The 57,671-nt window shown below is 45.7% G+C and carries 53 protein-coding genes, 3 tRNA genes, 3 rRNA genes, 1 other RNA gene, 2 pseudogenes and 1 other annotated feature (2 of these 63 cut by a window edge); of the genes and pseudogenes, 52 read left to right on the top strand and 10 right to left on the bottom strand.

Annotated elements, in window-relative coordinates; translation table 11 throughout:
* Window positions 1-949, bottom strand: the 5' portion of a protein-coding gene (locus M1D67_RS00060; protein WP_023856419.1) for a YaaC family protein. Its footprint begins 29 nt before the window's first position; 949 of the gene's 978 nt are visible here — the first part of the coding sequence; the start codon lies at window positions 947-949; its stop codon lies beyond the left edge, outside the window.
* A 121-nt stretch (window positions 950-1,070) separates the two neighbouring features.
* Here M1D67_RS00060 and guaB point away from each other — a divergent pair, with 121 nt between their 5' ends.
* The 5 genes from guaB to serS all read left to right on the top strand — a co-directional run bounded on the left by guaB (window position 1,071) and on the right by serS (window position 7,306).
* Window positions 1,071-2,537 (top strand): IMP dehydrogenase, encoded by a 1,467-nt coding sequence (guaB, locus tag M1D67_RS00065; RefSeq protein ID WP_020449769.1) that lies wholly within the window; start codon window positions 1,071-1,073, stop codon window positions 2,535-2,537.
* Window positions 2,538-2,721: 184 nt separating this feature from the next.
* Window positions 2,722-4,017, top strand: a complete 1,296-nt coding sequence (gene dacA, locus M1D67_RS00070) for a D-alanyl-D-alanine carboxypeptidase (RefSeq protein ID WP_031305058.1) — start codon at window positions 2,722-2,724, stop codon at window positions 4,015-4,017.
* Between the two features lie 186 nt (window positions 4,018-4,203).
* The gene (pdxS, locus tag M1D67_RS00075; protein WP_020449771.1) at window positions 4,204-5,088 is read left to right on the top strand and encodes a pyridoxal 5'-phosphate synthase lyase subunit PdxS; all 885 of its coding nucleotides are present in this window, start codon (window positions 4,204-4,206) and stop codon (window positions 5,086-5,088) included.
* Window positions 5,089-5,109: 21 nt separating this feature from the next.
* A complete protein-coding gene (gene pdxT, locus M1D67_RS00080) occupies window positions 5,110-5,700 on the top strand; it encodes a pyridoxal 5'-phosphate synthase glutaminase subunit PdxT (RefSeq protein WP_025810896.1) in 591 nt (196 codons plus the stop codon).
* Window positions 5,701-5,751: 51 nt separating this feature from the next.
* Window positions 5,752-5,971: a binding site (T-box leader), on the top strand.
* A gap of 57 nt (window positions 5,972-6,028) precedes the next feature.
* Window positions 6,029-7,306: a serine--tRNA ligase gene (gene serS, locus M1D67_RS00085; protein WP_025810897.1), complete on the top strand. Its 1,278-nt coding sequence runs from the start codon at window positions 6,029-6,031 to the stop codon at window positions 7,304-7,306.
* Window positions 7,307-7,335: 29 nt separating this feature from the next.
* Here the strand turns inward: serS and M1D67_RS00090 are convergent, their stop codons facing one another.
* The 4 genes from M1D67_RS00090 to M1D67_RS00105 all read right to left on the bottom strand — a co-directional run bounded on the left by M1D67_RS00090 (window position 7,336) and on the right by M1D67_RS00105 (window position 11,410).
* Window positions 7,336-8,466: a glycerate kinase gene (locus M1D67_RS00090; RefSeq protein WP_101562007.1), complete on the bottom strand. Its 1,131-nt coding sequence runs from the start codon at window positions 8,464-8,466 to the stop codon at window positions 7,336-7,338.
* 15 nt (window positions 8,467-8,481) lie between these two features.
* Window positions 8,482-9,750, bottom strand: coding sequence for a GntP family permease (locus M1D67_RS00095; RefSeq protein ID WP_105980618.1), 1,269 nt, complete (start codon window positions 9,748-9,750; stop codon window positions 8,482-8,484).
* Window positions 9,751-9,839: 89 nt separating this feature from the next.
* Complete coding sequence (locus M1D67_RS00100) at window positions 9,840-10,958, bottom strand: CdaR family transcriptional regulator (protein WP_025810900.1); 1,119 nt, start codon at window positions 10,956-10,958, stop codon at window positions 9,840-9,842.
* A gap of 29 nt (window positions 10,959-10,987) precedes the next feature.
* A complete protein-coding gene (locus M1D67_RS00105) occupies window positions 10,988-11,410 on the bottom strand; it encodes an SMI1/KNR4 family protein (RefSeq protein WP_145645680.1) in 423 nt (140 codons plus the stop codon).
* Between the two features lie 129 nt (window positions 11,411-11,539).
* Between M1D67_RS00105 and M1D67_RS00110 the strand changes: the two genes are divergently transcribed.
* Window positions 11,540-11,632, top strand: a tRNA-Ser gene (locus M1D67_RS00110).
* Window positions 11,633-11,772: 140 nt separating this feature from the next.
* On the opposite strand, the gene M1D67_RS00115 is transcribed toward M1D67_RS00110, so the two are convergent.
* The 4 genes from M1D67_RS00115 to M1D67_RS00130 form a co-directional block, all read right to left on the bottom strand.
* On the bottom strand, window positions 11,773-12,414 hold the full coding sequence (locus M1D67_RS00115; protein ID WP_020449778.1) for a deoxynucleoside kinase: 642 nt from the start codon (window positions 12,412-12,414) through the stop codon (window positions 11,773-11,775).
* Entirely contained in the window at window positions 12,411-13,034 is a 624-nt protein-coding gene (locus M1D67_RS00120) for a deoxynucleoside kinase (RefSeq protein WP_479831531.1), read from the bottom strand. The genes M1D67_RS00115 and M1D67_RS00120 overlap by 4 nt, the downstream gene beginning before the upstream one ends.
* Window positions 13,035-13,119: 85 nt before the next feature.
* Window positions 13,120-14,439 carry a glycoside hydrolase family 18 protein gene (locus tag M1D67_RS00125; protein ID WP_031305057.1) on the bottom strand — a complete coding sequence of 440 codons (1,320 nt, stop codon included), beginning with the start codon at window positions 14,437-14,439 and terminating at the stop codon, window positions 13,120-13,122.
* A gap of 36 nt (window positions 14,440-14,475) precedes the next feature.
* On the bottom strand, window positions 14,476-14,964 hold the full coding sequence (locus tag M1D67_RS00130; protein WP_229105635.1) for a cysteine hydrolase family protein: 489 nt from the start codon (window positions 14,962-14,964) through the stop codon (window positions 14,476-14,478).
* 142 nt (window positions 14,965-15,106) lie between these two features.
* Here M1D67_RS00130 and tadA point away from each other — a divergent pair, with 142 nt between their 5' ends.
* The 25 genes and pseudogenes from tadA to rsmI all read left to right on the top strand — a co-directional run bounded on the left by tadA (window position 15,107) and on the right by rsmI (window position 34,290).
* Window positions 15,107-15,589, top strand: a complete 483-nt coding sequence (tadA, locus tag M1D67_RS00135; RefSeq protein ID WP_145654501.1) for a tRNA adenosine(34) deaminase TadA — start codon at window positions 15,107-15,109, stop codon at window positions 15,587-15,589.
* A 90-nt stretch (window positions 15,590-15,679) separates the two neighbouring features.
* An RNA gene (gene ffs / locus M1D67_RS00140) (signal recognition particle sRNA large type) lies at window positions 15,680-15,945 on the top strand.
* A 129-nt stretch (window positions 15,946-16,074) separates the two neighbouring features.
* A complete protein-coding gene (gene dnaX / locus M1D67_RS00145) occupies window positions 16,075-17,775 on the top strand; it encodes a DNA polymerase III subunit gamma/tau (protein WP_023856409.1) in 1,701 nt (566 codons plus the stop codon).
* A gap of 26 nt (window positions 17,776-17,801) precedes the next feature.
* Entirely contained in the window at window positions 17,802-18,125 is a 324-nt protein-coding gene (locus M1D67_RS00150; protein ID WP_023856408.1) for a YbaB/EbfC family nucleoid-associated protein, read from the top strand.
* Window positions 18,126-18,138: 13 nt separating this feature from the next.
* Complete coding sequence (gene recR / locus M1D67_RS00155; protein ID WP_020449786.1) at window positions 18,139-18,735, top strand: recombination protein RecR; 597 nt, start codon at window positions 18,139-18,141, stop codon at window positions 18,733-18,735.
* A 20-nt stretch (window positions 18,736-18,755) separates the two neighbouring features.
* Window positions 18,756-18,980, top strand: a complete 225-nt coding sequence (locus M1D67_RS00160) for a YaaL family protein (RefSeq protein ID WP_023856407.1) — start codon at window positions 18,756-18,758, stop codon at window positions 18,978-18,980.
* 64 nt (window positions 18,981-19,044) lie between these two features.
* Complete coding sequence (locus M1D67_RS00165; protein WP_003178144.1) at window positions 19,045-19,311, top strand: pro-sigmaK processing inhibitor BofA family protein; 267 nt, start codon at window positions 19,045-19,047, stop codon at window positions 19,309-19,311.
* Window positions 19,312-19,595: 284 nt separating this feature from the next.
* Window positions 19,596-21,144 (top strand): 16S ribosomal RNA (locus tag M1D67_RS00170).
* 102 nt (window positions 21,145-21,246) lie between these two features.
* Window positions 21,247-21,323: transfer RNA gene (locus M1D67_RS00175), tRNA-Ile, on the top strand.
* Between the two features lie 11 nt (window positions 21,324-21,334).
* Window positions 21,335-21,410 (top strand) — tRNA-Ala (locus M1D67_RS00180).
* Window positions 21,411-21,491: 81 nt separating this feature from the next.
* Window positions 21,492-24,421 (top strand): 23S ribosomal RNA (locus M1D67_RS00185).
* 132 nt (window positions 24,422-24,553) lie between these two features.
* Window positions 24,554-24,669: ribosomal RNA gene (rrf, locus tag M1D67_RS00190) — 5S ribosomal RNA — on the top strand.
* The 16S, 23S and 5S rRNA genes sit together here with 2 tRNA genes alongside, the layout of an rRNA operon.
* Before the next feature lie 169 nt (window positions 24,670-24,838).
* On the top strand, window positions 24,839-25,030 hold the full coding sequence (locus M1D67_RS00195; RefSeq protein WP_020449787.1) for a sigma factor G inhibitor Gin: 192 nt from the start codon (window positions 24,839-24,841) through the stop codon (window positions 25,028-25,030).
* A 212-nt stretch (window positions 25,031-25,242) separates the two neighbouring features.
* The gene (locus M1D67_RS00200) at window positions 25,243-25,860 is read left to right on the top strand and encodes a 5-bromo-4-chloroindolyl phosphate hydrolysis family protein (RefSeq protein ID WP_023855986.1); all 618 of its coding nucleotides are present in this window, start codon (window positions 25,243-25,245) and stop codon (window positions 25,858-25,860) included.
* Between the two features lie 16 nt (window positions 25,861-25,876).
* A pseudogene (locus tag M1D67_RS00205) lies at window positions 25,877-27,071 on the top strand (toxic anion resistance protein).
* A gap of 139 nt (window positions 27,072-27,210) precedes the next feature.
* A complete protein-coding gene (locus M1D67_RS00210) occupies window positions 27,211-28,653 on the top strand; it encodes an aminotransferase class I/II-fold pyridoxal phosphate-dependent enzyme (protein ID WP_479831532.1) in 1,443 nt (480 codons plus the stop codon).
* Window positions 28,650-29,288 carry a dTMP kinase gene (gene tmk, locus M1D67_RS00215; RefSeq protein ID WP_020449791.1) on the top strand — a complete coding sequence of 213 codons (639 nt, stop codon included), beginning with the start codon at window positions 28,650-28,652 and terminating at the stop codon, window positions 29,286-29,288. Before M1D67_RS00210 ends, tmk begins: the two co-directional genes overlap by 4 nt.
* A 74-nt stretch (window positions 29,289-29,362) precedes the next feature.
* Window positions 29,363-29,692, top strand: coding sequence for a cyclic-di-AMP receptor (locus M1D67_RS00220; protein WP_003178156.1), 330 nt, complete (start codon window positions 29,363-29,365; stop codon window positions 29,690-29,692).
* Window positions 29,693-29,703: 11 nt separating this feature from the next.
* The gene (locus tag M1D67_RS00225) at window positions 29,704-30,144 is read left to right on the top strand and encodes a YaaR family protein (protein WP_020449792.1); all 441 of its coding nucleotides are present in this window, start codon (window positions 29,704-29,706) and stop codon (window positions 30,142-30,144) included.
* Between the two features lie 11 nt (window positions 30,145-30,155).
* Window positions 30,156-31,145 (top strand): DNA polymerase III subunit delta', encoded by a 990-nt coding sequence (gene holB, locus M1D67_RS00230; protein WP_020449793.1) that lies wholly within the window; start codon window positions 30,156-30,158, stop codon window positions 31,143-31,145.
* 2 nt (window positions 31,146-31,147) lie between these two features.
* Window positions 31,148-31,975: a competence/sporulation regulator complex protein RicT gene (ricT, locus tag M1D67_RS00235; RefSeq protein WP_020449794.1), complete on the top strand. Its 828-nt coding sequence runs from the start codon at window positions 31,148-31,150 to the stop codon at window positions 31,973-31,975.
* A 14-nt stretch (window positions 31,976-31,989) separates the two neighbouring features.
* Window positions 31,990-32,352: a DNA replication initiation control protein YabA gene (gene yabA / locus M1D67_RS00240; RefSeq protein ID WP_020449795.1), complete on the top strand. Its 363-nt coding sequence runs from the start codon at window positions 31,990-31,992 to the stop codon at window positions 32,350-32,352.
* A gap of 64 nt (window positions 32,353-32,416) precedes the next feature.
* Entirely contained in the window at window positions 32,417-33,160 is a 744-nt protein-coding gene (locus M1D67_RS00245) for a tRNA1(Val) (adenine(37)-N6)-methyltransferase (RefSeq protein WP_020449796.1), read from the top strand.
* Entirely contained in the window at window positions 33,147-33,440 is a 294-nt protein-coding gene (locus M1D67_RS00250; protein WP_023855982.1) for a GIY-YIG nuclease family protein, read from the top strand. Before M1D67_RS00245 ends, M1D67_RS00250 begins: the two co-directional genes overlap by 14 nt.
* Window positions 33,415-34,290, top strand: a complete 876-nt coding sequence (gene rsmI / locus M1D67_RS00255; protein WP_123032510.1) for a 16S rRNA (cytidine(1402)-2'-O)-methyltransferase — start codon at window positions 33,415-33,417, stop codon at window positions 34,288-34,290. The genes M1D67_RS00250 and rsmI overlap by 26 nt, the downstream gene beginning before the upstream one ends.
* 49 nt (window positions 34,291-34,339) lie before the next feature.
* Here the strand turns inward: rsmI and M1D67_RS00260 are convergent, their stop codons facing one another.
* Window positions 34,340-34,630: an AbrB/MazE/SpoVT family DNA-binding domain-containing protein gene (locus M1D67_RS00260; protein ID WP_085959887.1), complete on the bottom strand. Its 291-nt coding sequence runs from the start codon at window positions 34,628-34,630 to the stop codon at window positions 34,340-34,342.
* A gap of 507 nt (window positions 34,631-35,137) precedes the next feature.
* On the opposite strand from M1D67_RS00260, the gene metG reads away from it, so the two are divergent.
* From metG to yabN, 21 genes and pseudogenes are all read left to right on the top strand, one after another.
* Entirely contained in the window at window positions 35,138-37,126 is a 1,989-nt protein-coding gene (gene metG, locus M1D67_RS00265; RefSeq protein WP_256164619.1) for a methionine--tRNA ligase, read from the top strand.
* Between the two features lie 85 nt (window positions 37,127-37,211).
* Window positions 37,212-37,979 (top strand): TatD family hydrolase, encoded by a 768-nt coding sequence (locus tag M1D67_RS00270; protein WP_256164620.1) that lies wholly within the window; start codon window positions 37,212-37,214, stop codon window positions 37,977-37,979.
* A 244-nt stretch (window positions 37,980-38,223) separates the two neighbouring features.
* Window positions 38,224-39,420, top strand: coding sequence for a G5 and 3D domain-containing protein (locus M1D67_RS00275; protein ID WP_256164621.1), 1,197 nt, complete (start codon window positions 38,224-38,226; stop codon window positions 39,418-39,420).
* 167 nt (window positions 39,421-39,587) lie between these two features.
* A complete protein-coding gene (gene rnmV / locus M1D67_RS00280) occupies window positions 39,588-40,148 on the top strand; it encodes a ribonuclease M5 (protein ID WP_020449802.1) in 561 nt (186 codons plus the stop codon).
* Entirely contained in the window at window positions 40,141-41,019 is an 879-nt protein-coding gene (rsmA, locus tag M1D67_RS00285) for a 16S rRNA (adenine(1518)-N(6)/adenine(1519)-N(6))-dimethyltransferase RsmA (RefSeq protein WP_020449803.1), read from the top strand. The genes rnmV and rsmA overlap by 8 nt, the downstream gene beginning before the upstream one ends.
* A gap of 159 nt (window positions 41,020-41,178) precedes the next feature.
* Window positions 41,179-42,060 (top strand): sporulation peptidase YabG, encoded by an 882-nt coding sequence (gene yabG / locus M1D67_RS00290; RefSeq protein ID WP_023855980.1) that lies wholly within the window; start codon window positions 41,179-41,181, stop codon window positions 42,058-42,060.
* A gap of 224 nt (window positions 42,061-42,284) precedes the next feature.
* A complete protein-coding gene (gene veg, locus M1D67_RS00295) occupies window positions 42,285-42,545 on the top strand; it encodes a biofilm formation stimulator Veg (RefSeq protein WP_003178187.1) in 261 nt (86 codons plus the stop codon).
* Window positions 42,546-42,701: 156 nt separating this feature from the next.
* Entirely contained in the window at window positions 42,702-42,887 is a 186-nt protein-coding gene (locus tag M1D67_RS00300) for a small, acid-soluble spore protein, alpha/beta type (protein WP_003178189.1), read from the top strand.
* 295 nt (window positions 42,888-43,182) lie between these two features.
* The gene (gene ispE, locus M1D67_RS00305; protein WP_025809574.1) at window positions 43,183-44,052 is read left to right on the top strand and encodes a 4-(cytidine 5'-diphospho)-2-C-methyl-D-erythritol kinase; all 870 of its coding nucleotides are present in this window, start codon (window positions 43,183-43,185) and stop codon (window positions 44,050-44,052) included.
* Between the two features lie 56 nt (window positions 44,053-44,108).
* A pseudogene (gene purR / locus M1D67_RS00310) lies at window positions 44,109-44,962 on the top strand (pur operon repressor); the annotation flags it as partial.
* Entirely contained in the window at window positions 44,960-45,337 is a 378-nt protein-coding gene (ridA, locus tag M1D67_RS00315; protein ID WP_020449807.1) for a 2-iminobutanoate/2-iminopropanoate deaminase, read from the top strand. The pseudogene purR and the gene ridA, both read left to right, overlap by 3 nt.
* Window positions 45,338-45,517: 180 nt before the next feature.
* Window positions 45,518-45,811, top strand: a complete 294-nt coding sequence (spoVG, locus tag M1D67_RS00320) for a septation regulator SpoVG (RefSeq protein ID WP_003178198.1) — start codon at window positions 45,518-45,520, stop codon at window positions 45,809-45,811.
* Window positions 45,812-46,112: 301 nt separating this feature from the next.
* The gene (gene glmU / locus M1D67_RS00325; protein WP_079289492.1) at window positions 46,113-47,483 is read left to right on the top strand and encodes a bifunctional UDP-N-acetylglucosamine diphosphorylase/glucosamine-1-phosphate N-acetyltransferase GlmU; all 1,371 of its coding nucleotides are present in this window, start codon (window positions 46,113-46,115) and stop codon (window positions 47,481-47,483) included.
* Window positions 47,484-47,503: 20 nt separating this feature from the next.
* Window positions 47,504-48,454, top strand: coding sequence for a ribose-phosphate diphosphokinase (locus tag M1D67_RS00330; protein ID WP_020449809.1), 951 nt, complete (start codon window positions 47,504-47,506; stop codon window positions 48,452-48,454).
* An 80-nt stretch (window positions 48,455-48,534) separates the two neighbouring features.
* Window positions 48,535-49,161 carry a 50S ribosomal protein L25/general stress protein Ctc gene (locus M1D67_RS00335; protein WP_020449810.1) on the top strand — a complete coding sequence of 209 codons (627 nt, stop codon included), beginning with the start codon at window positions 48,535-48,537 and terminating at the stop codon, window positions 49,159-49,161.
* 116 nt (window positions 49,162-49,277) lie between these two features.
* Window positions 49,278-49,844 carry an aminoacyl-tRNA hydrolase gene (gene pth, locus M1D67_RS00340; RefSeq protein ID WP_020449811.1) on the top strand — a complete coding sequence of 189 codons (567 nt, stop codon included), beginning with the start codon at window positions 49,278-49,280 and terminating at the stop codon, window positions 49,842-49,844.
* Between the two features lie 56 nt (window positions 49,845-49,900).
* On the top strand, window positions 49,901-50,131 hold the full coding sequence (gene fin / locus M1D67_RS00345) for an anti-sigma-F factor Fin (RefSeq protein ID WP_003178210.1): 231 nt from the start codon (window positions 49,901-49,903) through the stop codon (window positions 50,129-50,131).
* A gap of 64 nt (window positions 50,132-50,195) precedes the next feature.
* The gene (gene mfd, locus M1D67_RS00350; RefSeq protein ID WP_025809571.1) at window positions 50,196-53,729 is read left to right on the top strand and encodes a transcription-repair coupling factor; all 3,534 of its coding nucleotides are present in this window, start codon (window positions 50,196-50,198) and stop codon (window positions 53,727-53,729) included.
* Between the two features lie 137 nt (window positions 53,730-53,866).
* Complete coding sequence (spoVT, locus tag M1D67_RS00355; protein WP_020449813.1) at window positions 53,867-54,403, top strand: stage V sporulation protein T; 537 nt, start codon at window positions 53,867-53,869, stop codon at window positions 54,401-54,403.
* 224 nt (window positions 54,404-54,627) lie between these two features.
* Window positions 54,628-56,220 (top strand): putative polysaccharide biosynthesis protein, encoded by a 1,593-nt coding sequence (locus M1D67_RS00360; protein WP_145654495.1) that lies wholly within the window; start codon window positions 54,628-54,630, stop codon window positions 56,218-56,220.
* On the top strand, window positions 56,210-57,671 hold the 5' portion of the coding sequence (yabN, locus tag M1D67_RS00365) for a bifunctional methyltransferase/pyrophosphohydrolase YabN (RefSeq protein WP_103750523.1). It continues 8 nt past the right edge of the window; only the first 1,462 of its 1,470 coding nucleotides appear in the window; the start codon lies at window positions 56,210-56,212; the stop codon falls past the right edge of the window. The genes M1D67_RS00360 and yabN overlap by 11 nt, the downstream gene beginning before the upstream one ends.

The following is a 57,671-nucleotide window of genomic DNA, read 5'->3' on the forward strand; positions in this document are numbered from 1 at the left end:
CCTTTTTTTGAAGAAGCAGTTCAGCGATATAATAGGGGAACTTTGACTCGACTATATGTAAAAAATGCTGGATGATGACATAATCATCGCTAGCACTTTGAAGAAGAAGGTCATACCACCATTCAGTTTCATACCTGGCAATCATGCTTAAATTGTACGCAACCAAGTAATGCGCCAATATTTCCGGGAGCTTTAAAAAATGATCTCGTTCAGCCGGGAAATAGTATCCGTCTTGCTCCAAATCATAAAGCAACGTGGTCGAAGTGCTGGGACGGCATTCTTTATGAGCGGCAGAAAAAACGATTCCCTCTTTTTCCTCACGGCAGAAAGACCAGTTTAAATGGTATTCGATATGTTCGATGAAACGCTTTGATGACATATTGTAAGCATTGGGTGTCTCGCCAGGCAGCTCAATTAGCCGGTCTTCGACGGCTGCTTTTACAATCGGATTTGGTTTTCTTTGAAATGCCAGCACTTTATTGATCTCCGGAATTTTCGCCAAAAGCTGTTTCATATTGAATCGTTCATCTTCCAATCCGGATAATTGGAAAAGGGATCTGATCACGTGCATACATAGGCCGTTCCTTTGGATTTTCACTTCATCTTCATAAAAGCGGTAATTTTGTTTTTTTCGTTTTCTTGTGGTCACGCCATGAGCAAGCACTGAAGTATGGCTGGGATAGGAAGGATCTGTCGTTAACAGGCAGGCTTTCAATAGCTGTGCCATGCCGTAAAATAATAAAATGGGTTTTATTTCTAACGTAGCGATTTTGGCTTGCTTGTAAAAAGCTTCTGCATGCTTAAGAAAAAAAATAAACCGCTCTCCGTTTTTATAAGAGTTTTTTTTGGCATCTTCCATTCCTTGATTTTTATATACCATTTCAAGAAAATGCTGGGCTGTTTCGACCGAATAAAACAGCTTTAAATCCTTCCATCCTTTATCTTGCATGTACTCCACTTCCCTTATGGTTATTTTCTAAAAATTACAACTGTTTCCCGCTTTCTTGACAGTGGGTATTCAAGTTGATAATCTACATATAATATTTTGCCGAAAAGAGGGGGATTTACTAATGTGGGAAAGCAAATTTTCGAAAGAAGGCTTAACATTTGATGATGTATTGCTCGTTCCGGCTAAATCGGAGGTACTTCCGCGCGACGTGGATTTATCGGTTGAGCTTACACCGTCCCTTAAGCTGAATGTTCCAATTATTAGTGCAGGCATGGATACAGTGACAGAAGCTCAAATGGCCATCGCGATGGCACGGCAGGGCGGATTGGGCATTATCCACAAAAACATGTCGATTGAACAGCAGGCTGAGCAGGTTGACAAAGTCAAACGTTCAGAGCGGGGCGTCATTACAAATCCGTTTTTCCTGACGCCAGAGCACCAAGTTTTTGATGCAGAACATTTGATGGGCAAATACAGAATTTCCGGTGTTCCGATTGTTGACAATGAAGAGGATCAGAAGCTGGTTGGAATTATCACAAACCGTGATCTGCGATTTATTTCTGATTACTCCATGAAAATCAGCGATGTTATGACAAAAGAAGAGCTTGTTACGGCTCCTGTTGGTACAACCCTGGATGAAGCGGAAAAAATTCTTCAAAAATACAAGATCGAAAAACTCCCTCTTTTAGATGATCAAGGTGTTTTAAAAGGGCTTATTACGATTAAAGACATTGAAAAAGTAATCGAATTCCCGAATTCAGCGAAAGATGTTCACGGCCGCCTATTGGTTGGAGCAGCGGTTGGTGTAACAGGCGACACAATGACACGCGTCAGAAAGCTTGTGGAAGCCAATGTCGATGTGATCGTCGTTGATACCGCGCACGGCCATTCACAAGGTGTCTTGGATACCGTTAAGAAAATCCGCGACACTTATCCTGAATTAAATATCATTGCCGGCAACGTCGCAACTGCCGAAGGAACAAAAGCACTTATCGAAGCCGGAGCAAATGTAGTTAAAGTCGGTATCGGACCGGGTTCTATTTGTACAACCCGCGTAGTGGCCGGTGTCGGTGTTCCGCAAGTGACAGCGATTTACGATTGTGCGACTGAAGCAAGAAAACACGGTGCGGCGATTATTGCAGACGGCGGCATCAAGTTTTCCGGAGATATCGTCAAAGCCTTGGCTGCCGGCGGACATGCCGTCATGCTTGGAAGCCTTCTTGCCGGAACATCCGAAAGCCCAGGCGAGACTGAAATCTACCAAGGCAGACGCTTTAAAGTTTATCGCGGTATGGGTTCAGTAGCTGCAATGGAAAAAGGAAGCAAAGACCGCTACTTCCAAGAGGAAAACAAAAAATTCGTTCCGGAAGGCATTGAGGGCCGTACGCCTTATAAAGGTCCGGTTGCTGACACAGTTTATCAGCTTGTCGGCGGTTTGAAATCCGGCATGGGGTACTGTGGAACAAAAGATTTGCACGCACTGAGGGAAGATGCGCAGTTCATCCGCATGACAGGCGCAGGCCTGCGGGAAAGCCATCCTCACGATGTACAAATTACCAAAGAATCGCCTAACTATACCATTTCCTAATCAAATATGACAAAAATTAAACCGTAGACAGAGTAATACTCTGTCTATTTTTTTTTGCTTCCTTATGATAAAATTTATAATGTTGTGTTTGAAAAATGTCTTAAAAGGCTTTGATATAGATTATTAGTCTGATGAAAAGCGGAGGTATCACGATTTGAAAAGCAAGAGAATAAAGCAGCTGATCATGTTGATCGTTGCTTTTGCCGTGACTGTAGGTGCATTTTCTCCTATGTCGACAGCAAAAGCCGCAAATGATCCAATTAATGTAGACGCGAAAGCAGCAATCTTGGTGGAAGCTTCATCGGGGAAAATTTTGTACAGCAAAAATGCCGATCAGCGTCTTCCTGTTGCCAGCATGGCCAAAATGATGACGGAGTATCTTCTGTTGGAAGCGATTCACGAAGGCAAAGTGAAATGGGATCAGAAGTACACGCCTGACGATTATGTATACGAGATTTCCCAAGATCGTTCATTATCGAATGTTCCTCTTCGTAAAGACGGATCATACACTGTAAAAGAGCTTTATCAGGCGACTGCAATTTACTCTGCAAACGCGGCGGCTATTGCACTTTCTGAAATCGTTGCCGGTTCTGAATCAAAGTTCGTAGAGTTAATGAATAAAAAAGCCAAAGAGCTTGGAATGAAAGATTTCAAATTTGTGAATGCTACAGGTTTGGAAAACAAGGATCTTCACGGCAAACATCCGAGCGGAACAAATGCCAATGAAGAAAATGAAGTATCTGCGAGAGACATGGCGCTCCTTGCCGATCATTTAGTAAGCGATTATCCTGAAATCCTCGATACGGCGAGCATTGCCAAAACGAAGTTCAGAAAAGGCACAGACGATGAAATGGACATGCCGAACTGGAACTTTATGCTGAAAGGCCTAGTTCAGGAATATAAAGGTGTGGACGGGCTGAAAACCGGCTCAACGGACTCTGCCGGATCATGCTTTACGGCTACTGCCGAAAGAAACGGCATGAGAGTGATTTCCGTCGTTATGAATGCGAAAGGCGACCTTCATACGGGACGATTTAAAGAAACGAAAAAAATGCTTGATTATGCATTTGATAACTTCACGATGAAAGAGTTTTACGCAAAAGGCGCACAAGTGAAAGGCAACGAAACGGTCACAGTCGACAAAGGGAAAGAAACTGAAGTCGGCGTCGTAACGGAAAAAGCCTTTTCAATGCCTGTGAAGAACGGTGAAGAAAAGAATTACAAGGCGAAAGTGACGCTGAACAAAGACGAGCTGACCGCACCTGTTAAAAAAGGTGAGAAAGTCGGTACCTTGACGGCCTCCTATAAGGGAGAAGAAAAGGACTACGGATTTCTCGGCAGCGATGTATCAGGTGTAAACCTCGTGACAAAAGAAGATGATGAGAAAGCAAATTGGTTTATTTTAACGATGAGAAGCATCGGCGGCTTTTTTGCCGGTATTTGGAACAGCATTGTTGAAATGGTAACCGGCTGGTTTTAATCAATAAAGGGCTCTATCTGATAGGGCTCTTTATTGTCATATTCAGATAGAATTACCATTTACAATCCTAACAATTTGTTATTAAAATAGAAATAATCTTCGTGTTTTTCATATGATTTTGTGGAATTATAAGATACAATAGGATTAAATCTGACAATTCAATCTTTGATTAGGGGGATCCTTGAAATGGCTCAAACAGGTACTGATCGCGTAAAACGCGGTATGGCAGAAATGCAGAAAGGCGGCGTCATTATGGACGTTGTCAATGCCGAACAAGCAAAAATCGCAGAAGAAGCAGGAGCCGTCGCAGTCATGGCGCTGGAGCGCGTTCCGGCTGATATCCGTGCGGCAGGCGGAGTTGCCCGCATGGCAGATCCGACAATTGTCGAAGAAGTGATGAACGCTGTTTCAATCCCGGTTATGGCGAAAGCCCGCATCGGGCATATCGTTGAAGCGCGTGTTCTTGAAGCGCTCGGCGTTGACTATATTGATGAAAGTGAAGTTTTGACTCCTGCGGATGAAGAATTTCATTTAAATAAAAACGAATTTACCGTTCCATTTGTATGCGGATGCCGCGACCTCGGAGAAGCGACGCGCCGGATCGCAGAAGGAGCTTCAATGCTTCGTACGAAAGGCGAACCTGGTACGGGCAATATTGTGGAAGCTGTCCGCCATATGAGAAAGGTGAATGCTCAAGTGCGCAAAGTAGTCGGCATGAGCGATGACGAACTGATGACAGAAGCGAAAAACCTCGGCGCTCCGTATGAGCTGTTGAAGGAAATTAAAGCCGAAGGACGCCTTCCTGTTGTAAACTTTGCTGCCGGCGGTGTGGCAACACCTGCTGATGCTGCTTTAATGATGCAGCTTGGCGCTGACGGCGTATTCGTAGGGTCCGGTATTTTTAAATCCGACAACCCTGCTAAATTCGCGAAAGCAATCGTTGAAGCGACGACGCATTACACGGATTACAAACTGATTGCAGAGCTATCAAAAGAGCTTGGAACTGCGATGAAAGGGATTGAAATCTCAAATCTGCTGCCAGAACAGCGTATGCAAGAGCGCGGCTGGTAAACACGAAGGAGACGGATTGACATGCTGACAATTGGTGTACTTGGACTTCAGGGAGCAGTAAGAGAACATATTCGCTCAATTGAAGCATGCGGAGCAGCCGGAAAAGTCATTAAGTGGCCGGAAGAGTTAAAGGAAATCGACGGTTTGATTTTGCCGGGAGGGGAAAGCACGACGATGAGGCGCCTCATCGATACGTATCAGTTTATGAAGCCCCTTCAGGAGTTTGCCGCATCCGGAAAGCCGGTATTTGGAACTTGTGCTGGGCTGATTATCCTGGCGAAGAATATCGCCGGAGCGAATGATGCCCATCTTGGTGTTCTAGATGTAACCGTCGAACGGAATTCCTTTGGAAGACAAGTGGACAGCTTTGAAGCGGATTTAACCGTTAAAGGACTTGACGAACCGTTTACAGGCGTATTTATCCGCGCTCCGCACATTTTGGAAGCGGGCGCAGATGTGGAAGTGCTTTCGGAGCACAACGGTAGAATCGTCGCTGCCAAACAAGGAAATCTGCTCGGCTGTTCTTTCCACCCTGAGCTGACGGATGACCATAGAATGACGAAATTATTTGTCGAGATGGCGGAAAAGCATAAACAGGAAGCCGTCGTATAAAACGGTTGAAAGCTGTTAAAACTTGTAGTACATTTATAAGACAATATAGATCGAAAAGCGTTGATAGGAAGCAGTAGGAAGCCTCTCTTTCCAAGAGAGCCGATGGTTGGTGCGAATCGGCGAAAGATGCTGTCCGAATCCATCCTTGAGCGAAATGCTGAACAGTCAAAGTAGGCATTTACGGGAGAACCGTTATCAAAATGAAGCGGAAAACAGGAGGAAGACGCCTGTTTTCAATCAGGGTGGCAACGCGAGAGCTCTCGTCCCTTATATTTAGGGGACAAGGGCTCTTTTTTTCGGTCAAATCAGTATAAAAGGAGCGAGGCAGATGCTTGATATCAAACTGCTGCGGGCAAATTTGGAGGAAATCAAACAAAAGCTTGCCCACAGAGGAGAAGATTTATCAGATTTTGATCAATTTGAGGAATTGGATACAAAGAGAAGAGAATTGATCGTCAAAGTGGAAGAGCTGAAAGGAAAGCGCAATGAGGTATCTCAGCAGGTTGCCGCTTTAAAGCGCGAGAAAAAAGATGCTGACCACCTCATTAAAGAAATGCGCGAAGTCGGTGAAGACATTAAAAAGCTTGATGAAGAGCTGAGAACGGTCGAATCTTCACTTGATAAAATCATGCTGTCTATCCCGAATATCCCCCATGAGTCTGTTCCGGTCGGTGAGACTGAAGACGACAACGTGGAAGTTCGCAAATGGGGCGAACTCCCCGGATTTTCATTTGAGCCGAAGCCTCATTGGGATATTGCCGATCAGTTGGATATTCTTGATTTTGAGCGGGCAGGCAAGGTTACGGGAAGCCGTTTCGTTTTCTATAAAGGGCTAGGCGCCAGACTTGAACGGGCATTGTATAACTTTATGCTTGATCTTCACGTAGACGAGTACGGCTATACGGAAGTCATCCCGCCGTACATGGTGAACCGCGCAAGCATGACAGGCACCGGACAGCTGCCGAAATTTGAGGAAGATGCCTTTAAAATCAGGGAAGAAGATTATTTCTTAATTCCGACGGCAGAAGTGCCAATTACGAACCTGCATCGCGATGAAATTTTGTCAGCTGCCGAGTTGCCGATCAATTATGCGGCGTTCAGTGCGTGCTTCCGTTCAGAAGCAGGCTCAGCTGGCCGTGATACGCGCGGTTTGATTCGCCAGCACCAATTTAACAAGGTTGAACTGGTGAAATTCGTGAAGCCTGAGGATTCATATGAAGAGCTTGAAAAGCTGACAAATCAAGCGGAGAAAGTTCTTCAGCTGCTTGAGCTTCCTTATCGTGTGATGAGCATGTGTACGGGCGATCTAGGATTTACCGCTGCGAAAAAATACGATATCGAAGTATGGATTCCAAGCCAAAACACATATCGTGAAATTTCATCTTGCAGTAACTTCGAAGCTTTCCAGGCGAGACGGGCGAATATCAGATTCAGAAGGGAAGCAAAAGGAAAGCCTGAGCATGTCCATACGTTAAACGGCTCCGGCTTGGCTGTCGGCAGAACGGTTGCCGCATTATTGGAAAATTACCAGCAGGAGGACGGGAGCGTCATCATTCCTAAAGCGCTTCGTCCATACATGGGGAACAGAGATGTTATTCAACCATAAAAAGTGCGCGCCAAGAGGCGCGCTTTTTTTTATGCGAGAGACCAGACGGCGGCTACATTTCGGGCACAGCGCGTAAGATTTGAACTTCCATCGGCAAGGGCGTTTTCCAAGGAGCTGATCCCTGGCACAATCGAAAAGAGAGCGGAAATGCCGATATCATAAACAAGCTCGCAGCCTTCACCGAGCGATCCGGCAAATGCAATAACGGGAATATTCTCGCTGCAGGCGCGTTTTGCGACGCCGGCTGGCGTTTTTCCGCTGACTGTTTGGCCGTCTATTTTTCCCTCACCCGTAATGACAAGATCGGCTCCTTTAATACGTTCGGAAAAAGACAAAGTATCTAAAACAATGTCAACTCCGCTTTTTAATTCCGCTTTTAAAAAGGCACAGAGGCCTGCTCCTAATCCTCCGGCCGCTCCTGCTCCCGGAATTGAATCGATTTCGCACCCCAGCTCTGCTTTGACTGCAGCAGCATAATGTTTTAAGTTTTGATCCAAAAGAGCAGTCATTTCACTGTTCGCCCCTTTTTGCGGCCCAAATACGGCGGAGGCTCCGCGAGGTCCCGTAAGAGGATTATCGACATCACAGGCGGCTTCAAAGTGGATATGCTTTAACTGAGGATTGAGGCCGCTCACATCGATCTTGGCAATCTCAGCTAATGCACCGCCCCCATTTTCAATCTCTTCTCCATTGCGGTTTAGAAACTTCACACCCAGTGCTGCAGCCATTCCCGCTCCGCCGTCATTTGTCGCACTTCCGCCGAGTCCGATGATGATGTTGGACACCCCTTTTTTCGCAGCATTGAGAATCAGTTCTCCGGTTCCTCTCGTTGTCGTTAACAGGGGATTCCGCTGTTCAGGGGGCACGAGGTGAAGGCCTGACGCTTCAGCCATTTCGATGACAGCCGTTTTTCCGTCGCCAAGCAGGCCGTAAGCCGCCTTTACCGGCTTCCCGAGAGGGCCTGTGACTGTTTGCTGTACGATGTCTCCTCCGGTGGCGTCAATCAGAGCTTGAACGGTTCCTTCGCCTCCATCAGCAACCGGAATGTTGACGTATTCGGCGTCAGGCAGAACCGCTTTAAAGCCTTTTTCAATGCTTTTAGCCGCCTCAAGCGATGTCATGCTTTCTTTAAATGAATCAGGTGCGATTACGATTTTCATGGTACCTGCTCCTTTTTAAATAAAGAATTGAAAAATTCCAAAAATCAAAGTTGAGATAATGGTTAGGATTAAGCCGATGACTGACTCATATGGAATCAGCTTTAACCGTTCTTTCATGGACATGAAGACGCTGCCTCCCGTCGTATGAAAAAAGCTTCCGTGAGGCAGGTGATCGAGCACCGTTGCTCCGGCGTGAATCATTGCCGCACCTGCGAGGCCGGCGACGCCAAGATCAAGCAATGTCGGGCCGAATACGCTGCTGGCGACAGCTGTGCCGGCGGTTGTTGAGGCGGTTGCCATCGACATCAGCATGCCGGAAATGGGAGCTAAGAGAAACGACGGCAGACCCAAGCCGACAAGGGTGTCGGTAATGAAAGAATTGAGTTGGGAGTTGGCGATGATTCCCGCAAGCGTTCCAGTCCCGATCAGCATCACGGCAACACCTGACATCTTCGACAATCCTGAAGCGGCAAAATCCTTCAGTTTGCCCGCTTGTCCCGATGCAATCGCAGTGACGAGGCCTCCCGCCGGCAAAGCAATAATTGGATCAATCGTAATTCCTGCCGCAGGCCTTAAGGCGAGCAACAGGATGGAGACCATCGGACCGCTGATCGCCGCCCAAAATGCCGGCAGTTGTTGAGCCGTTTGGGTTTCAATCTCATTTGCAGCTACTCCTGTTCCTTTATTTGAAAGGCGTTTTGCTAGTAAATAAGTGGCGCCCAGTCCAAATATAGCGGGGATGATCCCGGCGGCCATCACGGATGTCAAAGGGATGTGAAAGGCATCTGAAGCAGCAATGGCATTAGGGTTTGGCGACATAATATTGCCCGCTTTTCCTCCGCCGATCATCGCCAACAGAATGGCCGCTTTGCTGATAAAGGTCCGCCTTGCAATCGCAAGGGCGATCGGTGCGACTGTGATGACGGCGACATCGACGAATACGCCGACCGTTGTTAAGATGGCTGTCGCCAATGTTAAAGCAAGCAGCGCTCTTTTTTCTCCAATTTTATTGACAATGGTTTCTGCAATCACCGCTGCGGAGCCGGATTGAATCAGAACGCCGGCGAGCACCCCTGCTGCCAAGATGCGGAGTACAGCAGGAATCATGTTTTTAGCACCCGCTATCATCAAATCCGTCGTCTCTATTAAATCTGCGCCGCCGATTAAGCCTCCGGCCAATGCGCCGATCATCATGCCGTAAGCCGGCGGGACTTTTTTCAGAATGAGAAAGATTGATATGGCTAATGCGCATAAGGCGCCTATTGCATTGATTTGAATATCCATCTGCATACCCTCCCTTACGTCCCATTGTAAACGCTTTCTGTACAAGGGAGAATTGGTCAGGTATACGGATTTCGTTCCTTTATCCTATATTAAAATTGTTCATTTGCACAAAATGGTGAAAAAAGCGTAATGGCTGTATACAGTTTGAATAGGTCGTCAAATCGTTTTGGATTGCATCCTGTCGCTATTTCAACCTTTCTCAGCCGGTAGTTTAATGTATTGCGGTGAATAAAGAGTCTTGATGAAGTTTCCCCAATTTCGCCATTTTCTTCTATATAGCAGAGGAGGGTATGGATTAATTCGCCCTTTTGATCTGCTTGGGAAAGGCGGTCCCAGATGTTTTGAAAATGAATCTCCTGATCCGGACGCTCTATTTTTGATAACAGAACGGGGATCGCAAACTCTCGATAATCGTATAAACTAGAGCTGTTTTTAGCAATCTTGAGCGTTTGTTTTGCACTTTGATAGGAGAATGGCAGCTGCTCAAGCTGATCCGCCTGCTCGCCAAGCGCGCCTCTGACCGTTTTCCATTGGCTGAGCCAGCCGTTCCAAGATGAAAAGAGATCAGCCCTGCTTTTAGCGGGAGCGCCTGCCAGAATAACTGTGATCTCTTTTAAAGAAATATTGGCGTACAAATCTTTCGCGGTTAAATGTTTTTCAAGTTTTTTAATAAATGCCGGCTTCATATCAGCGGATGGCAGCTCAAACACAAGACAAGTACGCTGGCCTTCTAGCGGTATATTCAATCGCTCCGCACGTTCAAGGAAGTCAAGGGATGCTAGGTCGGCCCCCTGAATCATTTGGATGACCGTTTCTTCCCGGAGCCTTTGATCCCATGTCAGCTGTTTTGTTAAAAATGCCTGTTCGACAGTCAGCTCTGCTGCCATTTTAACAAGTTCACCATATCGGCTGACTTCAGAAGGCGGCCCCGTGATTCCAATAACGCCGATTATTTCATCATGAAATACGATGGGAAGGTTTACGCCGGGCTTTGTTCCCGTTAGAGCCGAGCATTCTTCAGGCGTGATGCTGATAACCCTTTCAGCTGCAAGTGCGTCCTTCGCTCCGGCGTGTTCATCACCAATTCTCGAGCGGTCTCCTGAGGCGATGATAACCCCGTTTTCATCCATCATATTAATGTTGTGCCGAATAATCGACATGGTCCTGTCGACAATTTCCTCCGCCAATTCTTTTGATAGATAATTCATTTCATCATGCTCCTGCCTAAGATCTTGTTTTAAATGGTGATTGTTCCGTCGATCCAGCCTTTCATGAATGGTTTTAAAGAAGATGCGACCCATATTCGGCTGTCGTCTATATGATTCCAAACATAAATATCATTTTTCCGTATAGAGCCGTTAAAAATCGAATAAGCAAATAAATCGCCATTGCCCGCACCTGCTATAAATAACAGACAATCGAACGGCTTAAAACAGTCGGTGCTTCTCATGTCTAGATTCTCTTCTATCATTCTGTATGCAGGCCAAATGAGATGATCCCCGAATGTATCATTAATGCCGTCTGTCGTTTTTAAAAGGCTGACCAGTTCATCTGGAAAAGAGACGCCGAGGAGTTCTTCTGCTTTCTGAAGCTCCTCTGTTTCAATAGGTCTGTTCAGCGTGTAATCTTGAGGTAAACGTTCTATAAAATGTTTCCACAATGCTATCACCCTTTGCGTTTATCATTATTTTTGCATATAATGAGAAGCGTGAACAATAAAATAAATTTTTTATAAAAAAATCTCTTGACTTAAAAAGATAGGACATGTTATATTAATTCTTGTCGATACGGAGGAATACCCAAGTCTGGCTGAAGGGATCGGTCTTGAAAACCGACAGGGGTGTCAAAGCCCGCGGGGGTTCGAATCCCTCTTCCTCCGCCATTATTGATTTGCATTTTAGTGATTGACTAAGCATAAATTGGAGATTGTGTTGCCGCTGCCTGGATAGGGCAGCGGTTTTTTTTTATATGCACAAGCAAAAAAAGAGCGGCTCTTCATGGGAATCCGCTCTTTTTGCTTGTTTATCTTTGAATAGCTTCACTGATTTTTTCAATGATTGGATCGAGGGAGGCAGAGTTGTTGAACAGATCGTATTCATCAATATTGACTCTGACAACCGGACAGGCGTTAAAGCCGCTGATCCAGTTTTCGTACCTTGTGTACATTTCCTCCCAATACGATCTGTCGGTTAACATTTCCATTTCTCGTCCGCGTTTTTTGATGCGGTCGAGAATCGATTCCAAATCGCCCTCCAAATAGACTAAAACGTCGGGGCGGGGGAAGTAAGGCGTCATGACCATCGCTTCAAACAGGCTTGTATACGTCTTATAATCGACTTTTGACATTGTGCCTTTATCGGCGTGCATTTTGGCGAAAATGCCTGTATCTTCATAAATTGAACGGTCTTGAACAAATCCGCCGCCCGATTCGTAAATGTATTTTTGCTCTTTGAAGCGTTCCGCTAAGAAGAAAATTTGCAGGTGAAAGCTCCAGCGTTCAAAGTCTTGGTAAAAAGCCTCCAAATAAGGGTTGTTCACAACCTCTTCAAGAGAAGTTTTAAATCCGAGTCTTTTTGCAAGCTCTTTTGTCAATGTGGATTTCCCCACTCCTACCGTTCCGGCAACAGTAATGATAGCATCTTTCGGAATAGCATATACACTCATTCTATATACTCCTTTACTTGATCGGCAATTCGATTGAAAACGGCTTCGGAGATCACGAAGTCTTCCTGATCTCCGTTAATTTCAATAACGGGTATTGGCGGATCGGATTCTTCAAATTGCTTAATGGCAGCATCATAATCATTGATGAGCTGTTCCAGATATTGCTTGTCCATTTCCTGTTCAAACGGCCGTCCGCGTTTTTTGATCCGTTCCAATAACGTCGGAAGGCTTGCTTTTATGTAAATGATGACGTTTGGTTTCGGCAGATCTTCTGTAAGCAGATGATAAATTTTTCTGTATTTCTCAAGTTTTTTGCCTTCCAGCGTCCGTTCAGCAAAAATGAGGTTTTTATAAATATGATAGTCCGAAACAACGGGTATGTGGTGATGCAAATACTTCTTTTCGGTATCTTCAAGCTGCTTATAGCGATTGCAGAGGAAAAACATCTCAAGCTGAAAGCTCCATTCATCTTTGTCATCATAAAATTTATCAAGAAAAGGGTTTTCTTCGACGATTTCTTTAACCAAAGAGAGTGAGAGCTTTTCGGAGAGCATGCTGGCCAAGGTTGTTTTTCCCGCGCCGATGGGGCCTTCGACAGCGATGAAAGGGGCTGTGTTCATAGGTGTCCTCCTACTAAAGAAATTCATTTGTGAACCATACATATTGTATCACATCATCATCTTCTGCCATGAAAAAAACGTTCCTTTAACTTGGGAACGTTTCTTTCACAACATTAAATTGATCGGCTATCAAGAGCCAGTTTTGCGGGAAGGACAGGCCGAGCTTCCAATAGCTGATTCCCCTTAAATTCAATTCCCTAATCAGATCAAACTTTGCCTGAATCGAGCGGGCGTCTTCAAACCATACCTCATGCTGTTTGCCGGCATTGTCCGTATAGCGGAAGAAAGGAGCCTGGGCTGTTTCATCGTACTGTATCGCCGCATTGTTTTCACTCGCGATTGCAATTGCCCGCTGGGGACTGATTGCTCTGGCCAGCTGCCCGCCTGGCGTATAGGGGAGCGTCCAGTCATAACCGTACAAGTTCTGGCCCATGACGATTTTGCTGGCGGGCATTTCCGTGAGTGCGTATTCGATCACATCCCGTACGGGTCCGATCGGCGATACCGCCATCGGCGGCCCTCCGCTGTAGCCCCACTCATATGTCATCAGTACGACGAAATCGACAATCTCTCCGTGAGCCCGGTAATCATGGGCCTCATACCATTGTCCGGGCTGATCCGCTCTCGTTTTAGGCGCAAGCGCGGTTGAGATGAACCAGCCTTCCTGTTTGAAGCGGGCCCGTGCATCCCGTAAAAATTGATTATAGGCTTCTCTGTCTTCAGGCCTTAAGTATTCAAAATCAAAGTGGATGTCTTTAAAACCGTATCTTCTGGCGGCTGCAACAATGTTATCAAGCAATCTGTTTTTTACATTCTGGTCCGTCAAAATGATTCTGCCGAGTTCGTCGCTGAAAGCTTCATTTTCGAGATTGGTGACGATCATCATCATCGTAGTCCGATGTCTGTCTGCAATTTCTTTTAAGTTGTTCAGCGGCGGTTCTTCGAGTGTGCCGTCCCGCTTCGCCTGGAAGCTGAAAGCACCCAAATAGGTCAAGTATGGCGAAGCCTCTCTTGCCGCCTGCTGTAGAGCGGGGCTGACGCTTTCTCCCCGCGGTTCGATATAAGCGTTTGTTTCAATGTTCCGTTTTGGCCGAGGGGGGATATAAAGCAGCAGCCCGACAGGCAAAATAGCGCTAACCTGAATGCGGTTGATCCTTGCCAGTTCAGCCGGAGAAATATTAAAGCGGGCTCCGATTGATGCTAATGTATCTCCTTGTCTGACCTCATAAAACTCGCCGGCGATCGGTATCACGATAGTTTGTCCGACAACAAGCCGATTCGGGTTCGGAATTTCATTCGTCGCGACAATTTCATTAACTGTTGTTCGGTAGCGATTCGCGATTTGATAAAGGGAATCGCCTCTTTTCACGACATAAATCTGAATGGGAAACGCCTCCTTTCTCATTGCTACCACTATATGAAGAAAGGAAGTGTTTCATGCTCAAGTTTCGGCGGTGATCTCTTTAACCGTCGTAATATTGGCGAACAGAACATTTTCCATCATCGTCAACGCATATTTGTTGTCTTTTTCATTATTTGAGGCAATGCAATCGTGCGGAATCGTGATATCGTACTCCCTCATATAAGCGTCGTTTGCCGTAAATAACACGCAAATATTGCCTGCGATTCCCGTAATAATCAAATGGTCGACATGAAGTTCATTCAGCAATGTTTCAAGGGCGGTGCCGTAAAAAGCTGAGTGCTTTGGTTTGATTAAGAAATAATCGTTGTTATTCGGTGCGAGCCGGTCGATGATATATTCGCTTCTGTCGTTTTTGCATTTCTTGATAATGGCAGCAATATCCGCTTGCCAAATTCCAAAGTGGTCATTAATGTATATGATAGGCCATTTCTTTTTGGCTGCGTGTTCTTTTAATGCCAGAAGATGCTCGGTCATGTTTCTGGTCTTTTTGGAAAGAACGTCACCCATATCGAATTGAAAATCATTAATGATGTCGACTATAATGAGAGCTGAATTGGACAATGCGATTGTCTCCTTTCAGATTGCATATTCCTTTAACTATAAGTTAGCCTATTCTGTCGGGCGAAAAACATTGAAAGAGTGCATGCGGATGACACAAGACGAGTTTTATATGAAAGAAGCGATCAATGAAGCGAGAAAAGCTGAAGAAAAAGGCGAAGTGCCGATTGGCGCCGTACTGGTTCTGGATGGCGAAATTATTGCCCGCGCCCATAATTTGCGGGAAACCGAGCAAAGATCGGTTGCCCACGCAGAGATGCTCGTTATTGAAGAGGCATGCCGGAAGCTGGGAACCTGGCGGCTGGAGAGATCTGTTCTTTACGTTACCCTTGAGCCATGTCCGATGTGCGCCGGAGCGGCCGTTCTCTCCAGAATCGACAAAGTGGTGTTCGGAGCGTCTGATCCGAAAGGCGGCTGTGCGGGGACTTTGATGAATCTCCTGCAGGAAGAGAGATTCAATCATCAGGCTGAAGTCGTAAGCGGCGTAATGGAAGAAGAATGCGGCAGGATGCTAAGCGATTTTTTCAGAAAGCTCCGCGCAAAAAAGAAAGTGGAAAAGAAAAGGGAGCTGTGATGACGGAAATTTGCAATTTAGGGTGAAACAAGTTATACTAATGAGTGCGTCACATGAAGACGCAGCTTAAATAATTTGATATTTATTTTGCCGTGCTAAGCGGGGAGGTAGCGGTGCCCTGTACTCGCAATCCGCTCTAGCGAGGCCGAATCCCTTTCTCGAGGTTCGTTTACTTTAAGGTCTGCCTTAAGCAAGTGGTGTTGACGCTTGGGTCCTGCGCAATGGGAATCCATGAACCATGTCAGGTCCGGAAGGAAGCAGCATTAAGTGGAACCTTCCATGTGCCGCAGGGTTGCCTGGGCTGAGCTAACTGCTTAAGTAACGCTTAGGGTAGCGAATCGACAGAAGGTGCACGGTAAATCAATCATCAAATTAAGAACTCATCTATTTTAATATAGATGAGTTTTTTTCTTAAGAAGAGCTTTTGGATTTGAAAGCTGCTTCATGTATAATGGAAATGATGAAAACAAGAGGAGGGCGTGTTTGTGAGTTACCAGGCTTTATATAGAGTGTTCAGGCCGCAGTTGTTTGAAGATGTAGTCGGTCAGGAGCACATCACGAAAACGTTGCAAAATGCCCTTTTACAAAAGAAATTTTCGCACGCTTATCTGTTTTCCGGACCGAGGGGAACGGGAAAAACAAGCGCCGCAAAACTGTTTGCCAAAGCTGTCAACTGTGAGCACGCTCCGGTCAGTGAACCGTGCAATGAATGCTCCGCGTGCAAAGGCATTACAAACGGTTCGATTTCAGATGTAATTGAAATTGACGCCGCTTCTAACAACGGTGTAGATGAAATACGCGACATCCGCGACAAGGTGAAATTTGCCCCGTCTGCCGTCACGTATAAAGTATATATCATAGATGAAGTACATATGCTTTCTATCGGCGCATTCAACGCCCTTCTAAAAACGCTTGAAGAGCCGCCGGAACATTGTATCTTTATTCTCGCAACAACAGAGCCTCATAAAATTCCTTTAACGATTATTTCTAGATGTCAGCGATTTGATTTTAAGAGGATTACCTCACAGGCAATTGTCGGACGAATGGAAAAAATCGTCGAAGCTGAACAGTTCAAGGTGCAGGATGGCGCCTTAGACATCATCGCCAGTGCCGCCGACGGCGGCATGAGGGATGCGCTGAGCCTGCTCGATCAGGCTGTATCATTCAGCGGAGATGAGCTGACGGTGGATGATGCGCTGCTGATAACAGGGGCTGTGTCACAGCACTATATTGGAAAGCTCGCCTCAACCCTCCACGAAAAAAATGTTTCCGGTGCTTTGGAAACATTGAACGAACTGCTTCAGCAGGGAAAAGACCCGGCAAAATTAATCGAGGATATGATTTTCTACTTCAGGGATATGCTTCTTTATCAAACGGCGCCTGATTTAGAAGGCGTTCTTGAAAAGGTGAAGGTGGACGAAGAGTTCCAAGCTCTGTCCCGGCAAATTCCTGCACCAGACCTTTACGAAATGATCGATATATTAAATAAAAGCCATCAGGAAATGAAATGGACGAACCATCCGCGTATCTTCTTTGAAGTTGCAGTTGTGAAGCTCTGCCAGGGACCAAAAGCAGGGGCATCCGCGGCCGCCCAGCCGGAAGTGGATAATCTCGTCAACAAGGTTCGGCAGCTTGAGCAGGAGATTGAGAAGCTTAAAACACAAGGTGTACAGGTTTCTTCGGCTCCCGCCCAGCCTAAAGAAACGTCCCGTCCGCAAAAAAGCGTGAAAAGCGCATATAAAGCGCCTGTCGGCCGTATTCATGAAATATTAAAAGATGCTACAAGACCGGACCTCGAAAAATTGAAGGGCTGCTGGGGACAATTGCTTGCCCAGCTTAAACAGCAGAATAAAGTATCGCATGCTGCCCTTTTAAATGACAGCGAGCCGGTGGCTGCATCTTCAAAAGCATTTGTCCTCGCATTCAAATACGAAATTCACTGTAAAATGGTAGCTGAAGACAATAATGGAGTCAGGACAAATCTGGAGCAAATTTTGGATGGAATGCTCGGCGGAAGGATAGATATAGTTGGCGTTCCCGAAGCCCAATGGGGTAAAATAAGAGAAGAATTTCTGCAGGATCATCAGCCGGAAGATTCTGAAGCAAATGAACCGAAAGAAGAAGATCCGCTCGTATCAGAAGCTAAAAAACTGTTCGGAGCGGAACTGATTGAAATTAAAGAATAAAAACATGAAAGAGAGTGGATTTGAGTATGCGCGGTGGAATGGGTAACATGCAGAAAATGATGAAGCAAATGCAAAAAATGCAAAAGGATATGCAAAAGGCACAGGAGGAACTGGCAGAAAAAGTACTCGAAGGTACTGCGGGCGGCGGAATGGTGACTGTTAAGGTAAACGGCCAAAAAGAAGTCATCGACGTCATCATCAAAGAGGAAGTCGTAGACCCTGAAGATGTTGAAATGCTTCAAGATCTTGTCCTTGCAGCGACAAACGATGCTTTGAAAAAAGTCGACGATGTAACAAATGAAACGATGGGTAAGTTTACAAAAGGAATGAACATGCCGGGTTTATTCTAGGAGGAAAATAAGAATGCAGTATCCTGAACCAATATCAAAGCTGATTGACAGCTTTATGAAATTGCCAGGAATCGGACCCAAGACGGCGGTCCGTCTGGCTTTTTTTGTTCTTAGTATGAAAGAAGACGTCGTGTTAGATTTTGCAAAAGCATTGGTAAACGCAAAGCGCAATTTGACATATTGCTCGGTTTGCGGACATATAACAGATCAAGATCCTTGCTATATTTGTGAAGATACGAGAAGAGACAAATCGGTCATATGTGTTGTTCAGGATCCGAAAGATGTCATTGCTATGGAGAAAATGAAGGAATACAGCGGACTGTACCATGTTTTGCATGGTGCGATTTCTCCGATGGACGGCATCGGTCCGGAAGATATTAAAATACCCGAATTGCTGAAACGGTTGCAGGATGATCAGGTGACTGAAGTCATTCTCGCGACAAACCCGAATATAGAAGGAGAAGCAACGGCCATGTACATTTCAAGGCTTTTAAAGCCGTCTGGTATCAAGCTGTCACGAATTGCCCATGGACTTCCGGTCGGAGGCGATTTGGAGTATGCAGATGAAGTCACTCTTTCTAAAGCGCTTGAAGGCAGACGTGAAATGTAGAGGGAGGAGATTGCATTACCATGGGTTTTCTTCGGAAAAAGAAGCTTAGAAAAGAATTTGATAACAAGCTGATTGAACAGCTGATCCATCAAAAGGAAGAATGGAACAGGCAAAAGCGGCTGATTGAAAACAGTCTTGAGCCTTCGCCAGAAGTTCTTTACGAATTAAAGGTTGCCGAGTCAAAGTACTTTTTTTATTTGCGGGAAGCAAAAAAAAGAAATATAAGGATCGGCAGCTGGAAGTAGCAGGTCTATTCGCATGATTCCCATCATATGCTTGTACAAGAACGAGCGAGGAGTGATGGAATTCATGGGATCTGTTATCTTTATCGGGGCAATTGTCGCTTTGGTTGCCCTGTTGTTTTTTTCAAAAGCATCATTTAAACCTTTGCGATTAATCGGAAGAATAGCGGTTAGATTTGTAGTCGGCGCTTTGTTTTTATTCTGTGTGAATCTGTTTGGCGAGAGCGTGGGCATTCACGTGCCGATTAATATTGTAACAACCGGAGTGAGTGGATTATTGGGGGTTCCTGGTGTAGCAGCTCTTATTGTTATTAAACAATTTATCGCAATATAATTTCTTGTTGACAATTTTATTTAAAGGTGTTAAATTAGTATTCGTCGCTGATGACGAATAATTTTTTTGAAAAAAAGTTGTTGACGACATCACGATTAAATGTTAAGATATTATAGTCGCTTTGAGAGCGGCGATGAAGTTCTTTGAAAACTAAACAAGACAAACGTACCTGTTAATTCATTAAATAAATCGCACATGCGAATGTGCGTAGTCAGGGGCCTGCACGATGCAGGTCATGCAGATGTTGTCACAGGATGTGACGAACTTAATCTGCGCTCCATTATTTCATGGAGAGTTTGATCCTGGCTCAGGACGAACGCTGGCGGCGTGCCTAATACATGCAAGTCGAGCGGACAGATGGGAGCTTGCTCCCTGATGTTAGCGGCGGACGGGTGAGTAACACGTGGGTAACCTGCCTGTAAGACTGGGATAACTCCGGGAAACCGGGGCTAATACCGGATGCTTGATTGAACCGCATGGTTCAATTATAAAAGGTGGCTTCGGCTACCACTTACAGATGGACCCGCGGCGCATTAGCTAGTTGGTGAGGTAACGGCTCACCAAGGCGACGATGCGTAGCCGACCTGAGAGGGTGATCGGCCACACTGGGACTGAGACACGGCCCAGACTCCTACGGGAGGCAGCAGTAGGGAATCTTCCGCAATGGACGAAAGTCTGACGGAGCAACGCCGCGTGAGTGATGAAGGTTTTCGGATCGTAAAACTCTGTTGTTAGGGAAGAACAAGTACCGTTCGAATAGGGCGGTACCTTGACGGTACCTAACCAGAAAGCCACGGCTAACTACGTGCCAGCAGCCGCGGTAATACGTAGGTGGCAAGCGTTGTCCGGAATTATTGGGCGTAAAGCGCGCGCAGGCGGTTTCTTAAGTCTGATGTGAAAGCCCCCGGCTCAACCGGGGAGGGTCATTGGAAACTGGGGAACTTGAGTGCAGAAGAGGAGAGTGGAATTCCACGTGTAGCGGTGAAATGCGTAGAGATGTGGAGGAACACCAGTGGCGAAGGCGACTCTCTGGTCTGTAACTGACGCTGAGGCGCGAAAGCGTGGGGAGCGAACAGGATTAGATACCCTGGTAGTCCACGCCGTAAACGATGAGTGCTAAGTGTTAGAGGGTTTCCGCCCTTTAGTGCTGCAGCAAACGCATTAAGCACTCCGCCTGGGGAGTACGGTCGCAAGACTGAAACTCAAAGGAATTGACGGGGGCCCGCACAAGCGGTGGAGCATGTGGTTTAATTCGAAGCAACGCGAAGAACCTTACCAGGTCTTGACATCCTCTGACAACCCTAGAGATAGGGCTTCCCCTTCGGGGGCAGAGTGACAGGTGGTGCATGGTTGTCGTCAGCTCGTGTCGTGAGATGTTGGGTTAAGTCCCGCAACGAGCGCAACCCTTGATCTTAGTTGCCAGCATTCAGTTGGGCACTCTAAGGTGACTGCCGGTGACAAACCGGAGGAAGGTGGGGATGACGTCAAATCATCATGCCCCTTATGACCTGGGCTACACACGTGCTACAATGGGCAGAACAAAGGGCAGCGAAGCCGCGAGGCTAAGCCAATCCCACAAATCTGTTCTCAGTTCGGATCGCAGTCTGCAACTCGACTGCGTGAAGCTGGAATCGCTAGTAATCGCGGATCAGCATGCCGCGGTGAATACGTTCCCGGGCCTTGTACACACCGCCCGTCACACCACGAGAGTTTGTAACACCCGAAGTCGGTGAGGTAACCTTTTGGAGCCAGCCGCCGAAGGTGGGACAGATGATTGGGGTGAAGTCGTAACAAGGTAGCCGTATCGGAAGGTGCGGCTGGATCACCTCCTTTCTAAGGATATTATACGGAATATAAGACCTCGCGGTCTTATAGACAGGTGCGTTTAGATCTTGTTTAGTTTTGAAGGAACTTCCTTCATATGAATCAAAAGATGGGCCTGTAGCTCAGCTGGTTAGAGCGCACGCCTGATAAGCGTGAGGTCGGTGGTTCGAGTCCACTCAGGCCCACCATCTTTATATACGGGGCCTTAGCTCAGCTGGGAGAGCGCCTGCTTTGCACGCAGGAGGTCAGCGGTTCGATCCCGCTAGGCTCCACCAACGTGTTCTTTGAAAACTAGATAACAGTAGACATCACATTCAATTCGTAATGCAAGATATCACGTAGTGATTCTTTTTAACGGTTAAGTTAGAAAGGGCGCACGGTGGATGCCTTGGCACTAGGAGCCGATGAAGGACGGGACGAACACCGATATGCTTCGGGGAGCTGTAAGCAAGCTTTGATCCGGAGATTTCCGAATGGGGAAACCCACTGCTCGTAATGGAGCAGTATCCATATCTGAATTCATAGGATATGAGAAGGCAGACCCGGGGAACTGAAACATCTAAGTACCCGGAGGAAGAGAAAGCAAATGCGATTCCCTGAGTAGCGGCGAGCGAAACGGGAACAGCCCAAACCAAGAGGCTTGCCTCTTGGGGTTGTAGGACACTCTGTACGGAGTTACAAAAGAACGAGGTAGATGAAGAGGCCTGGAAAGGCCCGCCATAGGAGGTAACAGCCCTGTAGTCAAAACTTCGTTCTCTCCTGAGTGGATCCTGAGTACGGCGGAACACGTGAAATTCCGTCGGAATCCGGGAGGACCATCTCCCAAGGCTAAATACTCCCTAGTGACCGATAGTGAACCAGTACCGTGAGGGAAAGGTGAAAAGCACCCCGGAAGGGGAGTGAAAGAGATCCTGAAACCGTGTGCCTACAAGTAGTCAGAGCCCGTTAACGGGTGATGGCGTGCCTTTTGTAGAATGAACCGGCGAGTTACGATCCCGTGCAAGGTTAAGTTTGAAAAGACGGAGCCGCAGCGAAAGCGAGTCTGAATAGGGCGCATGAGTACGTGGTCGTAGACCCGAAACCAGGTGATCTACCCATGTCCAGGGTGAAGTTCAGGTAACACTGAATGGAGGCCCGAACCCACGCACGTTGAAAAGTGCGGGGATGAGGTGTGGGTAGGGGTGAAATGCCAATCGAACCTGGAGATAGCTGGTTCTCTCCGAAATAGCTTTAGGGCTAGCCTCAAGGTAAGAGTCTTGGAGGTAGAGCACTGATTGGACTAGGGGCCCCTACCGGGTTACCGAATTCAGTCAAACTCCGAATGCCAAAGACTTATCCTTGGGAGTCAGACTGCGAGTGATAAGATCCGTAGTCGAAAGGGAAACAGCCCAGACCGCCAGCTAAGGTCCCAAAGTATACGTTAAGTGGAAAAGGATGTGGAGTTGCTTAGACAACCAGGATGTTGGCTTAGAAGCAGCCATCATTTAAAGAGTGCGTAATAGCTCACTGGTCGAGTGACTCTGCGCCGAAAATGTACCGGGGCTAAACGTATCACCGAAGCTGCGGACTGTTCTTACGAACAGTGGTAGGAGAGCGTTCTAAGGGCTGTGAAGCGAGACCGGAAGGACTCGTGGAGCGCTTAGAAGTGAGAATGCCGGTATGAGTAGCGAAAGAGGGGTGAGAATCCCCTCCACCGAATGCCTAAGGTTTCCTGAGGAAGGCTCGTCCGCTCAGGGTTAGTCGGGACCTAAGCCGAGGCCGAAAGGCGTAGGCGATGGACAACAGGTTGATATTCCTGTACCACCTCCTCACCATTTGAGCAATGGGGGGACGCAGGAGGATAGGGTAAGCGCGGTATTGGATATCCGCGTCCAAGCAGTTAGGCTGGGAAATAGGCAAATCCGTTTCCCGTAAGGCTGAGCTGTGATGGCGAGCGAAATATAGTAGCGAAGTTCCTGATTCCACACTGCCAAGAAAAGCCTCTAGCGAGGTGAGAGGTGCCCGTACCGCAAACCGACACAGGTAGGCGAGGAGAGAATCCTAAGGTGATCGAGAGAACTCTCGTTAAGGAACTCGGCAAAATGACCCCGTAACTTCGGGAGAAGGGGTGCTCTGTTAGGGTGCAAGCCCGAGAGAGCCGCAGTGAATAGGCCCAGGCGACTGTTTAGCAAAAACACAGGTCTCTGCGAAGCCGTAAGGCGAAGTATAGGGGCTGACGCCTGCCCGGTGCTGGAAGGTTAAGAGGAGCGCTTAGCGTAAGCGAAGGTGCGAATTGAAGCCCCAGTAAACGGCGGCCGTAACTATAACGGTCCTAAGGTAGCGAAATTCCTTGTCGGGTAAGTTCCGACCCGCACGAAAGGCGCAACGATCTGGGCACTGTCTCAACGAGAGACTCGGTGAAATTATAGTACCTGTGAAGATGCAGGTTACCCGCGACAGGACGGAAAGACCCCGTGGAGCTTTACTGCAGCCTGATATTGAATGTTGGTACAGCTTGTACAGGATAGGTAGGAGCCTTGGAAACCGGAGCGCCAGCTTCGGTGGAGGCATCGGTGGGATACTACCCTGGCTGTATTGACCTTCTAACCCGCCGCCCTTATCGGGCGGGGAGACAGTGTCAGGTGGGCAGTTTGACTGGGGCGGTCGCCTCCTAAAAGGTAACGGAGGCGCCCAAAGGTTCCCTCAGAATGGTTGGAAATCATTCGCAGAGTGTAAAGGCACAAGGGAGCTTGACTGCGAGACCTACAAGTCGAGCAGGGACGAAAGTCGGGCTTAGTGATCCGGTGGTTCCGCATGGAAGGGCCATCGCTCAACGGATAAAAGCTACCCCGGGGATAACAGGCTTATCTCCCCCAAGAGTCCACATCGACGGGGAGGTTTGGCACCTCGATGTCGGCTCATCGCATCCTGGGGCTGTAGTCGGTCCCAAGGGTTGGGCTGTTCGCCCATTAAAGCGGTACGCGAGCTGGGTTCAGAACGTCGTGAGACAGTTCGGTCCCTATCCGTCGCGGGCGCAGGAAATTTGAGAGGAGCTGTCCTTAGTACGAGAGGACCGGGATGGACGCACCGCTGGTGTACCAGTTGTTCTGCCAAGGGCATCGCTGGGTAGCTATGTGCGGACGGGATAAGTGCTGAAAGCATCTAAGCATGAAGCCCCCCTCAAGATGAGATTTCCCATTCCGCAAGGAAGTAAGATCCCTGAAAGATGATCAGGTTGATAGGTCTGAGGTGGAAGTGTGGCGACACATGGAGCTGACAGATACTAATCGATCGAGGACTTAACCTAAATGTTTGTGAATCGTCTGACCGTTATCTAGTTTTGAGAGAATGCCTCTCAAAAGCCAAAGGCAAGGAAACTCGGCTAAAGGCCCTCACATCCTGTGAGGAACGCCCAGTACCTTCATCCTGAAGGCAATAGTTTGGTGGCGATAGCGAAGAGGTCACACCCGTTCCCATGCCGAACACGGAAGTTAAGCTCTTCAGCGCCGATGGTAGTTGGGGGCTTCCCCCTGTGAGAGTAGGACGCCGCCAAGCACTTAAAAAGACCAGCTTATATAAGCTGGTCTTTTTTTGTCGGAACTTCATTGATACAAACACCTAACCTTTCCTGACTACATATACTAATCTAACCTTCAAAAACATTCTTAATTTTGTATACAAATGTTGTTCTTTGGGCATACTGAAACCCATGGAGGTGGAATGGATGAGTAAGTCTAATCATGGGGAAACGTGTATCATTTGTGAGGAAAATAAAACCGAAGGCATTCACCTTTATACGAAATTTTTATGTTCGGATTGTGAGAAAAAGATTATATCTACATCAACATCAGATCCTGAGTACTCTGACTATGTCAAAAAATTAAAGAGTCTCCGGACACCGCCATTATATTCTTAGACCGTTTTAGGTCTTTTTTTTAAGCCTTTAAGTCTGTATGGATCAAAGGTATAATGAAAGTGATGAAGACACGGTTAAGGTGTCTTTTTTGCTATACACCATGATTTTCGAGCTGAAACTTTGTTTAGCCGATATCCGTATAAGAAAGTAGTATAAAGAAACGACCGATTTATCATAAAAAAAGAAATTTATATATTAGGAGTAGTGGTGTAATGAAACCGATTCTTCATTTTATGCTTCGTGCAACTGCTGCAAGTGCATTGTCCGTGCTCCTTTGGTTCACCAGCTTCTTCGCGCTTAACCAGACTTTTCTGCTGTCTTCCGCTTATGCAGCCGGAACCTGGGTTGCCGTTTATCTTGGCGGGAAATGGTACGGAACCTATTTGTTTTTAAAAGAAAACCAGCTTACACGGCGGGAATATACCTATATAAAGCAAAATCTGCGGGAAGCTAAGCTGAAAATCGCCCGGTTAAGAAAAGCCTTGTTCGCAGTCAAAAACATTCAAACGATTAAACAAAATATAGAAATTCTCCGTATCGTCAGAAAAATTTACAGCATCACAAAGAACGAACCAAAGCGTTTTTACCAGGTTGAACGCTTTTATTATCAAAGCCTTGATTCAATTGTTGAACTGACGGAAAAGCATGCGTTTTTGGCGTCACAGCCAAAACGTAATGCGAAGCTTGAAGTTTCTTTAAGCGAAACACGCATGATGATCGATAAGCTTGCCAAGCAATTGGAAGACGACCTTTATGACTTGCTGAAAACAGACATTGACCACTTGGAGTTTGAACTGGACGTCGCAAAGCATTCAATGAAAAAAGGCTGACGGAGGAAAGCTGAAAATGAGCGAATATAAACCATCGTTACACAAAACTGGCGCACAGCTTAAAATTGATGATTTGCTTTCCGATCCTTTTGGACAAGGAGAAAAGTCTGTTTCCGGCATGGAGGAAGAACACCGCGGGCAGCAAGTAAATCTGGTTGATACGTTATCCGAAGAAAAACGCCGGCAGGCATTCCAACTGGCCGAACAGATCGATCCAAAACAACATGACAGCATGACTCTGTATGGAACGCAAGCTCAATCCAAACTCTTGAATTTTTCACACGAGATGCTTGAGCACGTCCAAAAAAAAGATATTGGTGAAATTGGGCAGGTCTTAAGCGACCTAATGAAAAAGCTTGAACAGGTCAGCCCTGATGAATTGAAAACTGAAAAAAGGAACTTTTTTTCCCGTTTTTTTCGGAAGAGTATCCCATTCTGTTCAAGAAGTCTTATCAAGGTATCAAAAAACCGGCGCCCAAATAGACAGAATCAGCGTAAAACTTGAGCATTCCAAAAGCACGCTGATCAATGATAATAAGATGCTCGAACGGCTGTATGAAAAAAATAAAGAATATTATGAAGCGCTGAATGTCTATATTGCAGCCGGTCAGCTGAAGCTTGAAGAATTAAAACATCAAACCATTCCCGAATTAAAAGAGAAATCGAAAACAGAACATCATCATATGGCCGTTCAGGATGTAAATGATATGATTCAGTTTGCCGACCGGCTGGAAAAGCGGGTTTATGATTTAACATTGAGCAGACAAATTACACTGCAGAGCGCCCCGCAAATCCGTTTGATCCAACACACAAATCAAGTGCTGGCGGAAAAGATCCAATCATCGATTACGACAGCAATTCCTCTTTGGAAAAATCAGGTTGCTATTGCACTTACTCTATTGAGGCAGCGCCGAGCCGTAGAAGCTCAAAAAAAGGTGTCAGCCACAACAAACGAACTGCTCTTGAAAAATGCCGAGATGCTGAAGGCCAACACGATCGAAACTGCCAAGGAAAATGAGCGCGGCTTTATCGATATCGAAACATTGAAACAAGTGCAGGACAATCTGATCGGAACGCTTGAGGAGACGCTTAAAATTCAAGAAGAAGGCCGTTCAAAGCGCCTTCAGGCAGAAGAAGAAATAAGGGCAATGGAAGATGGTCTCAAGGCTAAGCTGCTGGACATGAAAGAAAACCAAAACCGTTTATCATAAGCAAGATAAACATTTACCAAAACGTCCGCCCTTTATGTAATCCGCCTTGAAGGGTATAATAAATGCAGAATGTCATACCGTCACCCGGGAGCACGAGGGTGACGAAGAAAATAGAGAAGATGACTAAAGGATCGGTTATATGAAGACACCTTTATATACAGCATTGGTGAACCATGCTGAAGGACATCATTATTCTTTTCACGTTCCGGGACATCACAATGGAGATGTCTTTTTTGATGAAGCGAAAATCTTTTTCGAAACGATTCTCAAAGTTGATCTAACTGAACTGACGGGTCTGGATGATTTGCATGAGCCATCAGGCGTCATCAAAGAAGCGCAGGATTTAGTTTCGCGGCTTTATGGCGCGGAAGAAAGTTTTTTTCTCGTCAATGGTTCGACCGTCGGGAATCTGGCGATGATCATGGCTGTTTGTCAGCCGGGTGACACGATACTTGTTCAGCGGAACTGCCATAAGTCTGTATTTCATGCGATTGAACTTTCAGGCGCCCATCCGGTTTTTTTGACGCCGGAAATTGATGAGGCGATGGCCGTTCCCACACATATATTGTACGAAACGGCAAAAGATGCAATTTCACAATATCCGCACGCTAAAGGAATCGTGCTGACATATCCCAATTACTACGGACATGCTGTTGATCTGAAGCCGATCATAGAAGAGGCCCATCAACACGACATTCCCGTTCTAGTCGACGAGGCTCACGGCGCTCATTTTGTGCTGGACCATCCATTTCCCCAGTCGTCGCTGAAAGCGGGCGCCGATGTTGTCGTTCAGTCTGCGCACAAAACGCTCCCGGCGATGACAATGGGATCTTATCTGCATATTAACAGCCGCAGGGTGAACAGGGACAGACTGGCATACTATCTCTCTGTACTTCAAAGCAGCAGTCCTTCTTATCCAATCATGGCATCTTTGGATATAGCTAGGGCATACGCCGAAAATATCTTGAAAACAAATCGAACAGCCGATATTGAGAAAGAGCTCCTCAACATGAGAGAAGCCTTTTCTCAAATAAACGGAGCCGAGATCGTCGAGCCGGCTGATGCCGGTATCCAGCAAGATCCGCTTAAGCTGTCTGTCAGATCAGCGTATGGCCACTCCGGTTTTGAACTGAAATCCATATTTGAAGCAAACGGCATCCATCCTGAATTGGCAGATGAAAGGCAAGTCCTGTTGATCCTGCCGCTTGAAGGAAAAAACAAGCCTGCGCCGGAACTGATCAGCACAATCGGCAAAGAAATCAGAGATACAGCTGTTCAACACGATTATCCTGCCGGAATCGGAATCCCTTCTGAAAAAGTCACAGCTTTGCCTTACCGGAAAAGCAAGTTGTCAGCCTTCAAAAAAGAATCGGTTCCTTTTACGGAAGCCGCGGGCAGAATAAGCGCGGAACCGGTCATACCGTACCCTCCGGGTATTCCGTTGATTATGGCGGGTGAGAGAATAACAAAAGAGACGATCAGCCGGCTGACGCGGCTCGTCGACCTGAATGTACACATTCAGGGCAGCAATCAGCTCAAACAAAAGCAATTAACTGTATATATAGAAGAGGAGAAATCATGAACGGATTATTTATTACTTTTGAAGGGCCTGAAGGTGCGGGGAAAACGACAATCCTTCAGGCTGCGGCAGACCAATTGACGAAAAACGGCTATTCTGTTCTCGCGACAAGAGAACCGGGCGGCATTGAAATATCTGAACGAATTCGCGAGGTTATTTTAAATCCAAGTCATACGGCTATGGATCCAAAAACCGAAGCCTTATTATATGCAGCCGCAAGAAGGCAGCACCTTGTCGAAAAAGTAAAACCGGCGCTTGAAAAAGGAAAAATCGTCTTATGCGACCGGTTCATCGACAGTTCACTTGCTTATCAGGGGTATGCCAGGGGACTCGGCATTGATGAAGTATTTTCTGTTAATCAATTTGCGATCGGCAATATGATGCCTAATATGACGATTTATTTCGACATCGACCCGGAAGAGGGAATGAAGCGGATCAATATAAATCATGCCAGAGAGAAGAACCGGCTTGATCTGGAAAAACTCCATTTTCATCAGCTTGTTCAAAAAGGCTATAAAGAAGTTATGAACCGGTTTCCCGGCCGATTTCGGATCGTGGATGCCAGTCAGAATGTTGAACATGTGTTAAAAAGGGTAAATAACATCATTAAGGAAGCATTAAAAGAAAATCAGTTGTGACCTGTTTACCATTCATTGTTATAATGGTAGCAAGAGTATCCTTAAGTGTTTCCATCCAAAAGGGGGCTTTTCATATGAAGTTAATTATCGCTGTTGTTCAAGACCAAGACAGCAATAGGCTTTTAAAGGCTTTAACCGATCACAATTTTCGCGTGACTAAACTGGCGTCAACCGGCGGCTTTTTGAAATCGGGAAACACAACCTTCATGTTGGGTGTAGATGATATTCGAGTAGACAAAGCTTTAAGCTTGATAAAAGAAAACGGAAGCAAGCGCGATCAGCTGATTGCCCCTGTTTCTCCAATGGGCGGAAATGCCGATTCATATGTTCCTTATCCCGTTGAAGTTGAAGTGGGCGGAGCAACCGTTTTTGTACTGCCGATCGAGCAATTCCATCAATTTTAAGGGTTGAGGATATGAAAATAAGTCAAGAACTGCGTACAATGATAGAGAAACAGCAGACTCCGCCTGCAAGAGGAGAAAACGTTTCTGCTTCATTTAAAGAGAAGATGAATATACAAAGCGGCAAGCTACGAGTTGAACAGTTGACAATGCTTTTAACAGATATTGAAGCGTTCGGAAAACGCTTATCAAAGTCGAGGAACTTCAAGGATTTGGCCAGATTCAAAGGCTTGATCAAACGATTTGTAAAAGAGACCGTTGAAAACGGGCTGACGGTGGAGAATTCAAGAAGCTTCGATCTGTACGGAAACAGCCGGACATTGAGCATTGTAAAAGAACTGGACGAAAAGCTTGTGCAATTAACAGAGGACCTGATGGACCAAGAAAAATCTTCTATCGAACTTTTAGAACAGATTGGCGAAATCAAGGGTTTACTGATAAACCTTTACACATAGAGAGTGATGGTATGGCTACAACCTGGACAGAAATGCAGAAGCTTCAGCCACGGGTCATGAAGCTTTTGCAAAATAGTATAGAAAGAAACCGGCTTGCCCATGCCTATTTATTTGAAGGGCGCAAAGGGACGGGCAAATTAGACGCGGCAACCCTTCTGGCAAAAAGCTTTTTTTGCCTTGAAGACGGGGCGGAGCCATGTGAGTCGTGCCGGAACTGCCAGCGGATTGAATCAGGAAACCATCCGGACGTTCACGTCGTGCATCCGGACGGACTTTCGATTAAAAAGGGACAAATTCAGGCGCTTCAGGAAGAGTTTTCAAAGACCGGTTTGGAATCGCATAAAAAGCTGTACATTATCTCCCATGCCGATCAAATGACGGTCAATGCGGCGAACAGCCTTCTGAAGTTTTTAGAGGAGCCGAGCAGCGATACAATCGCTGTTCTTTTAACGGAACAGCCGCAAAAATTGCTCGATACGATCATATCGAGATGCCAAGTTTTATCCTTTCAGTCGTTGCAGCCCGAATCAATTGAAAAGGAACTGATCAAACAAGAGGTCTCACCGAATATTGCTGCCCTTTTGTCGAATATGACAAACAATTTATCGGAAGCGCTCGAATTGAGTCGAAATGATCAGTTTGCAGAGTCGCGAGCGAAAGTGATAAAATTGTATGAAGTCTTACACCAGCGAAAAGGACATGCTTTTTTCTATATTCAAGATCAGTGGATGCCCTTTTTCAAGGAGAAAGACCACCAAGAAATGGGTCTTGATATGCTTTTATTTATATATCGCGACGTGTTGTCCATTCAGTTGGGACATGAAGATAAAATACTATTTCAGGACTTATTCCAATCATTAAAACAGCATGCGCTGCAAACAACACAACAAAGAGTGACAAACCAGATACTTGCTGTTTTAGAAGCAAAAAAACGGCTTTATTCCAATGTGAATGCTCAAGGATTAATGGAGCACTTGGTTTTAATGCTGCAGGAGGGATAAGCTTGTACAACGTTATTGGTGTCCGTTTTAAAAAAGCGGGCAAAATATATTATTTCGATCCGAACGGATTTCAGATAGATAAAGACAGCTGTGTGATCGTCGAAACGGTTCGCGGTGTTGAATACGGGCAGGTTGTCATCGCCAACAAGAAAGTAGACGAGAACGATGTCGTACTGCCTTTAAGAAAAGTGATCAGAGTTGCGGATGAGCGCGACCGCCTGATCGTTGAAGAGAATCAAGAAGCTGCGCTGTCCGCCTTTGATGTCTGCCAGAAAAAGGTTAACGAGCACGGCCTTGAGATGAAGCTGGTCGATGTGGAATTCACTTTTGACCGCAACAAAGTCATTTTTTATTTTACGGCTGACGGAAGAGTCGATTTTAGAGAACTCGTCAAAGATTTGGCGTCAATCTTTAAAACGAGAATCGAACTGAGGCAAATCGGCGTCAGGGATGAAGCGAAGATGCTGGGCGGCATCGGACCGTGCGGAAGAATGCTTTGCTGTTCCACATTTTTAGGTGATTTTGAGCCCGTGTCTATTAAAATGGCAAAGGATCAAAATCTGTCGCTGAATCCGACGAAGATTTCCGGACTATGCGGACGGCTGATGTGCTGTCTGAAATATGAAAACGATGAATACGAAACAGCAAAAGAACAGCTTCCGGATATTGGGGAAGTGATCGCCACGTCCAACGGCCCGGCAAAAGTCGTCGGCTTGAATATTCTTGAACGCATTCTCCAAGTTGAACTGACAGACTGTGACAAAGTCGTTGAATATACGTGGGATGAGCTGTTGCAAGAAGGTGTCGTATCTGCACAAACCACAGATTAACGAGGTGTGAAACCTTGGATAAAAAAGAATTGTTTGATACAGTGATAAGTTTAGAAGAACAAATCGGGTCCCTTTACCGCCAGCTTGGAGATCTCAAGCAGCATATCGGGGAAATGATTGAAGAAAACAATCATTTACAGCTTGAAAACGAGCATTTGCGCAAGAGGCTGGAGGAAACGGATCAAAGGCTAAAAAACGCAAAATCCGATGAAAAAGAGATAAAAGCAGAAAAGACAGGGCATGCTGATATTGGAGAAGGCCATGATAATTTGGCGCGCCTGTATCAGGAGGGTTTCCATATTTGCAACATCCATTACGGAAGTGTTCGCAAAGAAGGAGACTGCCTGTTCTGCCTCTCGTTCTTAAATAAAAAATAAGAAAGGCTTCCGGCGGAACGGAAGCCTTTTTAACGGTACAATGTGTTTAGGAAAGGGAAAAGACATGATTCAATTAAAAGACGATGAACGACTGGATTATTTACTTGCAGAAGATATGAAAATCGTGCAAAGCCCGACAGTTTTTGCGTTTTCCTTAGACGCCGTTCTGCTGTCGAAATTTGCATATGTTCCGATACAAAAAGGAAACATCATTGATCTGTGCACAGGGAACGGGATTGTTCCGCTGCTTCTCAGCACCCGCACAAAAGCCGCGATCACCGGGGTGGAAATTCAGGAAAGGCTGTATGACATGGCTCTCCGCAGCGTGGAATACAACAACCTGCAAAAACAGATTCATCTCATCAGGGACGACTTGAACAATATGCCGCAGGTGCTCGGATATAATAAAGCTGATGTCGTCACATGCAATCCTCCTTATTTCAAGACGCCGCAAAAAACGGAGCAAAACTTAAATGAACATCTGGCCATTGCCAGACATGAAATTTACTGCACGCTTGAAGACGTCGTTCGCGTCAGCAGCAAGCTGTTAAAGCAGGGCGGCAAACTCGCTCTCGTTCACCGGCCGGGGAGGCTGCTCGAAATCTTTGAATTGATGAAGGCCTTCCAAATCGAGCCGAAGCGCGTCCAGTTTGTTTACCCGAAAAAAAGTAAAGAGGCCAACACCATTTTAGTGGAAGGAATAAAAGACGGCCGGCCTGACCTGAAAATTCTGCCTCCTTTATTCGTATATGATGAACAAGATCAATATACACCTGAAATAAGGAAGATTTTATATGGAGACGAGTAGCCATTATTTTTATGTGCTTTCGTGCCGGGACGGTAGCTTGTACGCCGGCTATACAAACAATATCGAGAAGCGCCTGAAAACCCATAATGAAGGGAAAGGCGCGAAGTATACGAGGGCAAGGCTGCCGGTAAAACTCCATTATGCAGAGTGCTTTTCAACAAAGCGAGAGGCGATGCAGGCCGAATACTATTTTAAAAAATTATCGAGAAAGAACAAAGAACGTTATATAGAAGAAAAAAGACGGGAGGGTGTTGATTATCAACCGGCAAAAGAGCTTTGACCAAAAATCAGACATGGGCATGTTATATCTCGTTCCGACACCCATCGGCAATTTGGAGGATATGACATTTCGAGCGGTTTCTGTGTTGAAAGAGGCGGACATTATCGCTGCGGAGGATACGAGGCAGACGAAGAAATTGTGCCATGTATACGAAATCGAGACACAGCTTGTCAGCTACCATGAACACAATAAAGAAAGCAGCGGACACAAAATTTTGGAATGGCTGAAAGAAGGTAAAAATGTCGCGCTGGTCAGTGACGCCGGAATGCCGACAATATCTGACCCCGGGGCTGAAATCGTCCGCGATTTTATCGAAATGGGCGGCTATGTCGTGCCTTTGCCCGGTGCAAATGCCGCTTTGACCGCACTGATAGCCTCAGGCATTGCGCCGCAGCCGTTTTTCTTTTTCGGTTTTTTGGACCGTAACAAACGGGAAAGGAAAAAACAGCTCGAGGCTTTGAAAAACAGACAGGAGACGATGATTTTTTACGAGTCCCCGCATCGGCTGAAAGAAACCTTGTCAGCCATCAGAGAGGTATTCGGCAACCGGCAAATCGCATTGACAAGGGAACTCACGAAAAAATTTGAAGAGTTTATCAGAGGTTCGATCGAAGAAGCACTCACATGGGCTGAACAGGAACAGGTGCGCGGAGAGTTTTGCCTTGTGATCGAGGGAAGCCGTGAAGAAACGATCGAAGAATCGTTCTGGTGGGAGAACCTTTCAGAAAAAGAACATGTCGAACATTATATCAGCGAAGGATACCATTCAAAAGAAGCCATTAAAAAAACCGCGGTAGACCGCGGCGTTCCGAAACGGAAGATTTATGACGCTTATCATATTCAAAACTAAAAAAACCGCCCTTGCTTCGGCAAGAGCGGTTTTTGTATAATCAAAATAATTATTTTTGAGATTGAAGTTGTGCTTGAATTTCGTTAATGATTTGCTCAGCGCCTTCAGGGCTAAGAACCAATTTACCGCCTGCAAGTTTAAGGTTGTCATCAGAAACTTCACCTGTAACTTGGCAAGTCATGTTTGGTTTATATTTTTTCAAGATGATTTTTTCGTCATCTACATAGATTTCAAGAGCGTCTTTTTCCGCGATTCCAAGCGTACGGCGAAGTTCGATCGGAATCACCACGCGTCCTAGCTCATCAACTTTACGTACAATACCTGTAGATTTCATATTCATTCTCCTCCCGAAAGATTGTTATTTTTATAGGTGTTTATTATCTTCGTCATTATTCGACAAAATCCTTACAGTCCTAGCATAACAAGGTTTCCAATAAACGTCAATCATTTTCTTTTCTATTGTTTGTAAAAATTAGATCATATAGTCAAAAGACCTTGGAAGAACTGATGTAACAAGGGAAATGAAGATGATAAAACAGTAGGATCAATCAAAAAAAAGCCCTTAAATCAAGACTTTCGAACTAAGGTTTTTCCTCATATCGATTATATACGACATTATTCGACAATGAAAGCATTTTTTTGTCGAAGTATAATATTTCTTTCTGTTAAAAAATTTGTAATCGACCGTATTCATGATGGATCGACAATGTATATTTTCTTGAACTTGAAGGCTAAGATGGTATCATATAAAGAGGGATTATATATTGAGTATATACTGAATGAATACACATGCCGCTCTCGTCCTTTGGGCGGGAGTTTTTTGACATTTTAATTGGGAGGTTCCATCATGCCGCAAGAAAAAAATACGTTTTACATCACTACACCCATTTATTACCCAAGTGGAAAGCTACATATTGGACATGCCTACACAACCGTTGCCGGTGATGCGATGGCTCGGTATAAAAGACTGAGAGGCTTTGATGTCAGGTACTTAACAGGTACAGATGAGCACGGACAAAAAATCCAGCAAACGGCGGAGAAGGAAAATATTACTCCGCAGGAATTGGTCGATCGTGCGGCAGAAGACATTCAGCAGCTTTGGAAAAAGCTCGACATATCCAATGACGATTTCATACGGACGACAGAGGAACGTCATAAAAACGTGATCGAAAAGGTTTTTCAGAAGCTGCTTGACAATGGTGATATATATCTTGATGAGTATGAAGGCTGGTACAGCATACCTGACGAAACGTTTTACACCGAAACCCAGCTCGTTGATGTTGAGCGAAACGAAAAAGGCGAGGTAATCGGAGGAAAAAGTCCTGACAGCGGCCATCCCGTTGAGTTAATCAAAGAGGAATCTTACTTCTTCCGCATGGGAAAATATGCGGACCGGCTGCTCGCTTTCTATGAAGAAAATCCTGAATTCATTCAGCCTGAATCCCGCAAAAATGAAATGATCAACAACTTTATTAAACCGGGTCTTGAGGATTTGGCTGTTTCCCGGACGACGTTCGACTGGGGAATAAAAGTGCCCGGCAACCCGAAGCATGTCATCTATGTTTGGATAGACGCGCTGTTTAATTACATTACGGCACTTGGCTTTAATACGGCAAACGATGAAAATTATCAAAAATATTGGCCGGCAGACGTTCATCTTGTCGGTAAAGAGATCGTCCGTTTCCATACCATTTACTGGCCGATTATGCTGATGGCATTGGACCTTCCGCTGCCGAAAAAAGTTTTTGCCCACGGATGGCTGCTGATGAAAGACGGAAAAATGTCTAAATCAAAAGGAAATGTGGTCGATCCAGTCACATTAATCGACAAATACGGACTTGATGCATTGCGTTATTATCTTCTCCGCGAAGTGCCGTTCGGTTCTGACGGCGTATTTACACCGGAAGGATTTGTCGAGCGGATTAACTATGATTTAGCGAATGATTTAGGCAACCTGTTAAACAGAACGGTCGCCATGGTCAACAAATACTTTGACGGCCGGGTTCAGTCATACGAAGGCCCGGTTACCGCTTTTGACGAACAGTTGTCATCATTCTCACAAAAGACAATTGAAGCGTACGAACAGGCGATCGAAAATATGGAGTTTTCTGTAGCGCTTTCTTCATTGTGGCAGTTTGTCAGCAGAACGAATAAATACATTGACGAGACAGCCCCATGGGTACTGGCAAAAGATAAGGACAAAGAAAAAGATCTTCAATCGGTCATGTACCATTTGGCAGAGTCGTTGCGCATCACTGCTGTATTGCTGCAGCCGTTCTTAACGCAGACGCCTGAAAAGATTTTTGCACAGCTCGGTGTTACGGATGCGTCATTGAAAACCTGGGACAGCATTAAAAGCTTCGGCCAGCTGAAATCGGTCAAAGTTCAAAAAGGAGAACCGTTGTTCCCGCGTCTTGAAGCGGAAGACGAAGTCGCTTATATCAAATCAAAAATGCAGGGAACGGCTCCAAAAGAAGAACCGAAACAAGAGGAAAAAGCAATTGAAAGGCTTCCGGAAATCACGATAGAAGATTTTATGAGCACGGAGCTGAGAGTGGCTGAAGTCATCCATGCCGAACCCGTCAAAAAAGCGGACCGTCTGTTAAAGCTTCAGCTTGATTTGGGCTTTGAAAAACGCCAGGTCGTTTCAGGAATTGCCAAGCACTACAAACCTGAAGAGCTTGTCGGCCGGAAAGTCATTTGTGTAACAAACTTAAAACCGGTCAAACTAAGAGGAGAACTTTCTCAAGGCATGATATTGGCTGGAGAAGACAACGGCGTTCTGTCGCTTGCAGCGGTAGACAGTTCATTATCAAACGGAACGCGAATCAAATAAATGTTGGCAAAGGGTGTTCCACGTGTAACATTTCGTCGAACACCTTTTGTTTTTTCGACAATATCTAAAAAAAGGTGGCATTTTGATGTTATTTGATACACATGCACATTTAAATGCCGAGCAATTTAATGAGGATTTGGAAGAAGTCATTGCTCGGGCAAAGGAAGAAAAAGTGGAGCACATTGTTGTTGTGGGATTCGATCGTCCGACGATTAAGCGCGCAATGGAATTGATTGAAGCATACGATTTTATTTATGCTGCCATCGGGTGGCATCCGGTTGATGCAATTGATATGACCGATGAAGATTTGGCTTGGATCAAAGACCTCTCTGCCCATGATAAAGTTGTGGCGATCGGTGAAATGGGACTTGATTATCATTGGGATAAGTCGCCGAAGGACGTTCAAAAAGAGGTGTTCAGAAAACAGATTGCTTTGGCAAAAGAAGTCGGCTTGCCAATCGTGATTCACAACCGTGATGCAACAGAGGATGTCGTTTCTATTTTGCGGGAAGAAGGGGCCGAGGAAGTCGGCGGGATCATGCACTGTTATACCGGAAGCGCCGAAATTGCACAAGAGTGCATAAATATGAATTTCTACCTATCTTTCGGCGGTCCCGTCACATTTAAAAATGCCAAAAAGCCGAAGGAAGTGGTCAAACAAATACCAAATGACCGACTTTTAATTGAGACGGACTGCCCGTATTTAACGCCGCATCCATACAGAGGAAAGCGGAATGAACCAAGCTATGTGAAGCTTGTCGCCGAACAGATTGCTGAATTGAAAGGGATGACTTATGAAGAAGTAGCGGCCATCACCACAGAAAATGCAAAAAAACTTTTCGGCATCAGCTGACACGATTTGATATCGAGCCTTGTTCAAGCTTGTCTCTTCGGGGGACGGTTCTAAAAAGTTCTACATGTCTGTTTGCACTCATAGGATATCTTTGTCGACAAGTCTTTCTTTCTTTTATGAGGTGGTTTTCCCATAATAAAAGAGATGGCGGGCTTGCGGAGAAATAGAGAGGAGGGTTGACAGGCTTGTAGATACTCTATATAATCTCCCCGAGGAGAAGGAGGCGTTTTTCATCATACAAAAAATGAAAAAGCTGTTTTCCGTAAAGCTTAGCAAAAGCAGATGGATACTGATTGCTGCTGGACTGCTTGTCGCAGGAAGCGGAACTGCTTACGGAGCACATGAGCTCGCTAAACAGCAAGTCACCATTTCGATAAACGGGAAAAAGCAGAATGTTCGCACGAATGCTGAAACCGTAGGTGAACTGCTGAAAAGCTTAGACATCGAGACGAGGAAAGAAGATCACATCTCTCCCGCTGAAGATACAAAATTAACGGCGAACACGAATGTTGAGTATGTTGCCGCAAAACCTGTTCATTTCGCGGTCGACGGACAGGAAAAAGAAATCTGGACAACAGCGGGTACTGTCGGCAAACTGCTGAAAGATTTAAATCTAGAGTTGGCGGAACACGATCAAATTGAACCCTCAGTTGATAAAGAAATAACGAAAGACATGAAGCTGACTTTGCAAAGGGCTTTTAAAGTAACCGTAAAGGATGCCGGTAAAGATAAAGATATATGGACGACTTCGACTACGGTCGCTGACTTTTTAAAACATCATAAGATCAGCATAAAAGGCGATGATGAAGTTAAGCCTGCGCTTGATAAAAAGCTGACAAAAGATCAGGCGATTCACATTACTCGTATCAAAAAAGTCACCGATGTAGTGGAAGAGAACATCCCTTTTGAAGTCCGCAAAAAAGAGGACGATTCACTTGAAAAGGGGAAAGAAAAAGTTGTACGGGACGGTAAACATGGCAAGCTTAAAAAGCACTATGCCGTTGTTATGAAAAACGGCAAGGAAGTTTCCAGAGAACTGGTTAAAGAGGAAACAGCCGCTGAAAGCAAAGCCAAAATCATTGCTGTCGGTACAAAGCAAGCCGCAGTGGCTACAGTCAGCGCGAATGTATCGCGCGGAAATCAATCCTCAGGAAAAGAATTTTATGTATCCTCTACAGCTTATACGGCAAGCTGCAACGGATGCTCTGGCCACACTGCGACCGGCGTTAACTTGAAAAATAATCCGGGTGCTAAAGTGATCGCTGTCGATCCGAGCGTCATTCCGCTGGGTTCTAAAGTACATGTAGAAGGATATGGCTACGCGGTTGCAGCCGATACAGGCTCAGCCATCAAAGGCCGTAAAATCGATGTATTCTTTCCGAGTAAGTCTACAGCTTACCGCTGGGGTAACAAAAGAGTTAAAATCAAGGTGTTGAACTAAATATCATTTATTACGCTTCTTATATAAGCAGAGGGATTTTGCGCCCTCTGTTTTTTTGGTTATAATAGATCCATCTTGTTTTCTAATTAATTAGACGGTTTTATTACAAAAAGGTTTCAATAATTTTAAAAATGTAATAAAAGGTTTTTCACTATACGGAGGAAGAAATGAAGATTAAAGAAATCATTGTTGTCGAAGGCCGTGATGACACAGCAAAAATCAAATCGGCTGTTGATGCTGATACGATTGAAACGAACGGATCTGCCATAGGGGAAGACGTCATCAAACGGATTCGGCTTGCCCAGGAAACGCGCGGGGTCATTATTTTAACCGATCCTGATTTCCCGGGGGAAAAAATCAGAAAAACGATTGCAGAAAAAGTCCCCGGCTGCAAGCATGCATTTTTACCCAAGCATTTGGCAAAGCCTAAAAATAAGCGCGGAATCGGTGTTGAACATGCTTCGCTTGAGGCAATCCGCGAATGCTTAAAAACCGTTCAGGAGGAAATGGAGGCGACGGAACCTGAGATTGAGGCTCGGGATTTAATCGAAGCCGGCCTGATCGGGGGCCCTCTGGCAAAACAAAGGCGGGAGCGGCTCGGCGAGATATTGAATATCGGCTATACAAATGGGAAACAGCTTCAAAAGCGGCTGCAAATGTTTCAGATCAAAAAGAGTGATTATTTAAGCGCACTGGATGTTGTGCTGCGGGAGGAAGAGCATGAATAAAGATATCGCCACCCCAATTAGAACTAAGGAAATTCTCAATAAATACGGATTTTCATTCAAAAAAAGCCTGGGGCAGAACTTCTTGATTGATACGAACATATTGGACAGAATTGTCGACCATGCGGGAGTGACGGAGCGTACCGGCGTGATTGAAATCGGTCCGGGGATCGGGGCATTGACCGAGCAGCTGGCAAAGCGTGCGAAGAAAGTGACGGCCTTCGAAATCGACCAAAGGCTCCTGCCGATTTTAAAAGATACGCTTTCTCCGTATGATAATGTGACTGTCATTCACCAGGATGTCCTGAAAGCCGATGTCCGGGCGGTAATGGACGAGCAGTTTCAAGACTGCGATGAGGTGATGGTTGTCGCCAACCTCCCGTATTACGTCACGACTCCGATCATCATGAAGCTTTTAGAAGAAAATCTGCCGCTGAAAGGGATCGTCGTCATGCTTCAAAAAGAGGTAGCGGACCGAATGGCTGCGAAACCTTCTACAAAGGAATACGGGTCCCTTTCCATCGCGGTTCAGTTTTATACCGAAGCCAAAACGGTCATGAATGTGCCAAAGACTGTATTTGTCCCTCAGCCTAACGTGGATTCCGCGGTCATCAGGCTGACGCTGAGGGGAGAACCGGCTGTCGCGGTTCAAGATGAAGCCTTTTTCTTTCAAGTCGTAAAATCCAGCTTTGCACAGCGCCGAAAAACGCTTTTCAACAACCTCGTTAACAACCTGCCGAATGGCAAAGAGAATAAATCAAAAATTGAAAGAGCGCTTCAGGATTCACAAATCGACGGAAAACGACGCGGAGAATCGCTGAGCATTGAAGAGTTCGCCGTCTTATCTGACCGCTTGAGAGCAGTCCTTCTTTAATGGAGGGCTTTTTTTATTTGAAGCCGGGCTTTAAGCCTGATCAGGCTTGTCATCCGTTCACCACTTGAAGGGCGGGCACATAGGCTAAAGAAGCACCTTTACTTTTCATTGCTTTATATTCATCAGGATGGGGCTTAGTCTATGTGTGGAGTGAAAAGCATGCAATTTAAAATAGGCGATATGGTCGTCAGAAAATCTTATCGAAGAGATATCTTATTTCGAATTATACGAATTGATCAATCGGCAAATGGAGAACCTGTGGCCGTTTTGCACGGAGATGAGGTCAGATTAATCGCTGACGCATATTTAACGGACCTGGAGATGGTCCGCGAGGCTGAGCGGCAGATGAGAAAGCGGGAAGAAGAATCGAGAATGAAGGAATCCCTCGATCTTCTCCGCCAGGATTACAAACTCCTTCACAATAAACATGAGTACCGCGCCACAAACCAATATAACAATCAACAGCAGTACTTTCATATGCCTGGAAGAGTCCTTCATTTAGACGGGGATTCGGCTTATTTAAAAAAATGTCTGGCGCTCTATGAAAAGATCGGGGTTCCTGTATACGGCATTCATTGTTATGAAAAGAAAATGTCATCGGTCATCGAGGAACTGATCGATGAGTACCGCCCGGATCTTCTCGTCATCACCGGACACGATGCCTATTCTAAACAGAAGGGTGATATTAACAATCTGGATGCCTACAGGCATTCAAAAGATTTTATCGAAACCGTTCAAAAAGCGAGAAAAAAAATTCCCCATCTTGATCAGCTTGTCATTTTTGCAGGCGCATGCCAGTCCCATTTTGAATCACTGATCAGAGCCGGTGCAAATTTTGCAAGCTCTCCGTCAAGAGTCAACATCCATGCGCTTGATCCGGTCTATATAGTCGCAAAAATCAGCTTCACTCCGTTTATGGACCGCATTAACGTCTGGGAAGTGCTCAGAAACACCCTGACGAGGGAAAAGGGACTCGGAGGCATTGAGACGCGAGGCGTATTGCGAATCGGAATGCCATATAAAACAAAAGAAAACGATTAAACGAGCCCGCCGGATGGCGGGTTTTTGCCATGGAGCCGAATGTTTTTACCTTTTTTTAAAAAAACATACATAATGAAACGAAAAATGAGGAAAATAAGGGAAAGTCGGCGTATAATTTGTCACAAATATTTTATTGACAGAGGCTTATGAACGTTGATATAATTTAAATTTTATTTGACAAAAATGGGCTTCTGGTGTATACTGAATATAGTGAGGTGGATGCAATGGCGAAAACGTTGTCCGATATTAAAAGATCGCTTGATGGACATTTGGGAAAAAGGCTGACGTTAAAAGCAAACGGTGGCCGCCGAAAAACGATTGAGCGTTCGGGCATTTTAGCTGAGACGTACCCTTCTGTTTTTGTGATACAACTAGACCAAGACGAGAATTCGTTTGAAAGAGTTTCATACAGTTATGCGGATATTCTTACTGAGACGGTTGAATTGAGATTTTCTGATGATAAAACCAGCTCAGTAGCCCTTTAATAAGCAGCGGACTTTATGTTTGCTGCTTTTTGTTTTGCCTTTTTTTATCCAGAATTTTTCGGGGAAGTTCTGCCCAAATCGAGCAAAGCTAATACATGTCACTTGTTTTATGATGAGTCAGACGGATGGTATGATACTTGAAAGGGGCTGTTTCGCATGGGCAGACGTCGAAGCATCATGTCAGAGGAATTCAAAAATGAATTGGCTAAGGATCTTGGATTTTACGACACGGTAAAAACCGAGGGCTGGGGCGGAATTCGGGCCAGAGACGCAGGTAACATGGTGAAGAGGGCCATTGAATTAGCCGAACAGCATATGGCTCAAAACCAGCAAAATCATTAAAACAGTGACATACGGAGGGCGCTTCTGTCCTCCGTTTTTTTCATTGATCTGCATTCAGCCGATCAGGTGCTGCAAACGCCTTGAGGATTCGCTGAAGGGGGCAATCGCGATCTGCGGGAATGACCGCATGCTAAGAGCGCGGTGTCCTGCACGTGCGCATGCATTTGTACTTGTAAGGATGAACGCATGCTAAAGGCGCGGCGTCCTGCGCGGGCGCATGCATTTGTACGTCCTGTACTTCAAAATATGTTACAATGTGGATACTTATGTTTAGATGGAGAAGTAGGTGAATGGATTGCGTATTTTAGAGAAGGCGCCGGCTAAAATTAATTTGTCGCTCGACGTTCGCCGCAAACGTCCAGATGGGTATCATGAAGTAGAGATGGTCATGACGACAATTGATTTGGCGGATCGGATTGAATTAACCGAGCTGGCAGAAGATAAAGTAACGGTTTCCTCGCATAACCGCTTTGTTCCCGACGATCAGCGAAACCTTGCTTATCAGGCTGCAATGCTCATGAAAGAACGATACGGCATTAAAAAAGGTGTTTCTATATTTATTACGAAAGTGATTCCCGTTGCTGCGGGGCTTGCGGGAGGAAGCAGCGATGCGGCTGCCGTCTTCAGAGGGCTGAACCGGCTGTGGGATTTGAAGCTTTCGATGAATGAACTGGCTGAGCTTGGCGCTGAGATCGGATCTGATGTCTCCTTTTGCGTACATGGAGGAACGGCTCTTGCAACGGGAAGAGGAGAGAAAATCCGTCATATCGAGACTCCGCCGCACTGCTGGGTTGTGCTGGCAAAGCCGACGATCGGCGTATCAACTGCAGAAGTGTACAAGCAGCTGAAAGTCGATGAGATTGAACATCCGGATGTTCAAGGTATGATTTCTGCGATCGAAGAGAAGAATTTTCAAAAAATGTGCGACAAACTCGGCAATGTTCTCGAATCTGTTACATTGAATATGCATCCCGAAGTCGCGATGATCAAAAATCAAATGAAGCGGTTTGGCGCCGATGCTGTGCTGATGAGCGGGAGCGGCCCCACTGTGTTCGGATTGGTTCAATACGAATCAAAAGTACAAAGAATCTATAACGGATTAAGAGGGTTTTGCGATCAGGTTTATGCGGTGCGGATGATCGGAGAACAAAATGAACTTGATTAAATCCGTATGTTAAGTTATATTATTTTTAAAAATATTCGGATTTTGGAGGTAAGTGCATGAAGTTTCGTCGAAGCGGCAGATTGGTGGATCTGACAAATTATTTGTTGACCCATCCGCATGTCTTAGTGCCATTAACCTTCTTTTCAGAACGGTATCAATCTGCTAAATCATCCATTAGTGAAGATTTAACCATTATTAAGCAGACCTTCGAGCAGCAGGGGATCGGGACGCTTCAGACCGTGCCGGGAGCAGCAGGCGGCGTTAAATACATTCCAAAGGTAAAACGCGATGAAGCGGAGGAATTTGTAAAGTCGCTCGGTGAGTCATTGATCGATTCGGAACGGATATTGCCCGGCGGATATTTGTATTTAACCGATATCCTTGGCAAGCCCTCTGTATTAACGAAGGCCGGCAAGATTTTTGCTTCAGCTTTTTCAGACAGGGAGATCGATGTCGTGATGACGGTGGCGACAAAAGGAATTCCTCTGGCATATGCGGTAGCCAGCTACCTTGATGTGCCGACAGTGGTCGTCAGAAAAGACAATAAGGTAACTGAAGGTTCAACGGTCAGCATTAACTATGTGTCTGGATCTTCCAACCGCATTCAGACGATGTCTCTTGCAAAACGCAACTTGCAGACGGGCTCGCGCGTTTTGATTATAGACGACTTTATGAAAGCGGGAGGAACGATCAACGGTATGATCAATCTTCTCGAGGAATTCAATGCCCATGTAGCAGGCATCGGTGTTCTTGTGGAGGCTCAGGGAGTCAAGGAGCGGCTGGTCGATGAGTACATGTCCCTTTTGACTCTTTCTGAAATTGATATGAAGGAAAAAAAGGTGGAAATCCAAAACGGAAACTTTCAGCGTTTTTTTGCAGACAATGAATAGGAAATGGGGAGTTTGAGATGACAAAGGTTGTTCAGACAAAAGAAGCACCGGCGGCGATCGGACCGTATTCACAAGGAATTGTTGTCAATAATATGTTTTACAGTTCAGGGCAAATTCCACTGACCCCGTCGGGTGAAATGGTGACTGGAGACATCACAGAACAGACGCATCAAGTTTTCCGCAATTTAAAAGCCGTGCTGAAAGAAGCGAACGCCTCTCTGGAGACTGTCGTCAAAGCAACTGTGTTTTTGGCGGATATGAATCAGTTCGCAGAGGTGAATGAAGTTTACGGACAGTACTTCGATACCCACAAACCGGCGAGATCATGTGTTGAGGTGGCAAGGCTGCCGAAAGACGCGCTCGTTGAAATAGAAGTCGTCGCATTAGTAAAATAGAAAAAACTCCGAAAAGATGGTTTTGGTCTCCAAAATCATCTTTTTTGTTTGGAAAATTTGTCAATTCAGTGTTTTTTTATCCCAATATTACAAAAATATTTTTAATTATGCAGGAAAACAAAAAAAACCGTTGAATAGTTACACTAATGTTTTTATATTGGGAAAAGGTGGTGAACTACTGTGGAAGTTACCGACGTAAGATTACGCCGCGTGAATACCGATGGTCGCATGAGAGCGATTGCATCCATCACGCTGGATCACGAATTTGTAGTGCATGATATTCGTGTAATTGATGGAAACAATGGTCTTTTCGTTGCGATGCCAAGTAAGCGTACACCTGATGGAGAATTTCGTGATATCGCTCATCCAATCAACTCAAGCACCCGCGGAAAAATTCAGGACGCGGTGTTAAATGAATATCATCGTTTGGGTGACGTTGAGGAAATAGAATATGAAGAAGCTGGAGCTTCTTAAAAAAAGAAGGGCTTATGGATAAGCCCTTTTTGTTTTGAAAAAAAATAATCTTATCATAATAAAATGACAATATATGGTTTGTGATTGCGTATAACAGAAACAGGAGGTAAAACATATGGCGGTTTGAGAATCCCATCCCGAAGGAATCAATTTGTCTCCCTGATCAGTGAATCCTAAATATACTCTGAATATCCAAAATATGCTGTCTTGATTTTCCGATTTCTCATTTTGGCTTGCTTGAAATCAACTCATATTTAGGATATATTTTTCTATGGATAATAGGGATAATGGAGGCCAATACATGGATAAGCGGTTTGCAGTTGTGTTAGCAGCTGGTCAAGGAACAAGAATGAAATCAAAGCTTTATAAAGTTCTTCATCCGGTTTGCGGAAAACCTATGGTCGAGCATGTTGTCGACGAAGCTCGCAAGCTATCATTAGAAAAACTTGTCACAATAGTTGGACATGGAGCCGAAGATGTCAAAAAACACCTCGGGGAAAAAAGCGAATATGCCCTGCAGGCTGAACAGCTCGGAACAGCCCATGCCGTTAAGCAGGCCAAGTCGATTCTTGGAAGCGAAAAAGGAACGACTATCGTCATTTGCGGAGATACACCGCTTTTAACTGCCGAAACGATGGAAGCCATGCTCAATGAGCACCAGAAAAAAGCAGCAAAAGTGACGATTTTAACCGCTGTAGCGGAGGATCCGACAGGCTACGGACGCATTATTCGCAATGAAAACGGCGATGTTGCAAAAATTGTCGAACATAAAGATGCAACAGACGAGGAAAGACTTGTCAAAGAAATTAACACAGGAACTTATTGTTTTGACAACGAAGCTCTTTTTCAAACGATCGAGCAGGTTTCCAATGACAACGTACAAGGGGAATATTATCTTCCGGATGTCATTGAGATCTTGAAAAATCAAGGTGAGACTGTAGCCGCTTATCAGACTGGCAACTTCCAGGAAACGCTCGGAGTCAATGACAGAGTCGCCCTTTCACAAGCGGAAATTTATATGAAGCAGCGGATCAATAAACGCCACATGGGAAACGGCGTAAGCTTAATCGACCCCGACAACACATATATTTCACCGGAAGCCGTCATCGGCAGAGATACCGTGATTTATCCCGGCACCGTTATTAAAGGGCGGGTTGTCATCGGTGAGGACGCGGTCATCGGACAGAACAGCGAACTCGAAAACAGTACGATCGGCAGCAGAACGGTTATTAAGCAGTCCGTTGTCGTGAACAGTGAAGTCGGTGACGATGTTACAATTGGACCGTTTGCTCATATCAGACCCGATTCAAAGATCGGCAATGAGGTAAGGATCGGGAATTTCGTCGAAGTGAAAAAATCGGAATTTGGTGATCGCAGCAAAGCATCTCATTTAAGCTACATAGGGGACGCGGAAATCGGAACGGATGTCAATCTTGGCTGCGGGTCGATTACCGTAAATTATGATGGGAAACATAAGTTCAAAACGAAGATTGAAAATGGGGCATTTATCGGCTGCAACTCCAATTTGGTCGCTCCGGTGACAATCGGCGAAGGTGCATACGTCGCTGCGGGTTCAACGATTACCGACGATGTACCAGGCAAGGCTTTGTCTATTGCCAGAGCAAGACAAGTCAACAAAGAAGACTACGCTGAGAACATACACAAAAAATAATCCTAAATCGGAGGTTTACCATGTCTAAATATGAAGACGACAATTTGAAGATTTTTTCTTTAAACTCAAATCCGGGTCTTGCGAAGGAAATCGCAGATATCGTCGGAGTTGAGCTGGGAAAGAGTTCTGTTAAACGCTTTAGCGACGGTGAGGTTCAAATTAATATTGAAGAAAGCATCCGCGGCTGCGACTGCTATGTCATCCAATCGACAAGCGCACCGGTGAACGAGCATATTATGGAGCTTTTGATTATGGTAGATGCGCTGAAACGCGCATCGGCGAAAACGATTAATATCGTGATGCCTTACTACGGCTATGCCCGTCAGGACCGTAAAGCCCGTTCCCGTGAGCCGATCACAGCCAAACTGGTGGCAAACCTGCTGGAAACCGCCGGAGCTACCCGTGTGATTGCACTTGATCTTCACGCGCCGCAAATCCAAGGTTTCTTTGATATACCGATCGATCATTTAATGGGTGTTCCGATTTTAGGTAATTATTTTGAAGAGAAAAATTTCAAGGATGTCGTGATCGTGTCCCCTGACCACGGCGGTGTGACGCGTGCCCGCAAATTGGCGGACCGCTTGAAAGCGCCGATTGCGATTATCGATAAACGCCGACCTAAGCCGAATGTAGCCGAGGTTATGAATATCATCGGACATATTGAAGGGAAAACAGCCATTTTAATTGATGATATTATTGATACGGCAGGAACGATTACGCTTGCGGCTAATGCGCTCGTCGAAAGCGGCGCAGAGGAAGTGTATGCATGCTGTACACATCCGGTTCTTTCCGGTCCGGCGATCGAAAGAATCGACAATTCGAAAATTAAAGAGCTCGTTGTGACCAACAGCATTGAGCTTCCTGAAGAAAAGAAAATCGCGAAGTTCAAGCAGCTTTCTGTTGCACCGCTTCTGGCAGAAGCGATTATTCGTGTGCATGAAAAACAATCTGTCAGCTTCCTGTTCGATTAATTTGCTGATTCTGGTTTAAAGTTTTGTCGTTATGGGTATGGTTTTAGAAAGACCAATCTAACGATAGGATGGTGCTGAACATGGCAATTTTAAAAGCGGAAGAAAGAACGGATTCCAGACGGTCTTCTTTAAGAAAGATCCGGCAATCCGGGTATGTGCCGGGTGTCATTTACGGAAGAAACCTGGAAAACAAATCCGTTGCGTTAGACAGTATTGAGCTTTTAAAAATTTTGCGAGCTGAGGGCAAAAATACGATTATCAACTTGGATATAAACGGAGACCAGCACTCTGTTATGGTGACTGAGCTGCAGACGGATCCATTAAAAGATTCAATTGTACATGCCGATTTTAAAGTGGTTGATATGGAAGCGGAAATGGAGGCGACGGTTCCTGTAAACCTTACGGGTGAAGCAGAGGGGATTAAACAGGGCGGTGTTCTTCAGCAGCCGCTTTACGAGCTGTCTGTCACAGCGAAGCCGAAGAACATTCCGCAAACGATCGAGGTCGATATTTCCAGTCTCGAAGTCAACGATGTTCTAACCGTCGGCGATATTCCGTCTAAAGGCGATTATTCATACAACCATGAGCCTGATGAAGTTGTTGCATCCATTCTTCCTCCTCAAAAGCAGGAAGAAACGGAAGCCGAATCAGCCGCTCAAGACGTTGAGGAACCAGAAAAAGGCACTGAAGAGGAAAAAGAAGAATAAGTACGTAAGACGTAATCCTCCCGCGGTTACGTCTTTTGTGCTAGAATGAGGGGAAATTAGGATGCTCCCCCTCAGTATGCTGAGGCAGGGTTTTGCTTAAGGGAGGATATAGAATAATGCTTGTGTTTGCAGGATTGGGCAATCCGGGTAAAACATATGAAAATACGAGACATAATGTAGGATTTATGACGATCGATGAGCTTTCAAAAGAGTGGAACATTCCGCTTGATAAAACAAAGTTCAACGGTCAATACGGAATCGGATTTGTTTCCGGCAAAAAGGTTCTACTTGTTAAGCCGCTTACATATATGAATTTATCGGGAGAATGTTTGAGGCCGCTTTTGGACTATTATGAGATCCCTGTTGACAATTTGAAAGTGATTTACGATGACTTGGATCTTCCGACCGGAAGAATCCGTCTGAGGACGAAAGGAAGCGCAGGAGGCCATAACGGCATCAAATCGATGATTCAGCATCTGGGAACAACTGAGTTTAACCGGATCAGAATCGGAATCGGCCGTCCGGTCAACGGCATGAAAATCGTCGATTATGTGCTTGGCGCTTTTACAGATGAAGAAGAGCCGGTGATACAAGAGGCCGTCAGACAATCGGCCAAGGCCTGTGAAGCTTCTCTGGAAAAACCTTTTTTAGAAGTCATGAATGAATTTAATGCTAAGGTATAAGGCAGAAGGGAACGGAACATACTAGTTTTAAAAAGACTCGGTATGGAGGTTCCTTTATGGCTTTACATTATTATTGCCGGCATTGCGGCGTTAAAGTCGGAAGTCTTGATCATTCTTATGTAAACAGTGAACAGTTAGGCTTTAACCACTTAACAAACGATGAAAGAAACGATATGATTTCTTATATGGATAATGGGGATTTACACGTGAAGACGATATGTGAAGATTGTCAAGAAGCGCTTGAGCGAAACCCGGATTATCACCAATATCATTCGTTTATTCAATAAATAGCTTTGGTGTAGAGACTAGACCAAAGCATTTTTCTATTTGAGGAAGAGAGGAGGGGCTCATTTGAACAATATTCAATCCTATATCACAAAAAGCGATGATTTTAAATCCATCGTCAACGGCTTGAACGAAGGGCTGAAGGAACAGCTGCTTGCGGGGCTCTCCGGATCTGCCCGGTCGTTATTTACAGCCGCTCTTACAAAAGAAACGAGACGGCCGGTATTTTTAATTACGCATAACCTTTATCAGGCTCAAAAAATTACAGATGACTTGACAGGGCTGATAAAAGATCAGCCTGTCCTATTATATCCTGTCAACGAATTGATTTCTTCTGAAATTGCGGTGGCAAGCCCTGAGCTGCGCTCGCAAAGGCTTGATGTCTTAAATCGGCTTGCAAGCGGTGAAACGCCTATCGTTATTGCTCCGGCAGCAGCCGTCAGAAGAATGCTGCCCCCTGTCGAAGTATGGCAAAACAGTCAGATTCGCATTGAGACGGGGCGCGACATCGACCCGGAACAGCTGCTTCAGAAGCTTGTTCAAATGGGGTATGAGCGTACGGATATGGTGGCGGCTCCAGGCGAATTCAGTATTCGCGGGGGGATTATCGATGTCTATTCATTGACCGAAGAAAACCCTGTCCGGATTGAATTGTTTGATACAGAAGTTGACTCGATTCGTATATTCAATACGGATGATCAGCGCTCACTGGAAACGCGCGATGAAGTAACGATCGGCCCTGCGAAGGAACTGATCGTGCGGGATGAAGATCGGCAAAGAGCGCTTGAACAAATCGATAAAGGTCTTGCCAACAGTCTTAAAAAGCTGAAGCTTGATAAACAAAAGGAAATTCTCGATCAAAATATAGCGGAAGATAAAGAGCGGCTCAAGGAAGGTCATATCGGCCAGGAAATGGTTAAATACCTTTCTTATTTCTATGAGAGGCCTGCTAGTTTACTAGATTATTTCCCGAAAAATACTTTGCTGATACTAGATGAGATCAGCCGTATTCATGAAATGGAAGACCAGCTTCAAAAGGAAGAGGCAGAATGGATTACGAGCCTGCTGGAAGAAGGGAAAATCCTTCATGATACAGCAATGTCATTTCCTTTTCACAGCCTCATTTCAAAACAGTCCCGCCCGATTTTGTATTACTCGCTGTTTTTAAGGCATGTGCAGCACACCAGTCCGCAAAACATCGTCAATGTTTCAAGCAAGCAAATGCAGAGCTTTCACGGACAAATGAATGTGCTCAAAAATGAGATTGAACGGTTTAAGAAATCGAAATATACAACGGTTTTTCTAGGGGACAGCAAAGAACGCGTCGAAAAACTTGCGTCTGTATTGTCCGATTATGAGATCGAAGCCGCCCAGGCCGACCAGGATGCAGCGCTTGCCCAAGGCCAGATTTACATTATGGAAGGCGGTCTTCAATCCGGCTTTGAACTTCCGATGATCAAGCTGGCCGTCATTACCGAAGAAGAACTGTTTAAAAAGCGTGTCAAAAAGCAGGCGCGCAAACAAAAACTGACCAATGCCGAACGGATCAAAAGCTACTCGGAGCTTCAGATCGGCGATTATGTCGTCCATGTGAACCACGGTATCGGAAAGTATTTAGGGATTGAAACGCTGGAGATCAACGGCATTCATAAGGATTACCTGAATATTCACTACCAGGGAAGCGACAAGCTTTACGTACCGGTTGACCAAATTGATCAGGTGCAAAAATACGTCGGTTCCGAAGGCAAAGAGCCGAAGCTTTATAAACTCGGGGGAAGCGAATGGAAACGGGTTAAGAAAAAGGTTGAAAGCTCTGTCCAGGATATCGCCGATGACTTGATCAAGCTTTATGCCGAAAGGGAAGCAAGCAAAGGTTACGCGTTTTCTCCCGACCATGAAATGCAGCGTGAGTTTGAAGCCGCATTTCCTTATCAGGAGACAGAGGACCAGCTGAGATCGATCCATGAGATTAAAAGAGACATGGAAAAAGAAAGACCGATGGATCGGCTCCTTTGCGGCGATGTGGGCTACGGCAAAACGGAAGTGGCGATCCGCGCCGCCTTTAAAGCGATTGCAGACGGAAAACAGGTCGCGATCCTCGTGCCGACTACGATCCTCGCACAGCAGCACTATGAAACGATATTGGAACGTTTCCAGGACTACCCGATTAATATCGGTTTGCTCAGCCGGTTCCGGACGAGAAAAGAAGCAAATGAAACGATCAAGGGCTTAAAAAACGGAACGATTGACATCGTAATCGGCACTCACAGGCTGTTGTCCAAGGATGTCGTGTACAAAGATCTTGGACTGCTTATCATCGATGAAGAACAAAGGTTTGGTGTCACGCACAAGGAAAAAATTAAACGCATTAAAGCGAATGTCGACGTTTTGACGTTAACGGCAACTCCGATACCTCGAACCCTTCATATGTCCATGCTCGGTGTCAGAGATTTGTCAGTCATTGAAACGCCTCCGGAAAACCGCTTCCCTGTACAGACGTACGTTGTCGAATACAACGGGGCCCTAGTCAGAGAAGCGATAGAACGCGAGCTGGCCAGGGGCGGTCAGGTTTACTTCTTGTACAACCGGGTGGAGGATATTGAAAGAAAAGCGGAAGAAATCTCGATGCTTGTGCCTGATGCCAAGGTGACGTATGCCCATGGGAAGATGACAGAAAACGAACTCGAATCGGTCATGCTGAATTTCTTAGAGGGAGAATCGGATGTGCTCGTCAGCACAACGATTATTGAAACGGGCGTTGATATTCCAAACGTCAATACCCTAATTGTATTTGACGCAGATAAGATGGGGCTTTCCCAGCTGTACCAGCTGAGGGGCCGTGTCGGGCGCTCAAACCGTGTAGCTTACGCTTACTTTACGTACCGGAAGGACAAAGTCCTTACGGAAGTGGCCGAAAAAAGGCTTCAGGCGATTAAAGAATTTACAGAACTCGGGTCAGGATTTAAAATCGCGATGCGCGATTTGACGATCCGCGGCGCCGGAAACCTTTTAGGTGCGCAGCAGCACGGGTTCATTGATTCTGTCGGTTTTGATTTATATTCGCAAATGCTCAAGGAAGCAATAGAAGCTCGCAAGGGAGATGTACCGCAAGCTGAAAAATTTGAACCGGAAATCGATTTGGAGCTTGACGCATATATTCCGCAGACTTATGTGACAGACGGCAAGCAAAAAATAGATATGTATAAACGGTTCAGAGCGATTTCAACCATTGAAGAAAAGAGCGAGCTTCAAGACGAGATGATCGACCGCTTCGGCGAATACCCGAAAGAAGTCGAATATTTATTCGCCATCGCAGAGGCGAAGGTATATGCCATCACCGAACGCGTCGAGCTGATCAAGCAGGATAAAGACGCCGTCAGACTGACGATTGACGAAAAAGCTAGTGCCGAAATAGACGGCCAAAAACTGTTTGAACTCGGCAGTAAGTACGGCAGACAGATCGGCCTCGGGATGGAAGGAAAGAAATTGAAAATTTCGATTCAAGTGAAAAACCGAAATCCGGAAGAGTGGCTGGAAACGCTTCTCGAAATATTGAAAGGCCTTCAAAACGTTAAAAAGCAAACGATCGCTTCATCATAAAAATTTGTTGTTTCTCGCGTATATTACATTTGATGTGAAGGATACTAAAACCAATCAAGAGTGGAGAGTGTTACATAAGTACACAGCTCTGTTTATATCCACCAGATATATCATCAAATGAAAGAGAGGCAGCAGAGATGAAAGCAACTGGTATCGTACGTCGAATTGATGATTTAGGCCGGGTCGTGATCCCGAAGGAAATCCGCAGAACTTTGCGCATTCGTGAAGGAGACCCTTTGGAAATATTTGTGGACCGGGATGGGGAGGTTATTTTAAAAAAATATTCTCCGATCAGCGAGCTCGGCGACTTTGCAAAGGAGTATGCTGATGCGCTTTATGACAGCATGGGCCATTCCGTGCTGATTTGCGACCGGGATGTGTATATCGCAGTATCCGGGGGGTCTAAAAAAGACTATTTAAACAAATCGATCAGCGACATGGTCGAAAAGGCGATGGATCAGCGAAATTCTGTTTTGGAAGGAGACGCCAAGACAATTCAGCTTATTGATGGTATTGACGAAGAGGTTGCTTCTTATACCGTCGGTCCGATTGTTGCAAACGGCGATCCGATCGGAGCGGTTGTCATTTTTTCGAAAGACCAGTCAATCGGAGAAGTGGAACATAAAGCGGTTGAAACCGCCGCTGGTTTTTTGGCCCGTCAAATGGAACAATAGGTCTCATTCCTTTTATTTTGACATTCCTGCTCGAACGAGCTGGAATGCCGAAAGCGTTTTTCTCAGCTTGAATCAGCATCAGCAGTTGGAACAGCACCTTTTGGGCTGTTCTTTTTTAGTTCACAGTTGCAGGCGGGGTATGAGTCTTGAATATGGTATAATAAGCACGTTTCGTGCGCTTTTTAGAAAGCTGAGAGAAAGCGCATTGGAAGGAGCTTAAAGGAATGGGGTTTTTAAAAGGCCAAAGACAATGGATTTGGCAAGGCGCCTTTGTTTTATCATTGGCGGGGATATTATCAAAGATATTAAGCGCTGTATATAGAGTGCCTTTTCAAAATATAGTTGGAGATGTCGGTTTTTATATTTTTCAGCAGGTGTATCCGATGATCGGAATATCTGTGATGCTTGCCACCTCCGGGTTCCCGGTCATCATTTCAAAGTTGTTGAATGATTACGGGACGGCAAACCGGGCAAAAATTCTCCGGGTGTCTATGTTTTTTTTGTCGGTCGTGGGCCTTGGCTTTTTTCTTCTCTTGTTTGCCGGAGCCGAAGCCATCGCAGGGTTTATGGGTGATCCCGCCCTTGCCGGGGTGATCCGCGCCGTGTCGTTTTCTTATTTGCTGCTGCCGCTCGTGTCTTTGCTTAGAGGCTATTTTCAAGGAGGCGAACGGATGCTTCCGACGGCACTTTCTCAAATTGGAGAGCAGACACTCCGGGTCGGGGCGATCCTCATTTTGACGTGGTGGCTCGTCAAAAACGGCTTTTCCTTATATGACGCCGGGGCAGGGGCTGCCTTTGGCTCCCTTGTCGGCGGCCTTGCGGCGTTTTTCATTCTCGCCGTGTTTTGGGCCAAGCGTGAAAAGCATCCCGCTGCCGCCGGGATAGAGGCCGGTACAGGCGATATTTTGAAGCAGCTGTGTCTGTACTCGGTTACGATTTGCACGGCCGGCCTCATGCTGATTCTCATCCAGCTCGTCGACGCATTGAACTTGTATTCATTGCTGGCCGGACAAGGAATGGACGAACTTCAGGCGAAACATACAAAAGGGGTGTATGACAGAGGTCAGCCGCTTTTGCAGCTTGGAACCGTTTTTGCTGCGAGCATTGCGACAGCTCTTGTCCCGTCCCTTACAAAAGCGAAGAAAAATGGAGAAACGGCGGTTCTGGAGGAAAAGATCCGTTATTCGCTAAAAATGAGCTTCGTCATCGGCACTGGAGCAGCCGCCGGTCTGATATGCATTTTGGAGCCGGTGAATGTCATGCTGTTTAAGAACAGCGATGGAACGGCTGCGCTGCAGATTTTCAGCGTGTCGATTCTGTTTGCATCGTTGGCGATCACGATGACTGCTGTTTTGCAAGGACTCGGCAATACATGTCTTCCAGCTGTTTCCGTCTGCTGCGGCTTTTTTGTGAAAGCCGTATTGAACGAGTTCCTGATCCCCGGTTTCGGCATTTCCGGCGCCGCTTTTGCGACTATGATGTCATTCGCTGCTGTCGCTGGACTCAATTTTTTTCAGCTGAAAAGGAAAGGCTGGATCAAGTTGCCGGAATACAGGATAGCGGGAGTTTTGTTGTCGGCTGTGATCATGTCGGCCGCTCTGGCGGTGTGGCTTTTTGCTTTTGAAGCGGCCATACCTCATGAAAACAGATGGATCGCGGCGGCGGAAAGTCTTAGCGCCGTATTCGTCGGCGGCATTGTCTTTTTGTCCGGTATCTTCACATTACGCGTGTTTTCAGAAAAAGAACTTGAGCTTGTACCTTTTGGCAGCAAGCTCCTGACAATAAAACGAGAAAGGGGCGGCAGACATGGCCGGTAAAATCACGGTAGTCGGCCTGGGGGCAGGCGATATGAATCAATTAACCCTCGGTGTATATAAACGGCTCACACAAGCGGAGGTTCTTTATGTCAGGACGAAAGACCATCCGTTAATAGAAGACCTGAAAAAAGAAATAGCTGAGATTCATTTTTTTGATGAGGTCTATGAAAAGCATGATCAATTCGAAGATGTTTACGAGGAGATCGTAGAGCGGCTGTTTGAGGAGGCGAAGCAGCGCGATGTGCTCTATGCCGTTCCGGGCCATCCGTTCGTCGCTGAAAAAACGGTTCAGCTTTTGCTTGAGAGGCGGGGCGCTCATCAGGCCGATGTCGTTGTCGAGGGAGGCCACAGCTTTATTGATGCGACATTAAATGCTTTGCAGATCGATCCGATTGACGGGTTTCAGTTTGTCGACGCCGTCCGGTTTTCCGCTGACGAAGTCGAGCTCCGTCATCATTTGATTATTTGCCAGGTATATGATCAAATGACGGCATCAGAGGTCAAACTGACGTTGATGGAAAAGCTCCCTGATGACTATGAAGTCGTCATTGTCACAGCGGCCGGAAGCAGTATGCAAGACATTCGGACAGTGCCTCTTTACGAATTGGACAGAAGTGTCGGTATCAATAATTTAACGAGCGTCTACGTTCCGCCGGTCAAAGACGAGGAGGTTCTGTACCAGGAATTTTCGATGTTCCGCAGCGTCATCAGGAAGCTGCGCGGACCGGACGGCTGCCCGTGGGATCGGAAACAAACCCATGAATCGCTCAAAAAATACTTAATTGAAGAATGCTATGAGGTGCTCGAGGCGATTGATGAAGAAGATCCCGACCACCTTGTTGAGGAGCTCGGCGATGTGATGCTCCAAGTTCTGCTGCATGCGCAGATCGGCGAGGATGACGGTCTTTTTACAATTGACGATGTGATTCGCGGCATTACGGCAAAAATGATCAGAAGGCATCCGCATGTCTTCGGAGAAGTATCTGTTCGTGATGAGGCCGACGTCATGGTAAACTGGGAAGAGATCAAGAAACAGGAGAAACAAGCGGACGATCCATCCCTTCTCGACGACATTCCAAAGCCGCTGCCTGCTTTGTCAAAAGCGAACAAGCTTCAGAAAAAGGCGGCAAAGACCGGATTCGACTGGTCGAATGTCCAGGATATTTGGGATAAAGTTCACGAGGAAATGAAAGAATTTTCTTCAGAAATTTCCGAAGCCGAACAGTCCAGCAAAAAAATGAAAGAAGAGTTCGGCGACCTTTTATTCGCTCTCGTCAACATCGGCCGGTTTTATAAAATTGAACCGGAAGAAGCCCTGGCGATGACAAATGCCAAGTTTTACAGAAGGTTCACACATATTGAACAATCTGCAAAGCGCATGGGCAAGGATCTGGAAATTATGACGCTTGAAGAAATGGACGAATTGTGGAATGAAGCGAAAGACATTGAAA

Source organism: Bacillus sp. PK6-025, from assembly GCF_056530265.1.

Excerpts from the sequence above, each read along its gene's own strand:
- serS (WP_025810897.1), top strand. The coding sequence starts at position 6,029 with ATGCTTGATATCAAACTGCTGCGGGCAAATTTGGAGGAAATCAAACAA.
- pth (WP_020449811.1), top strand. The coding sequence starts at position 49,278 with ATGCTTGTGTTTGCAGGATTGGGCAATCCGGGTAAAACATATGAAAAT.
- M1D67_RS00275 (WP_256164621.1), top strand. The coding sequence starts at position 38,224 with ATGAAAAAGCTGTTTTCCGTAAAGCTTAGCAAAAGCAGATGGATACTG.
- M1D67_RS00245 (WP_020449796.1), top strand. The coding sequence starts at position 32,417 with ATGATTCAATTAAAAGACGATGAACGACTGGATTATTTACTTGCAGAA.
- M1D67_RS00200 (WP_023855986.1), top strand. The coding sequence starts at position 25,243 with ATGAAACCGATTCTTCATTTTATGCTTCGTGCAACTGCTGCAAGTGCA.
- yabG (WP_023855980.1), top strand. The coding sequence starts at position 41,179 with ATGCAATTTAAAATAGGCGATATGGTCGTCAGAAAATCTTATCGAAGA.
- M1D67_RS00220 (WP_003178156.1), top strand. The coding sequence starts at position 29,363 with ATGAAGTTAATTATCGCTGTTGTTCAAGACCAAGACAGCAATAGGCTT.
- M1D67_RS00300 (WP_003178189.1), top strand. The coding sequence starts at position 42,702 with ATGGGCAGACGTCGAAGCATCATGTCAGAGGAATTCAAAAATGAATTG.
- holB (WP_020449793.1), top strand. The coding sequence starts at position 30,156 with ATGGCTACAACCTGGACAGAAATGCAGAAGCTTCAGCCACGGGTCATG.
- tmk (WP_020449791.1), top strand. The coding sequence starts at position 28,650 with ATGAACGGATTATTTATTACTTTTGAAGGGCCTGAAGGTGCGGGGAAA.
- spoVT (WP_020449813.1), top strand. The coding sequence starts at position 53,867 with ATGAAAGCAACTGGTATCGTACGTCGAATTGATGATTTAGGCCGGGTC.
- M1D67_RS00165 (WP_003178144.1), top strand. The coding sequence starts at position 19,045 with ATGGGATCTGTTATCTTTATCGGGGCAATTGTCGCTTTGGTTGCCCTG.
- M1D67_RS00210 (WP_479831532.1), top strand. The coding sequence starts at position 27,211 with ATGAAGACACCTTTATATACAGCATTGGTGAACCATGCTGAAGGACAT.
- M1D67_RS00090 (WP_101562007.1), bottom strand. The coding sequence starts at position 8,466 with ATGAAAATCGTAATCGCACCTGATTCATTTAAAGAAAGCATGACATCG.
- M1D67_RS00095 (WP_105980618.1), bottom strand. The coding sequence starts at position 9,750 with ATGGATATTCAAATCAATGCAATAGGCGCCTTATGCGCATTAGCCATA.
- pdxS (WP_020449771.1), top strand. The coding sequence starts at position 4,204 with ATGGCTCAAACAGGTACTGATCGCGTAAAACGCGGTATGGCAGAAATG.
- M1D67_RS00260 (WP_085959887.1), bottom strand. The coding sequence starts at position 34,630 with ATGAATATGAAATCTACAGGTATTGTACGTAAAGTTGATGAGCTAGGA.
- glmU (WP_079289492.1), top strand. The coding sequence starts at position 46,113 with ATGGATAAGCGGTTTGCAGTTGTGTTAGCAGCTGGTCAAGGAACAAGA.
- M1D67_RS00160 (WP_023856407.1), top strand. The coding sequence starts at position 18,756 with ATGGGTTTTCTTCGGAAAAAGAAGCTTAGAAAAGAATTTGATAACAAG.
- fin (WP_003178210.1), top strand. The coding sequence starts at position 49,901 with ATGGCTTTACATTATTATTGCCGGCATTGCGGCGTTAAAGTCGGAAGT.
- M1D67_RS00120 (WP_479831531.1), bottom strand. The coding sequence starts at position 13,034 with ATGAACACAGCCCCTTTCATCGCTGTCGAAGGCCCCATCGGCGCGGGA.
- M1D67_RS00195 (WP_020449787.1), top strand. The coding sequence starts at position 24,839 with ATGAGTAAGTCTAATCATGGGGAAACGTGTATCATTTGTGAGGAAAAT.
- M1D67_RS00125 (WP_031305057.1), bottom strand. The coding sequence starts at position 14,439 with ATGAGAAAGGAGGCGTTTCCCATTCAGATTTATGTCGTGAAAAGAGGC.
- metG (WP_256164619.1), top strand. The coding sequence starts at position 35,138 with ATGCCGCAAGAAAAAAATACGTTTTACATCACTACACCCATTTATTAC.
- M1D67_RS00250 (WP_023855982.1), top strand. The coding sequence starts at position 33,147 with ATGGAGACGAGTAGCCATTATTTTTATGTGCTTTCGTGCCGGGACGGT.
- dacA (WP_031305058.1), top strand. The coding sequence starts at position 2,722 with ATGTTGATCGTTGCTTTTGCCGTGACTGTAGGTGCATTTTCTCCTATG.
- M1D67_RS00360 (WP_145654495.1), top strand. The coding sequence starts at position 54,628 with ATGGGGTTTTTAAAAGGCCAAAGACAATGGATTTGGCAAGGCGCCTTT.
- M1D67_RS00150 (WP_023856408.1), top strand. The coding sequence starts at position 17,802 with ATGCGCGGTGGAATGGGTAACATGCAGAAAATGATGAAGCAAATGCAA.
- M1D67_RS00335 (WP_020449810.1), top strand. The coding sequence starts at position 48,535 with ATGGCAATTTTAAAAGCGGAAGAAAGAACGGATTCCAGACGGTCTTCT.
- guaB (WP_020449769.1), top strand. The coding sequence starts at position 1,071 with ATGTGGGAAAGCAAATTTTCGAAAGAAGGCTTAACATTTGATGATGTA.
- tadA (WP_145654501.1), top strand. The coding sequence starts at position 15,107 with ATGACACAAGACGAGTTTTATATGAAAGAAGCGATCAATGAAGCGAGA.
- M1D67_RS00115 (WP_020449778.1), bottom strand. The coding sequence starts at position 12,414 with ATGAGTGTATATGCTATTCCGAAAGATGCTATCATTACTGTTGCCGGA.
- M1D67_RS00270 (WP_256164620.1), top strand. The coding sequence starts at position 37,212 with ATGTTATTTGATACACATGCACATTTAAATGCCGAGCAATTTAATGAG.
- M1D67_RS00100 (WP_025810900.1), bottom strand. The coding sequence starts at position 10,958 with ATGAATTATCTATCAAAAGAATTGGCGGAGGAAATTGTCGACAGGACC.
- M1D67_RS00130 (WP_229105635.1), bottom strand. The coding sequence starts at position 14,964 with ATGGGTGACGTTCTTTCCAAAAAGACCAGAAACATGACCGAGCATCTT.
- pdxT (WP_025810896.1), top strand. The coding sequence starts at position 5,110 with ATGCTGACAATTGGTGTACTTGGACTTCAGGGAGCAGTAAGAGAACAT.
- veg (WP_003178187.1), top strand. The coding sequence starts at position 42,285 with ATGGCGAAAACGTTGTCCGATATTAAAAGATCGCTTGATGGACATTTG.
- M1D67_RS00225 (WP_020449792.1), top strand. The coding sequence starts at position 29,704 with ATGAAAATAAGTCAAGAACTGCGTACAATGATAGAGAAACAGCAGACT.
- recR (WP_020449786.1), top strand. The coding sequence starts at position 18,139 with ATGCAGTATCCTGAACCAATATCAAAGCTGATTGACAGCTTTATGAAA.
- rsmA (WP_020449803.1), top strand. The coding sequence starts at position 40,141 with ATGAATAAAGATATCGCCACCCCAATTAGAACTAAGGAAATTCTCAAT.
- ridA (WP_020449807.1), top strand. The coding sequence starts at position 44,960 with ATGACAAAGGTTGTTCAGACAAAAGAAGCACCGGCGGCGATCGGACCG.
- M1D67_RS00330 (WP_020449809.1), top strand. The coding sequence starts at position 47,504 with ATGTCTAAATATGAAGACGACAATTTGAAGATTTTTTCTTTAAACTCA.
- rnmV (WP_020449802.1), top strand. The coding sequence starts at position 39,588 with ATGAAGATTAAAGAAATCATTGTTGTCGAAGGCCGTGATGACACAGCA.